We start from the raw sequence: 57,671 nt of genomic DNA, 5'->3' as shown, positions 1-57,671 counted from the left end.
CGTAGCCGCCGTGGGTTTGCAACGCGGCCTCGACGGCCTTGACCGCGGCGCGCGAGCCCAGCAATTTCGCCATGTTGGCATGGGCGCCGGCATTGCCGCCGGCGTCGAACGTCGCGGCGGCCTGGATCATCATCAGCCGTGCCGCCTCCAGTTCGGCCTTGGCCTCGGCCAGCCGGTGCTGCAGGGCCTGGTAGCGACCGATGGGGACGCCGAAAGGTTTGCGTTCGTTGGCGTAGGCCACGGCCTTTTTTAGCGCGTAGTTGCCCAGGCCCACGGACATGGCGGTCACGAGTAGGCGTTCCGAGTTCAGCGCCTCGAACATGCCGGCCAGGCCCTGTCCCGGGTTGCCGATCAAGCGGTCCGCGGCGAGCTCGACGTCGTCGAAGAAAACCAGGTACTGTCGCTCCGGCCAACCGACGTCAATGTTCAGGGGCTGCAACTCCACGCCGGGCGCATCGGTATCCACCACGAACAGGGACATACCCTCGGTGCGGCGCTCGACCTCGCCGGCCTTCTGGGTGCGGGCCACGACCAGCATGCGGTCGGCGTCCGCGGCGCCGGAAATAAAGACCTTGCGCCCGGTCAGCCGATAGCCGTCGCCATCCCGCGTCGCCAGCGAGGACATCGCGAAGCTGTTGGTGCCGGCATCAGGCTCGGTGATGGCGAAGCACAGTTTTTCGGCCCCGCTGATCGTCGGTCGGACGAAACGCTCGAACTGCTCGGGTGTGCCATTGCGGATGATCGGCACCCGCGCGAAGCCGGTGAGAAGCAGCATGGGCAGCACCAGCCCGGCCTCGGCCAGCGCTTCCATCAGCGCGACCAGTTCCACCTGGCCGCCGCCCGTGCCGCCCCGATCCTCGGGGATGGTGATGCCGAGCAGCCCGTATTCGCCCAGCGCCTCCCAGGCCTCCTGCGGGAAGCGGTGGTTATCGATGCATTCGCGCATGTATTCCCGGGAAAAGCCTTCGCTCACGACGCGGGCGGCCTCGCGAACATCGCGCATGCGCTCGGCGACGCTGGCCTGGTCGAACTCGATTTCGGTTGCAGCGCTCATTATGATCTTCTCCTCGCAGTTACCCGTCCGGGGTGAACAGGTTGCGTTTGCCGTCGTTACGCACGCGGCCCGTCCGATCGAGAAATTCCTCGTTCGTCATGGCATCGAGCAGGTCGGTATCGGTGGGCGTGTTGGCGACAAAGCGCCGGCCATCGCTCAGGCGGCCGAGGACGATGCCCTGAATCGGCCGGTCGGCGCGGTCGTGCATGACGGTGTAGGTCTCGATGCGGCCTTTGCCTTGCGCCTGCTCCACAATGTCCACGACGGGACCGGCGTCGATTTCAGCTTGCAGCCCGGCGGTATCGATCGGCCGCCAACCGCCGGCGGGCGGTCGCCCGCCGTAGAGCCCCAGCGAATGCTTGCTCATATACCAGCCCACGCCGCTGACCAATCCGGTGGCGCTTCGGTCGGCGCGGATGCGGGCCATGATCTCGGCGATGGCGTGAGTGCAATAGTTGTTGCCGGGCCCGCCATGGTAAGCCAGCCCGCCCGTGACAGTCAGCGGCCGGGGATCGTGCGCGGCGATGCCCAGCGCGTCGCGCGCCATCTGTACCGCGCTTGGGAAACAGCTGTACAGGTCGAGGTGATCGATCTCGTCGATGGTGAGTCCGCTGGCCGCGGACAGCCGCTCGCCGCAGGCAGCGATCGCCGGCGAGCGGGACAGATCCGCCCGCTCGGACACGAACCAGCGCTCGTGCGCGTTTGCCGCGGCCAGGGGGTACACCCAGCGCTCGGGGTCGATGCCCAGCTGCCGGGCCTTCGCCGCCGACATCATCACCAGCGCGGCGGCCTGATCCACCGCGATGATGGCGTTCATGTGCTTGGTGTAGGGCGCACCGACCATGCGGTTTTTCGGTGTGCGCTCGGCGATGTCGGCCGCCGATAGCGGCTCGCGGCGCCAGGCCTGCGGATTGCGCACCGCGACGGCATTAAGCCGGGCGTATAATTCGCCCAGCATCTGCCGGTGCTCGATCGGGCCATGGCCGTAGCGGCCGCGCAGGGCCTGCTCGAACAACGGATAGATCTGGATGGGCAGATCCAGCCCGTGGCGTTGTTCCGTCGCATTGGTCGGCTCGCGGTCGTCGCCGAGCAGCCGCGGGCCCTCGCCGCTTTCGGTGTCGATCACCCCGGACAGGCCGGCGCCCTTGCCGCGCATTTGCGTGGCAAGGGCCTCACCGCCCGCGATCAAGGCACAATCGAGCCCGCCAGCGGCGATGCGGTCGGCATAATACCCCACCAGCCATTGACCCATATTGCCGCCGATGGGGGTGTAGAAGCGCTCGCCGGGATCGATGCCCAGGCGCCGCGCCAGGCTGGCCGGGGCGTCGGGATAGGCCGGTGCCAGTATGTTGAGACAAGTCAATGACTGGATCTGCCCCAGCACGCCGGCCACGCCGCAATCCTCGGCCGCGGCCCGAGCGGCCTCCGCGATCAAGCCGATGGGCGTGCGCTCGGCATCCGGTTCGCCTGCGGTGACCTGGCCGGCGCCGACCAGCACCGGCGTTGTCTCCTCATGCGTCATCATCGATCCCGTGTTTGTCGACCGGCGCACCGAACAGTAACTGAACTCGTCCGCGGGCGATCGGCGCGCTGGTCCTGTCCTGCCGGCAGGTCAGGGCCACATCCGTCGCAACGCCGGGCGATTACGGTAACAGCTACCCGGCGCGCCTTTCCTGTTCCATCTCCGCCCCCATGTCGCCGCCCAGTTCATCGAGTGCCGCCAGCAGACGCGGATAATGCTTGCGATAAACGGCTTCCAGCTCGGCTAATGGCAGGTCGGCGCGGGGGCCGTGATCGGCCAGATACTGCATGTGGCGGCGCCCCGCGGTGTCGAACTCATGCATCAGCGCATCCTCGCGACCGTCGAAGTCCAGCGCCTTGACGCCGAAACGTTCGCACAGTTCGATGTTGAACGCCGGGGTGGCTTTGATCCAGCGCCCGTCCAGCCACAACTCGGTATAGCCGTGGTAATAGAAGATGTCGGTTTGCATCAGCGCCAGCAGCCGTTGGCTGGCCAAGTGGTTTTTCACATCCGCCAGACCGATGCGCGCGGGGATGCCGGCGGCCCGGGCGCAGGCCGCCAGGAGGCCGGCCTTGGGCACGCAATAGCCGCTGCCCGCGGTCAGGGTGGCGCTGGCGCGCAGGTGAACGGGGTCAAGCGAGAACTTGTAGGGGTCGTAGCGGATTTCATCGCGCACCGCGTAGTAGAGCCGGACGGCGCGTTGTCTGTCATCGCCATCCCCGGCGCGGTTCTGGGCAAAGGCCTGGATGTCGGCGTGATCGCTATCGATAAAAAGACCGGGCGCAAGATAGTCGCGGGTGTCTGCATTCATGTGAACATTCATTCGATTGAGGGCGGTGGCGCCGGTAGCCGAGCGCGAATTACCGCAGCATAACCAGTGTCAGCGAGATAGCATCGGGTAGACGGGGGAACGCCCACAAGGTCATTTTTTGCCAGCATGGGGTTATTTGAAGACCCAGGGAGATCGGCGGTTTACCCGATTAGGATGACGGGCCCGACGTATGCATGACTCGCAAACCGGCACGGCGCCTGTACTGCTCGGGCGGCTGCCCGAACCAGCGCTTGAAGGCGCGCCGGAAATTCGCGCTGTCGTGATAATTCAACAGTGACGCGATGGCCTCGACGGGCAGTTGGCTGTCACTCAAATAGTGGGCCGCCTGCTGGGACAAAATCTCGTCGCGGATCTGGCGAAAACCGCTGTGCTCTTGTTTGAGCTTGCGCGCTAGGGTGCGTTTGCTCATGAACAGGGCGGCTGCCGCCTCGTCTTCGCTGAGCGTTCCGGGCGGGTGGGACAGCATCATTTGCTTGAGCCGGGTCCGATAGTCCGGATCGCGGGTCTGAAGTCGAGCGAGCATGGCTTCGCACTGCTGCAAGGCCAGGCGATAGTTTTCATGATTGGCGGAGGCGTTTGGTTTCCGGCACAACGTGATCGGGAATGTGACCTTCAACTGATCGCAGCCAAAGTGAACCGGCCCCGGCAAATGGTCGGGGTAGATAGCCTCGTATGCGGGGGCCGGGTGAGGGAAACAGACCTCGGCCTCATATATCGGCCGACCGACGATGAATTCGCCAATTTCAAGACATGCCTTCACCACCGTATCCGCCAGGCAACGCGCCACAACCTCATCGAGCGGCACCTGGAAATTCACCAGGCATTCCAGGCGATCCTCAACCTGTTGCAAGTGCAACTGGATGAAGCTGGCGCGCGTGGGCAGGAATGTATGAAACGCCTGTAGCGCGGTGAGCAGGTCGGGGCTGCTATAGGCGACGAAGCCAACCGCGCCGTGGGTAGCCGGCGTCAGGCGCGCGCCCAGCCGCAGTCCGAACTCCGGCCTGCCTGACAATTCCAGCGCGTTGCGCAGAATCCGGATCTGCTGGGCCGCGGTGAGCAGGCTGTCCTCGCTCAGCAACTGTGCAGCGTCGAGCCCGGTGCCGCGCAACAGTCTGGGCAGTTGCCGCGCCGCCAGGCCAAGCTCACGGGCGATCAGCCGCGAGTAATTCGACGGAATATCGGCTTTCGGGTAGTGCGAACCGTCCGCGTGCTGCGTCGTTGTCATAGGCGCCCCTCCACGCTGCTCGTTGAGTGTCTTCAAATGACCCTGTTTTGTCAAAAAATGACCTCGTCAGGGTGCCGTCACACAGCCACCATCAGCATAGACAGTTCTCGCAGGAGAAGCGCATTGGGCAAAATCACGTTTATCGAGCACGATGGCACCGAGCACGTTGTTGAATTCGAGGCTGGCGCCTCGCTGATGCAAATCGCCGTAGATAACGCCGTTCCCGGCATCGATGCGGACTGTGGCGGTGAGTGTGCCTGTGGCACCTGCCACCTCATCCTCGCGCAGGAGTGGTTCGCAAGAACCGGCGTGCCTGGTCCGAATGAAGAGCAGATGCTGTCCCTGACCCCGGAGCGAGCAGAAACCTCGCGTCTGGGCTGCCAGGTTCAAATCACCGAGGCGATGGACGGGATGAGCGTCCGGCTGCCCGAATTTCAGATGTGAGAACGGAGGAGACCATGTCAACGCGAACCGAAGCAAGCGACGCGATCCAGGCCCGAGTGGTCAATGCTACCGCCCGGCTGGTGCCGATGCACTGGCAGATCCGGGGGCTGAAGGCGCTGGTAAACGCCAAGAAGAAGATCATCGGCCCGCGACGGCCCGCGGCCAACTTCGTTGAATCGCCTGTGCCCGATGTCAACACGCTGGCGCTCGAAGACATCGATCTCAGTAATCCCTTTTTATACCGGCAAGGTCAGCGGGGTGCCTACTTCAAGCGGCTGCGCGACGAGGCGCCCGTGCACTACCAGAAGAACAGTCCTTTCGGACCCTTCTGGTCGGTCACGCGCTATGAAGACATCCGGTTCGTGGACAAGAATCACCGGCTGTTCTCTTCCGAGCCGCAAATCGTTATGGGTGATCCCCCGGAAGGTCTGTCGGTGGAAATGTTCATCGCCATGGATCCGCCCAAGCACGACGTGCAGCGCCGCTCCGTGCAGGGCGTGGTGGCGCCCCAGAACCTGAAGGAAATGGAAGGGCTGATCCGTAAGCGCACCGGAGAGGTGCTCGACAGCCTGCCTCTGGACGAAGCCTTCAACTGGGTGCCGGCGGTGTCAAAGGAGCTGACGGGGCGCATGTTGGCCACGCTGCTGGATTTCCCTTACGAGGAACGGCACAAGCTGGCCGACTGGTCGGATCGAATGGCCGGCGCAGCATCGGCGACCGGCGGCGAGTTTGCTGATGAAAAGCTATTCTTTGACGACGCCGCAGACATGGCCTGGTCTTTCTCCAGGCTTTGGCGCGACAAGGAGGCGCGCCGCGCGGCGGGCGAAGCGCCCGGTTTCGATCTGATCAGCCTGCTGCAGAGCAACGAAGACACGAAGGATCTGATCAATCGCCCGATGGAGTTTATCGGCAACCTGACGCTGCTCATCGTTGGCGGAAATGACACCACGCGCAACTCCATGAGCGGCGGCGTACTGGCTTTAAATCAGTTCCCCGAGGAATTCGCCAAACTGAAGGCGAACCCGGATCTGATTCCGAACATGGTTTCGGAAATCATCCGTTGGCAAACGCCGCTGGCGCATATGCGCCGGGTCGCCACGCAGGATGTGGAAATGCATGGCCAGACCATCAAAAAGGGCGATCGCGTGGTGATGTGGTACGCCTCGGGCAACCGGGACGAACGCAAGTTCGAAAACCCTGATCAGTTCATTATTGACCGCAAGGACGCGCGAAACCATATTTCTTTTGGCTACGGTATCCATCGTTGCATGGGCAACCGTCTCGCCGAACTGCAACTGCGCATTCTGTGGGAGGAACTGCTCCAGCGGTTCGACAACATCGAAGTCGTCGGTGAGCCCGAGCGTGTGCAGTCCAACTTCGTGCGGGGCTATTCCAAGTTGATGGTCAAACTAACGGCGAAGCCGCAGTAGGCCGGGCAAGCGTCAAACCGCCGGTGCATCCCCGAGCGCAGCGGTATTGGCTCCTGGGCCGGTCCATCCGAATCCGGTTCGCGGCTGCCGTTGTATTTGACTGCACGGAGCCGCTCACCGCTCGCGCACTGGCGGCGCGAAGGGCTTCAGGAGCGCCGGCGCCCCTTGTCGATCTCCTGAACGATCCGGTCCCAAGGCACGGCTAAAGAGAGAGGCATGGCAAACAAAGGGAGAGATGCGACGGTCATCGTTGGCGGCGGGCACGCGGCAGGCACGCTTCTAACGACCCTCATTCAGAAGCAATGGCCACATGAGGTGGTCCTCATAGGCGACGAACCCCATCCGCCGTACCAGCGTCCGCCCCTGTCCAAGGACTACTTAGCGGGCAAAATGGAACGTGAGTCGTTGTACCTGAAGCCGCGCTCGGTGTACGAGAACGCAGGCCACCGACTGCGGCTCGGCGAGCGCGTCGAGCACATAGACCGGGTCAACAAGACCATTAAGCTGTCGGACCAGAGCAGCCTGGGATACGATCAGCTGGTCTTGGCCACTGGATCACGCGCCCGACGCCTAAACGTGCCCGGCGCTGATGACTTGGAAGGCATTCATTATCTGCGCGACATAGCAGACACGGATGCCCTGCGGGGTCAATTTGTCCCGGGGCAACGCCTGGTCATCGTTGGTGGTGGCTACATCGGCCTGGAGGTGGCCGCCATCGCCGTCAAGGGAGGCCTCAAGGTCACGGTGCTGGAAGCCACCGGGCGAGTCATGCAACGTGTCACAGGCCCTGAGATCTCGGCATTCTTTCTCGCCAAACACAGTAATGCCGGCGTGGAAGTGCGCCTGGACACGTCGGTAACCGGCTTCGAAGCCGACGGCGACGGTCATGTGGCTGGCGTGGCGGTGGCGGACGGCCGCACCGTACCAGCCGACCTTGTGCTCGTCTCGATCGGCATCACGCCGGAAACCGCGCTGGCTGAGTCCGCCGGCCTGCCCTGTGATGAGGGTATTCTCGTCGACGAGTATGCGCGCAGCGACGATCCCGCCATCCTGGCGATCGGCGACTGTACCCGCCACCGGAATCTTTTCTTCGAGCAGCCCCAGCGGATGGAGTCAGTCGCCAACGCGGTCGATCAAGCCCGTACCGCGGCGGCCACCCTGATGGGGAACGACAAGCCCTACGATGCCGCTCCATGGTTCTGGTCGAACCAGTACGACGTACGCCTGCAGATGGTGGGCCTGTCCAAAGATCATGATGAGCGGGTGGTGCGGGGTAACCCCAAGGATGGGGCATTTGCGGTGTTCTATATGCGCGAAGGCCATCTTATTGCTGTGGACGCGGTAAATCTGCCTATAGCTTTTATGGTGGGCAAGAAGCTCGTCTACCAGCGCAGGGACGTCGATGCTGAGGCATTGAGCGATCCCGATATCGAATTGAAGTCTTTGCTCTGACGCATGCCGAGACTGCCGTCCGTGACCCGGGGCCCTTCCGCGGCATGGCAGCGGAGATTCGAGTATTACCTTCTATCCAAGGCGGGGCCCGCTCTCTGCATCGCTCTCTCGACGGCATCGGCTGAGTAAATCGAGGCGCATGCCGATATCCCATCTGGCCTGGGCCACATTACTATCTGCGTGACGGGACAACTCAACGACTTCTTAACATGAAGTCGGGACTGGATCTTGTTCGCTAGGGATATGGGCGCCCTTTTCAGCCACTGTGGTCTGTTTCTTAAGTGTCCGTGACGGAGAATTGAACGTCACGCTGTGTTCCAGTTTACGAGCCGACACTCACACAGGGATTGCCCACATACCATTCTATTTTACAGATTACATGTCACACGCGGAGTTGTCATCGAACCCACACTGTATTCCGGATACCCAAATATTATCGAGGCCGCGGTACTCGCCCAGTGCTCGAAGCACGCGGACCAAGTTCACAGTGGTTACCGGTGCTCCATTCTCTAGATTGGAGACGGTTTTGCGGGATACGCCCGCCTCGTTCGCCAGTATCTGTTGGGTCTTGTTGCGATTGAGGCGGCGCCGCGCGAAGCGGGCACCCAGTGCTTTCAACGCTGCCGTATCTCCGCTCTCTAGAAGATCAATAACGCCCATTACGATAACCATTAAAGCCATTTTTCGCCTTTAGTGTACCTTTGGATGGGCGTAAAAGGTCTGGCGAGGCGTGCGATGCTGTTGGGCAATTCCTATACTTTGCTGTTGAGAAATCCCTATAGGTTGTTGTCGCTGGCGGTGAACGTGCGTTGCCAGCACGCAAGCGCGTTCTGTACCCGTCGACCGGAGCCCTGATGCGTTCTTTGCCGAATCGATGAGAACGCCCGTGAATTTCCGGCATCATGCGCCGCAGTTGTCTGACGGGGGAGTTCAATGCGCGTAGTCTGCCGGCGGGGCCTGCTTATTGGCCTGATGATCGTGCTGTTGTGGGTTGGCATGGCACCGGCGCACGCTGCCGTGCGTATCGCCTCCTGGAACCTCAAGCATCTCGGCTGGAACAACGACAAGGATCTCGAGGCCGTCGCGCAGGTCATCCAGCGCTTTGATCTCATCGCGTTGCAAGAGGTCATGAAGCCCGCCGCCGCGAAGGCGCTGGCGACGCGGGTGTCACAGCGATCCGGCGAGCCCTGGGGCGTGGTGGTCTCGCATACGCTTGGCGACAACCGCTACAAGGAAAGCTATGCCTTCCTCTGGCGTGAATCAGCGGTAACCAACGACGGTGGCACCACTGTCTATCTGGACCCGGGTAACCATTTCGCTCGCGAGCCGCTATCCAGTCAGTTCACGGTCACCGTAGATGGCAAGCCGCTTCGACTCGCTGCGGCGACCGTCCATATCCTCTATGGCGACAGCAAGCGCGATCGGGCCTCCGAAATACGCCAGCTCGACGAATATTGGCGGTGGCTCGGCCAGACATTCGAAGGCAAACGCATCCTGCTCGGCGACTTCAATATGCCGCCGAATGATCCCAGCTGGGAGACATTCGACAGCATGGCGCAACCGGCGCTCACACGCGGCGCGAGCACACTCGGCCAAACCGGTTACGCCAATCTGTACGACAATATCTGGACCGATGGGACGTTGCCGATTTCCGCGCGCGGCATTGGTCGCTTCCCGACCTGGCTCGGTCTCGATCACGCCACGGCACGCGATCGAGTGTCGGATCATGCACCGGTGTATATCGTGCTGGATGACGACGCGGTACGAACCCATCGGGTGCCGACTAGGGAAATCGAGACCGATCCCACAGCGTGTATCGATCTCAATAAAGCCTCGGTGGGCGCGCTGGACCGCCTCGCTCATGTGGGACCGAGTCGTGCCCGCGACATCGTGGCCGGACGGCCGTGGCGGCGCATCGGGGACCTCACACGCGTTTCCGGCCTGAGTGCCGCCCGCGTGGCCGATATTGCAGGCAATGGCTCGGTCTGCCCGATACGTTAGGGGTCTGGAAACTCAGTGACCTTATCTCGCTCTGATCTATCCCGCATCCGCGGCATCGTGTTCGATGCGTTTGGGACGACCTGTCGCGGCGAGCCGCTCTCCAAATTTGTGCCGTGGCACGAATCCCTGCCGCATGCTGAGCGGCAACTGCTTCTCGATCGCTGGATGGCCGGCGAGGTAGGACCTGCGGAACTGATCGCCTACGGTGATCGCCGCCAGGCGCCGCCACTCGATGTGTTGGCCCAGACGCTTGAGGTCGGATTAGACGAAGTCCATGTCTATTCCGACGTCCCGCCTGTGCTCGAAGCATTAAGTGGGAGGGGCTATCGCCTCGCGACGGCGAGCAATCTCGTCGCGCCCTTCGGTCGCGCGTTGGAACGCGAACTCGGTGCGTGGATGGATGGATTCGCACTGTCCTACGAGGTCGGCGCCCTCAAGCCTGATCGCCGGATGTTCGAGGCGGCCGCCCGTCATTTGGAGATGTCAGCAGACCAGATCCTGGTGGTCGGGGATTCCGTAACCGATGACATTGAAGGGGCGCATGCGTTGGGAATGGCGTCGATCCAAGTGGATCGTAGCGGCACGGTAGCCGATACCATTGCCAGCCTTGAGCCGCTGTTATCCCTTCTGTCGAAGCCAGCTGACACCGAGCCGCCTCATTTTTGAACGCCTCGCTTTGCGGGTCGATCGAAGGCAGTGTCGTTGCGATCGAATACTGAGCGATGCAGGTTTACGCCGGCGGGTTTTCTATACTGGTTTAAGCTGCTCTTAAGCGGTCCCAAGCGGTTACGCTGCCCAGCCCACGAAGGCGTGGCACTAATATAAGACGACCAAGGGCACGCCACGATGCGTATTCGAATCCTCTCCGACCTGCACCTCGAAGCCGGCCCGGCCGCTGTCCGGGACGACGTGGACTGTGACGTTGTCGTGCTGGCCGGTGATATCGACAGCGGCACGAACGGGCTGTATTGGGCGCGAGAAGAATTCGATCGACCGGTCATCTATGTACCGGGCAACCATGAGTTCTATCACCACGATGTCGTTGAACTCGCACCGTTGATGCGCGAGACCGCTAACCGGCTCGGTATCCACATACTCGATAACGACCAAATCACAATTCAAGGTCAGCGCTTTCTCGGCACGCCGTTGTGGCCCGGCTTGCCCCCTGATCCTATCCAGCGGGCTGACACCGCGAAACTCTGGAACGCACGGCTCAACGACTTCCGCTGTATTCGAGCAGCTGGAGAGTTAATCACGCCGGATCACATGAGCCGCTGGCACGCTGGCTCGATCCGCTTTCTTGAGGATGCGATTAACGAAAACGCACCGGCCGTCGTGATCAGTCATTTCTCGCCAACCTTTTCGATGCAGAACCCGAGCTTCGCGGGCGACGCCCTGACGTCGTATTTCCAGAACGACCTGGACGAACTGATCGGTCTCGGCGTGTCGCTGTGGGTGTATGGCCACAACCACCACAGCTGTGATCGTGTGGTTTCCGGAACGCGCGTGGTCTCAAATCAACGAGGCTACCCTGGCGAGCGCACCGGATTCGATGCGGGCAAGACGGTCGATATCCCCACGCCCGCACTACCGCGATGAATTACCGGCGCTTAGCAGCCATGCATATAGATAAGGCTCCCCGCTGATCGGCCCGAGTCCTCAATTCGGGTCGATACCCAATTTTGCATGGCCTGCCTTGAGTTGCGTGAAGAACGCTCTTTCGTCATAACTGGCACACATCGTCAGCGCTTCATGCTCTGCGTCGTAGACGGCACGTTCGTACGCGCCGAGATCCCCAGGATTGATCTGTCCTCGCAGCACCACGGGCGTGACTGGAGCAGTGCAGCAATACGACTGGAAGGACGGCCTATCCGTATCTTCATGTCATGAGGTGGTACGCCAGGGACGTAACTTCATGTGACTTCCACCGCGGTGGGCGGCGCTATGACCCTACGGGCAGCTATGTTTTTGTTGCTGTTTCTCATGCATACCGCTGGTGACCATCCTCCGGTATTGAGTAGCACACCGATCTGGAGTCCACTCCTAGGGGCTACGAATGATCAGAAATTCCGATGGCGGTGAAGGACTGCTGCCCCTGCCGCCCTATTGACCCGATTGCGCCGCGACGACCTTTTGTTTTCAGGCTTTTCCAATCCGACCGTGACAACCGGGTAGAACTTGAAGTCTGGCGGCCGAGGCGAACTAAGAAACCGCGGCCGCCAGCCTGAATATAGCTCGCACGCCACGCAAATCTGAAAGTAAACTCGTTAGTACGTTACTTCTTGAACATGTGCGTTGCGTGTGTGAAGCGCCTCCGGCGCGGATCGCCGCGGCAGTCGAGACTGGCCATGGTTATCCGCTGCTGGGTAGCGCCGCAACCCTCGTTCGGCCCGACTCTAAGGGCACAGGCCGGGATGGGGGCTTCGCCACATTGCTGCTCAAGTACGATCAATACACGTCACAAAGGCCAACCCTGTCCTTCCGAAGCCATGCCTGCTGATCCATGGGCGCGATCTGGTATCGAGTGAAGAATGGGTTGTACAAGATTCCCTCTATCGTGGAGTAGCCGGTGCGAAGTCTGACTCGTCCCGCGAGCGCAACCTTCACGGAATCGCTGCCAACTTGCTCCACGTTACCGACCATGTTGTCCGACCACGTGCACACGCGATCGCCGGTCGAAAGGGGGGCGGACGAGGCGCGCGCCCACTTCAGCTGCGCTACCTCGTGCATACGTCGAAGTTCGGCTCTTGCATGCTGACGTTTGGTTGCGGATGGGCCGTTCTGGGCACTGGTGGACTTCTCAGCCGAACCAGTGAGGGGTGCCCTCTGGGTGGTCGAACTAGCGCAACCGCTAATGGCGAGTACGACAAGCATCGCTAAGAGGGGAAGGCTGCCTTTATTACACATGTGATTTTGTAGTTGGTTGAAGAGTTTGGGTTGTATCTAGGCACTCGAGGGCCTGCGGGAAAACGGCCTCGACGCCGTCTGTTATCGGCCGCAGGTTGAACGCCTAAACTCTGGTCGGGCCGGTCTTGCGATAGCCGGGAAACATTCGTCCCGAATCAGGTATGCGAGCCAGAAGAAGAAGCGGTTAACCATTGGGCCGAGTCAGTTCAGCATCACGCCTAGCATCGTCATCGTCGCAAAGATCAGCGCGCCCGAGAGCATAAGCGGCTGAGGGACCCGGACAAGTCCACCACACCCGCGGCGTGGTCCATTAACTTGGGTCGCTTGAAACGGATAAGGATCCCAGCTGAATACCAGCAGGGGAGCCACTCAGCTTGTTCCCGAGGCCGCGCCCTCAAACCATCCTGTGACTACCCGGCTTTCTCGGAAGCCCGATGGCTTGGCATGCCGCTTGGCCAACGGTTTTTGATGCGGCACTAAACCGGCAGGACGTCTTGCCGATACTCGACCAGAGCCCACAAGGGCGCAGTTGGTCTTTGCTCTTCGCGGAGCCGAATAGTACCGCGCCAGACCTCGAAGCATTGCCGAAGGAAATGATAATGGCCACCGATGACCTTGCTAATAACGGGAAGCCGCGGCGGGAGACCGCAGATGCTGCCGTCGCAACGGGCTTGGCTGACACGATCAACCTGCATGGGGAGGCCAGTGCAGAGTTCGTGAAGTCGTACCGCGGCGTCGACCGACACACTGGAGAGGTCTTCGCACGTGGTCACAAAAAAATTAGTCAGTACAAGATAAACGAGCGATATCGATCCAGTAATCTCAAGCAGCAAGCAGGGTTCTCTGCTGAAGAGGCGGCCTCAGCCCGATACAACGCACGTCAAATTCTTGATGGCAAACCCGAGCGCATGGTCCGGACCGAAGATGCCGGCTTCGGCGCAAACGACCCCGTGAACGATCATGTAAAAACCGTCAGTGGTCGAGCCATCCCAGGCAGCGGCTCACAGATGAAGTTCGTAGATAACGTTGACGTTCTGTTGCAAAAGATCGCGAAGGGTCATGGGGGAGGCGCCAACGACCTTTCTCGCTACTTAAATAACCCGCTCGATCTGCCGAGCGATCAGGTCGCTTACGCTAAAGCGTTGTGCGACGACCAGTCAGCATTACTGCACGAGCAGGCCAATAACCTAGAGCAAAAAGGTGAAACCGAACTCGCGCAGCGCAAACGCGATCAAGCGGAAAACTATCAAACGGTTAAAAAGAACATCCAAGATTCGGGAGTAAGCCGCGAAGAGGCGCTCGAATACCGCGAACGGCCGAAAATTGCAACGGCTAAAGATATCGGGCGAGTCAGCCACCGAGCAGGCCTGAAAGGGGCTCAACTCGGCGCCGCGCTGGGTGGTGGGGTCGCAGTCGTAACGAACTTCATCCTTGTAGCCTCGGGCGAGAAGACACTGGATGCCGCTTGTAAGGACTGTGCCGCTGCCACTTTGAAAGCTGCTGTAACCGGATACGCAACAGCGTTTACCGGGGCCGCGATTGCCGGCTTAATGCGTCAGGCTGCGAGCGAAGGGATGCGCAGACTGGCGAGCACGAATTTGCCTGGAATGGCTATTACGGTCTGCGTTTCACTTGCGGAAAGCACCAAGCGCTTGGTCACGGGAGCGATCAGCTTTGATCAATTCGTCGAAGACATTGGGGAGTCGGGCTCAAGCTTACTAGCAGCAGGTGCTTTGGCTGCCGCAGGTCAAATGCTTATCCCGATTCCCGTGGTCGGCGCGGTGATCGGCGGAATGGTCGGCTACAGCCTCTCGTCCATGTTCTACAGATCAGCGGCGCACGCGCTTCGTGAGGCGCGAGAATCAGAAACGCAATACCTCGCGTTGAAGCAGTTCTGTGAAGAAAGCAGGCGCCAGCTGGACGCTGAAAAAAGACGCGTCGAGACGGTTTTGCGCGCACAGATCGATCTGAGGAAAGCGAATGTTCAGACTCTATTCGATGGGTTAGAGCAAGCGCTTGAGTCTGGCAATGTCGACGCTTTTTGCCAGCGATTAAACCAGTTCGCGAGCGGCCTGGGGCACGAGGTTGCTTATGCAAGTAAGGAAGAGTTCGACAGCGCAATGCTGTCGGGGCGACCGATATCCATATAAAAGGACAGTTGTAAATGTACCTCCCGATGATTCAAGAAACTGAGACAAAGGCTCTCTTTCTAGAGCTAGCAATATTCGTGAGTATAGCCGACGTTCGCGGCGGCTGTGACGATGAATACACTGAAGCGGAAGCCTATGGGTTTTCGGTTTCTGGCGTGGATACAGAAAAAGAGAAAGCGCTTTTGAAGCTATTCTCGAAAAAGAATATAGAGCAGCAGCAACTTGAGCTCTATAGGCAGGAAATGGGTTATAAGCAGGCGTCCGTGTGGGTCCCGGCATCTAAGGGCGATAATACGATTGCCATGCTCTATGGCTCTGTAATGACAGCCCTGATCGGAGTTGCGGAGACTACGAACGAAAGGCTGCTGTCTGACGAGTCGCTACGCGTTCAATTTCTATGTGACGCGATTGATAAAGTTCTCGAGGAGTTGGACTTAGAGTTGGATTCAATCCCGCCGCAAGAAAAAAAGGCCATGGTATTTGAACTGGCAGGCATGGGATTCGCGGATCGGGAAATCTCTAGCAGCGAGCGCCATATCCTCGAACATATCTGTACAAGGTTCGATGTTGACGACGGAATCATCGATGAAGCGCAGGAAATAATCGTTCGCATGCAAGATCTTCGAGATGAAGGTCTTGCTCTAATTCAAGAATAGTGCTGAGTACTGATCATGCCTCTTCCTCTACTTATTCCTGTCGCTGTCGGTCTCGCGGGGCTATACGGCGGTGGTAAAGCTGCGAAGGCCGCCATCGACTCGGGCGACGCCAAGAGTATAAACCGAAGTGCGAAACGTATAGCGGATGAATCGCACCAGACTGTCGAAGACGCGAAAGAGAAGGCCAATGCGTCACTTGAACAACTCGGAGCCAAAAAGCTCGAGTCGCTCGAAAAGCATATGGCTGAGTTTTTAGCAGCATTCTCAAAAATGAGCCAAGTCGAAACTAAAGCTATCGATTTGGGTCTTGCTGGGCGGGTGTCGGTAGACGATAAATCCCCTAGCGCGATTGTCGATGATTGCGAATTCCTGGTCGAGAGCGGTCGCGGGGTCCTCGCTGGTGCGACGGGTGGTTCTTTAAGTGCATTCGGCGCCTATAGTGGGACGATGCTGCTTGCCAGCAGCAGTACAGGGACCGCGATTTCCACCCTCAGCGGTGCTGCGGCAACCAACGCGACTTTAGCGTGGCTAGGTGGCGGTACGCTCGCCTCCGGAGGTCTCGGTATCGCTGGTGGTGCGATGGTGCTGGGCACGTTCGTTGCTGGCCCCGCTCTGCTGGTGTTCGGATCGGTTCTGGGTGCGAAGGCGACGAAAAGCTTGAACGATGCGAGGTCCAATCTAGAGCTTGCCAAGACGTTCCGGGAAGAATCGGGACTCGCGGAAGCGAAGCTTCGCGGCATTACAGAGATAGCGACCTTCGCGCTTAGCGTTCTATCGCGAGTGCGTACCAAGTTGCGGCGTGCGACGAAGGAAATGAAAGCTATTCAGGCGCAACACGGCCTTACGTACTCGTCGTACCCTGAGCCCCACCAGGAAGCAGTGCTGATTGCCGTGAAGTACGCGCAATTACTACGTGTAGTGGTCGATACGCCGCTTCTCAACGACGAAGGCCAAATCGTCGAGCAGTCACGTTTCGCGCTTGAAGATCTACGGTCACAGTTGGTCTAGAAGACAGCGCGAGCTCATAGCCCTCTGGAAACCAAAGGGGTCTACCCTGTTTTCGCGGACGGTTGCGAAAAGGTTTGGACTTGTCCGGGTCCATCAGGCACCTCCGGCCTATGATTTGAGCATAGGAGGAAGTGAAATGAGCAGTCAGAGAGATATCCCAGAATTCAAGAACGAAGCGGTCCGGCTGGTGCTGGACCGTGGCTATCCGGAAGCCGATGTTGCCGGGCGTCTCGGTGGAGTTGCCCCTATAAAACCGGACACGCGTTCTCACTTGCCTGAGCCTGTCTAAATTCCCGCGGCGAGCGCATTTTCAGCGCCTTGTGCGGGTGCGTGTTGTTGTAATCGTCGAACCAGGCCGGCAGCTGACGCATCACGGCTTCAGCATCCGGCCGCGGGTTGATCGCGACGTAGTCTCGCTTGAACGTCTTCACGAACGCCTCGGCCATGCCGTTACTCTGCGGGCTGGCGATCGGAGTACGTTTCACGTCGAGACCGAGCGTCCTGCCGAAGCTTCGAGTCGCACCCGCTGTATAGCAGCTGCCGTTGTCGGTCAGCCACTCGATCGGCTCAGGCACGCGTTCGGCGTTGCCGAAGCGTGATTCCACCGCCTGCAGCATCAGATCCTGCACCATGGCCGCATCGATGCCGCGCGTCGTGGCCACCCAGCTCATGGCTTCCCGATCGCAGCAGTCCTGGGCGAAGGCGACCCGTACCCGCTGGCCGTTGTCGCAGGCGATCTCGAAGCCGTCCGAGCACCAGCGGCGGTTGCTGGCCTCGACGGCAACGCGGTCGTCGTGGGCGCGGTCGGGACGCTTGGCCGTGTGACGGACCAATAGCAGCTGATGATCACGCATCACGCGATAGACTGCCTTGTGATTGGCGGGCGATCGGCCGGCTTGACGGCGCTGCCGATTAACGCGTGCCGCCACCCGCCGGTAGCCGTTGGTGGGTCGATCAGCGATGACGGCATGCAGATCGGCCAGCAGCGTCGTGTCATCCGGCGCGCGTCGACGACGACCATCGATCCAGCTCTGGGAACGACCAAGCTGTGCGACCACGTTCGAGCGAGCCACCTGCAGTGTCTGACACACGGCACTCACCGCGTATCGCTGTCGCCGGGCAAGGGCGCACGCGAGATGTACTTTTTTCGTCGGCCCACCTCCACGGCCTCTTTCAGGATCTCGTTCTCCAGCGTCTTCTTGCCCAACAGGCGCTGCAGTTCTCGCACCTGCTTCTCGAGCGCCGAGAACTCGCTGGCTGGCACCACGGCATCGCCCGACCCGACGGACGTCAGGGCGCCTTCTCTATACAGCTTGCGCCAACGGAACAGCTGATTGGCGGCCACGCCGTTGCGGCGGGCCACCAGCGATACGGTCATCCCGCGTTCTAGGGGCTACTCCACTCGGTGTGTCGGCACAAGCCGGGGCAGTCAGCCGAGCATTCGTGGAGCCGTTTCATCGAGCGGGCAGGCATCGAGCCGTTCTAACCGGCTGGTTGAGTAGCAGAGTAACTCGGAGCGTTGATCCGGACCCTGAGGCAGTGAGTGTCGAGGGGCTAAGGCAGCGAGAAGGCCGTGAATATTTGAGATATCTTAAGCCGTCAACGTCATGACCCACCCGGGTGTCCCCGGTAAGTGGTTCTGGCGCTAAGTGCCTTGCCTCATCAACGCTCTTCGGGGACCGCGCAGATTGAGCACGCTTGGCCTGGCCAACACAAATGGAGCGACGTTTTCGGCGTATCGCCGATCTTGTCGGCGCTATTTGGTCCGCCGATCAATCGCCGAGCTCAGCGGTGTCGATGCCGGCGTTTTTCATAGCGTGCAAACGCTGTGAATGCGCCTGGGCTTCGTCCGCAGCGGGCGTCCGCATCGCCGGGTCGTGCTCTTCATCGAACACGGGCTTTCCCCATTCATTAAGGGCATCGATCTCCAGTCGGCCCAACAAGGCCTCCTTGATCTTGTTGTAGTCGAAGTGCTCCGAGCGTTCCACAGCGCGGCCGAGACGAGCCCAATACTCGATTTGGCTGCTCAGCGAACGATGCATTACTGCCGATTCGGCACGTGAGATCGTCGTCATCTCGTCGGAGATGCGAATTGTCGTGCCAGTTCTCATCGATGCCTCCGTGCCAGAGCGCTCTAGCAATGTAGCAAAGTGCCACATAAGTGGTGACGCGCTAAGCAGTTGGCGCAAGATCTCCGGTAACGCTTTGACGACGCCTAGCTGTGACCTCTCGGTAGATTGTTCATCCGAGCCGCAGTCCCTGAAGCGGATGGGGTGTTGAATCCGTCAGAGGGGAGGAGTGACCCGCAAGAAGCAAGCATAAGAATGGGCTACTCGTCGTTCACAGCCGACAGGTGCTGGCACAGCGAGTGATTGGGCCAGATTGAGGCCGGTAGATGTGACCCAGGTTATGGTCGATCATAGGCCAAAGTGCTTAATGGACCCGGACAAGGCCCCCGGACTTACCCGACCGAGGCGCGATAACGTTCAGGCTGCTATGTACGCTTGCCGTGAGCCCAGCGATAGGTGCTACTCGAAGTTGCAGAGTGGCGTCGTTTGCTCGAGGGGTTGGTTTTTTTCAAGCGCAGCGCGGCAACGCTCGATCTTTGCGCGAAGCAGGTTTCGTTGCGTCTCTTCCTGCATTACTGCAACCCGATCGCGTGCTGGGTTGCGTAGTCCCGACAGAATCTGGCTCAGAGCACCCGTGTAGGCGCCGATAAGCTTAGCGGGTGCGGTCAGCAAGGTCGCCAGTTCACTGTCTTTTTTGTAGTTCGCCGAAATGAGCAACCCATCCTTGAACCCAAAATTGTTATTCGTATCCGCGAAGAAACCCTTTGCCACCTCAAGCGCGCGAATCGGTGCTCCCGACGGGCTGTAGTGGATTTGAGTCTTGACGGTTTTCTGTTTCGTGGACGAATTGGTGATGGTCACTTCCACTGCTTGCTCTTGACGATAGAAGATCACGTTATGTTTTCCGCTCTTGTATGTGGAGGACAGACCGGAGTCATCGGATTTGCTATCGTCCGGATTGTTATTTGTATCCGAGCCACCTGACCTTGGGGAGTCCTCGGATTCGCTATCGCCCGGATCGTTATTTGTATCCGAGCCACCTGACTTTGGGGAGTCAATCACTCGTGCCTCGGCTTGATATCCGTTACAGAGCGGGTGTGTTTTTCTGACCTCCAAGCGGAAGGTGTGAACCCCCTCCTCGCATTCGATTTCATCACCCCCGGTCGAACCAGAATCGATATTAATAGTGTTTAGGTCCTTCGGTATTGCCGCAGGCGCCAATTTGTCCAGTGTCGCCTCGATCTGTGGGTCTGACTTGGAATCGATTGTTTCGAGCAGGCCAAGCTGTGAAACGCTGAGCGTGTCATTGTTGTTAGCGATGAAATTTTGCCGTCGGTGAAGGCCGAATGCCCGGTTGCGATCTGGATAAGCCGGCGAAGGGGTGATCTCGAAGCTGATCGGTGTACCCGGCTGGCCGATCGTTTGTTGGATGATGAAATCCCGCTTCGGCATGTAGTAGACGAGCCCTTCGGCAGAGTCGGAGGGCGACTTATTCAAATGCTCTGATTGGATGCTCGCGCATCCGCATAGTGCAACTAGCGCCGTTACCGCCAGGGCGGCTGGAAAGCTCGTACGCATGGCATCCCCCGATTTTGCCCCGATTCTCCAATACCGGCGTCTTCGGTACCGTTAGCTTAAGTAGAACCGCAAGCGGCGGTCCCGGCAAGTTTGGTTTCGCGTGCCATGCAGTTGCCCACTGGGCAGATGATGAGCAAAGGCTTCCACGCAGAGAACCCAAGGGCTTGACACTTAGCTCGCTGACCTCTGCTGCCATAGGCGATCGAGATCGCCCCTTCAGTTCCCGCTGAAAATGCGATCGCCGGAGGAGTTTCGACAGGCTCAGGCAAGTGAGAACGCGTGTCCGGTTTTATAGGGGCAACTCCAGCCCGAGCTGAGATAAGGCCTTGGATTCGTGCTATCGCCGCGGCTGTCCGGTAGCACTTACGACCGACCCGGCGAGGTCAACGGCGCCGCCGAGGGCGATGCCGTGCACTGTCACTCCGCGTTCATCCGCTTCGTGGGTGTACTGCTCGTGCACATGGCCGTGAAAGATTGTCCGCGCCCCGAGGTCGTGGGCGAGTTGTGTAAGAGCCTGGAAACCGTAGCGATGGCAGCCGGGGGCTTCGTGCGTGACGAGCACATCGGCCCGTTCTGTCGCGAGGTTCTCGACTTCGTCCGGCCAGACCGCGCCACGACGCTTTAGCGGTAGACCGTCCCGCCACCAGTTCCCCTTGCCGCAGGTTCGCAGGAACTCGCGTCGGCTTTCGAAGCGCGGCGCCACGTTGGGCGGATACCAGATACGCGATTGGAAGTTGCCGCCCAGGCCGGCGATGCGCAGCCCATTTACATCAACCACGCGACCGTGAAGGTTGAGTTGCTGTGTATCGTGGAACAGATGGTCGTAATAGGTCGCGTCGTCGAAATCGTGATTGCCGGCGACAAAGTACAGCGGGCAGATCACCAGCACGTCGGCGAACGCTTGGCGAAATGGCTGTTCCAGATCGAAATCGCCCACATGGATCATGGCATCGGGCCGATGGCGCCAGGCGAGTTCTATGACGTGCCGATGATCGCCGTGCGTATCGCCGAGAACGATGATGTTCGGCTCGCTCATTGGGCATCCACCACGTACTCGGGCGCAAAGCCTGTTGGCTCATTTGCATAGCCGAGTTGGTTGCTCACGACCCGCGTGCGTCCGTTGTCACCCTCGACCCAGGTGTCGAACGAATGGTGGTGATGGCCATGTATCCAGAGCGGCGTGCGTGCGCGCAGCAGATGCGACAGGTCGTTGTGAAAATAGGAGGTCAGTAGATCCCGACCGTCGAAATACGGGTTGATCCCGATGGGTACCGGCGAAAAGTGTGTCACCACGACCGAGGGCATCGCATCGTCGAGCATGTTTTCGAGCCAGATACGGCTCTCCTCGTGTGCGAGCGTCATCGCCAATGGGGTAAACGCCTTGTCGCCGTTACCGATATAGCTGAAATCGGCCAGCACCATATGCGCGAGGTCTGTGATTTCGCGCCACGAATGCGCTCGGCTGTCGAAGCCGGACCAGAGCGTGCAGCCCAGAAACCGGATGCCGTTCAACCGCACCTCGTCTTTTTCCAGCAGATGGATGCCGAGTCGTGGCGCATCCTCGCGGGCCCGCGCTAATGTGTAATGCATGTCCTGATCGTAGTACTCGTGGTTGCCCATGACGTAGACGATCTGGCGTGACGCGAACGTGTCCGCGGCCCATTCCAACCCGTCCACGCCATTGGCGATATCGCCCGCGAGCACCACCACGTCGCACTCGATATCGTCAACGATGCCCGCGTCTGTCGGGTTGTCCAGACATTCCAGATGGAGATCGGAAAGAACACGAATACGCATGGCGATTGAATCCCACTTAAGGAGTGGTTGTGTTGCGTGCGGCGTCGCCGTTGTAACCGGCCGCGATAAATCGCGCAAATCGACTCGTGCAACGAACGAAAACATCAGGATTCGCCCGGGAGTGCGAGCAGGAAAGGCTGCGTTGCGATAGAAATATGCGCGACGCATGACGTACTCGTCGGGCTTAGCCTGCAGGCAATACCAGGGCTCAGGTCGACGGTTTGATTCTTTTGGGGAGAGCACGATGGAGAAGAACGAGCAAGCCGCCACGGATGGTGAAAATTGGCGCGAGCTCGGCGGGCAGTGGCGGATCGGCCAAGATGCCGTGTTCGATGCAGAGCGCCGTACCTTGGTGGCAAAAAAATCAGAACGCAACTTGCACCCCGAAAGTAGCCGATATCCTTGCTTTTCTGATTGCGCGCGATGGCCACTGGGCGACGCGCGACCAGTTAGCGCATGCTGCCTGGAAAAACGGCGCGGTTTCCGATAGCGGCATCGACGCAGCGATCACTCGTGTTCGCAAGGCGCTGGGGGAAGACTCGACCTGTTTAGAGGCGGCGCCGAGAGGGCACGGCGCCTACGAATTGAAGGCGGTCCAGCGATTGGATGGCGCCGAAACGATCTCCAATTCTCAGCCGGCGCATGCCGCAGAGGAAAGAACCGAGTCGGCGGCAGAACCCGAATCCACTACCGCGCTGCCGTCAGAGCCCGTGGCAACGCGCGCATCCGATTCGCGCCAGACAGGCACCACAGTCGGCTACACCGCCGCGGGGGTTATTGCCGTCGTCGTCATCGTCGGTGGCGCGCTCGGCCTTTTGGGTGCGTTCGACTCGCGCGATGCGTCAATCCCGCCATGGCCGGAGCAGACCGGATTGGGGGAGTCGAAGACGAACAGTGCCGGCCCGGCCACGGCCAACGCCCAACAGGACCCGGACGTGCAACACGGTGCCCTCAGCACAATCGGCCGGAATATCTTCAACGAGCCCAACGTCTCCGCAGACTGGCTCAGCCGTGTAGTGTCCGGCAACACCTTTTATCTAGATCCGACGACCCGCGCCGGTGTTGCCTATGCCGATGGCCTGCACGCTTATGCGCAGGGCGACTACGAGCGGGCACGCCAAAGGATTAAAGCGGCGCAGCAGGCCGCACCGGATACGCCTGATTACAAGGCAGGCCTTATCGCCGTCGAAGCCGCGGCCGGCAATCGCGATGTCGCCCAAGCGCTTCTCGACGAGCTCAACAACGCGGAGCTCGAGTATCCGGAGCCAACCCGGCTGGCCGCGCGGCTACGTTATCTAACCCACGCCGCGGATAGCCTTCCTGCCGAGGACCGGCTCGACGCCTTCGATGACCTGCTCGAACGCATGGAGTCTGTTTTCGCTGGAAGCAGCACTGCCGTGGCTGGCGCACTAGCGGGGCGCGGCCACGCGCTGGCCGCACTCGAACGCTGGGATCAAGCGCACCGCTCGTTTTTGGATGCACTGGCGATCACAGAGACGATCATGCACTCGTACAGCACGTGGTGGCGCCAGACTCTGATCCCAGCGCTCGGGCGCACGGCGCGTGAAGGCGGGCACTGCGACACGGAAAACTCGCGGCTGGAGAACTCGCTGCAGCTCCAAACAATGATGCAAAAGTACAGCACGCTCGACGCCGCGATCGCCATTGAGGCGGTGCGCTGCCTCTACGCGCTCGACCGCGCCGACGACGCGACAACCTATCTTCAGGCGCTGCGCACCGCACGACAGAACGGTGTATTGACCGAGGCGCAGCGCTCAACCCTCGCCGAATTGACGGCGGATTCCCGCGCGTGAATGCGTCATGACGTTGGCCACCGGTTTTTCGCAGGCCAAAGCTTGTGTAAAGACGGGAATCGGAACGTCTTGTTTTTGAGGTTTGAAAGCTAGCCGAAAGCTACGCGCAAGCCAGCTGCAAGCTTAATCTGGCCCGTCTGAATCACTCTGACCTCGCTACCGGCCGGCACGTCGGTCCGGGTAGCGCACTCATTCAAACGAGGTCAGAGACATGAATTCATCAAACTTATTCCATCCCGTGCTCGCCGGCTTGTCGGCCGCGCTGGTCGTTGCCGTCCCCGCGTGCAGCAGCGAGCCGAGCGCCGTCTATGCCGACACCTGGCAGGCCGTCGACCCCAACGATCCCAGTGTCGTGACGATCGAGCGCAACAACGACAACTTCTGGGTCGACCTCGAAAACGACGACGACCCCAACAACGACGTCATCTTCCATCTAGAGAACGGTGCGCTCGTGTTCAAGAACGAGATGCTCAATGGCGGTATGCGGATCACGCACGTCGAGCCGTCCGACCAGGCGAAGTTCGAGTTCACGGGTGGCGTACGAGCCATGGCCCAACTCGACGGCAAGCCCACCGAAATAATGCTCGAGCGCGAGTAAGAGCCAAACCGTATCTCTTCAATCGCGGCAGAACACGCGCCGCGCGACACAATATTCAAGAGTCGATCATGACCCACCGCCATTTCATCGCCACTGCGCTACTGGCCCTGTGCAGCGGGCCGCTGATCGCGGCCGTCCCCACGCCGACGCCCAACGAAGACGGCACCTACGACCTCGCAGAGCCAGCCGTCTATCTCACCTGGCTCAAACTGCAGCCGGAATACGACTACGAGGCCAATAAAGCGGAGCTGGCCCAGGCGTTCTTTTGGAACGAGTACGTTCAGAACCGCAACAACGAATTCTCGCTGCAAGACGTTCTCGAGGATGCCGCCGCAGAGGTCGAAGCCGCCGTCGCCGAGTGGCCGCAGGACATCGCTTTTCATATTCGGGCCAGTGGCGAATTCGGAGAGTACGACTTCGACAAGGCAGAGTTCGCATTCGATCCGGTTGAGACAGGCTCCTACTATTCGGTGCCGAAAGGCCGCGAACTCTATGAAGCGAGTCCGGTCGGCCTGACAACCGGCTACGTGCTCACGATCGCCGATGCTGTCGATATCGACGGCCTGCCCGTGCCGCGCGACAAGGCGCGGGCGCTGATCGAGGGCCGCACCAGCCGATCCGGCAGAGTCAATCGGGACGTGGTCGTTGTCTACACCGTCGACGTGCTGTCCGCCGGCACCACCCAGATCGACTACACGAACCGTGCCGTCAAGGAACTCAAAGGCCGAATCAGCTCGGACAAGGTCTATGCCGTCGGCTCGCGTAACCCCGTAAGCGACGAAGCGCTACTGGCCGGTTGGCCGGTTGACTCCGCTTCGCGCTGAAACCTTTCATAATTCGAATCAAGGAGTTGCTCATGACCCGTGTTCAAATTGCCGGTCTTGGTGCTTGTGCCGTGATGGCCTTCTCAGTCTTCATGCCGATACTTACTGCACGCAACTGACCTACAGTCTCATGTCCTACAAGGAAGTGCTCGCGGTAATTGTGCTGGCGCTGGCCGCGGCAGCGGCGGCGGGCTTCTACTTCCGCAGACCTGTCGTTTCCGCTCTGGCCAGCCTACTATGCCTGCTCTACGTTTGCTTCCTGTTGTTCGCGTTCATCTCGGCCCGCTCGGAAAAAGATCCTGCCGAGTTCTCGGCGCTCATGGTCATGTCCATGTCGTGGGGGTGGCTCTTCATGGTGGGCTCCGGTTTGGTTATGGCCGGTGCATCGTTCAAAGCGCGTCGTGTCCGTCGGGAAAACGCTTCCGAGATATCGGCATAACGTGGCATAGTCGAACGCAGGAGACGGACAGGCCGCACAGCGGCCTGTCTTCGAAAGGGGGCGATTTCAGTGCGATTACAGAAGGCCCTCGCAGCCAAACGCCCCATCGCGCTCGCGCTCGCGTTGGCGCTTTGCGCCACAGACGCTATCGCCATGAACCCGGCGCTGCTCAAGCATTACATCGGGCCAAGCGAAGAGAGGGCGGCCAATGGTGCGCCTCATAGTCGTTTCGTTCTAGTAATCAAGCCCGGCGACTGGAAGCTCAACCACGACGAGGACCGACTCGAGGCGACAATTGAAATTCCGGCGGGTACGTCGATCCAGGCGTGGCCGACGACCACGCCTCCAAGATCGTGTCGCAGCGACAATCCCCCGGATCTATCAGCGAATCGAAGCCGTGTACCGGCAACGTAGATCTATCCGTTAGCCTGTCCCTAACCGCCCGTGACGACGGGGATAATCCCGAGCAAGAGGAGTGAGAAGATTGAAGTCCGATAACGAGAAGCTTTTAGGCTGGTTTTGGAGAGAACATTCAACACGCCAGCTCTTGGCTGTTGCTTCATTGCTATCGCTTATCGTCTGCGTGGGCTTAATTGTCGCGGGCTTCATACTTCAGGTCCCTCTCGGAGATTTCAGCGGTCTCTCTCAGGGGGTGGGTGTTGTTACTAGCACAGCAATCGGACTTGCTGGTGCTTTGGTGGCTATACGCCTAGCTGAAGCGTCCCTCCATACCTCGAAGGCTCAGCAGAGTTTTGAGGAACAAGAAGGCATTGAAAGAGCTTATGGCGAAATTTATAGCTCATTCCAGCGCGTAATAGCTCATGCGACCGAAATCGATGTTATGGCTTCAGTCATCTATCAACGCCACAAACCTAATACAGCTGATGTTCGTTTAATACAGGATTCCGAGTCACTAACGCGATACGAGGAGAAGCTCGACGAGGGAATAAAAAACTTTTTCCTAAAAAACATGAAAACTATCGATCGGGTACGCGCTAGATTGGTTCGTCCGCTAGACGATAATGATATCGAGTATAAAGCGAGAACGATTTCTAATGCTTTTCTCGAGTCTAAGAGCGAAATAGATAAACTAATTAGTCATTTGGTGGATGAAAATTTGGTCGAATATTACTTATGCTTAACCGACTCCTTAGATGAGCAAGCATTGGCAGATAATGATGAAGAAATCGATGTCATCGAGTCCGCTAAGCCGATTTCTTATTTGAAATTCCTAGAATCAAATGGACAAAATATCGACAGTCTTTGCGATGAATATCGTAGCATTAGGCGACATTTAACAGAGCTATCCAATTCCCTATTAGCGATTAATACGTCGCAAGGGGGCTATGACATCCTCACTGCGTGGGATTGGGGAGGTTACTGGCGCGAACTATGCGAGGAAACGCGCTGGCAATTACGTTGTTTAAAAAATTGCGTCGATAAGACACAGAAGCGCTTCGGGGAATTCGAAGAACTCGGCGAGAAAAAAGAATTGGTGAGCCGATTAGACGATCTCATAGTCGAATATGATGATTCTAAATTGCTGACTGCTGCTAATCTGGCAGCGATTATTAAAGAGATTTCGCTATTGTTATACACGCCAGAATTCCGAGCTGCTTTGAAAGAGAGTTTGTATGATGCGGCGACCGACGAAGTCGCTGATATAGATTTTGGGCAGTTCTACGAAACAAGGCGGGCTATTCACGATAATTATGCTGGGTCGAAGGTCTTCTTTAAGACACTCAGTCGTGTAGCTAGTCCGGTCGAGAGATTTTTACTGCACAGAAAGGTAGAGTTTGATTCTAAAACTCAAGCGCCGAAAAGACAGGTTGCTTGTCGGGTTGAGCTTAAGATGGATAGCCGTGTAGCTTGCTTGATCTCTCTGTTTGCGCGCCTTGAACGGTTGCCGGACGGCGTAGAGACTGCTTTAGCTGATAAAATCCCCGACGAAAAATTACGTACCGGGATGTTCACAAACGACCGAAACCCAGCATCAGTCCGGCTCGTGAGTGACATCGCTGACCGATTCCGGTTAAGTGATGGCTTGTCACCTGGTTTACGTGGGATTGGGAAGAAGCACGATATAGCATATTCGACTGTAATCGAATCGAAGATGCGAGATGCAATTGAGTGGCCTGGCACGACTAAGGTTCTTTTCAGAGAGCGTAGTGAAACCATGTTCAAATTTCCGCTCGTTTCGTGGTGTTTGACCGTCACTGAGAATGACCTTGCTGGAGTCGAATCGCTTGCGCACGGTACGTTACAACGGAAATTGGAGCGGTCGGCGAGTAGGGGACGGGCAGCCAAGCAGAAACGGCACGTGCCCCCTTTTAAGCCTCGCCCCACGAATGGTTGAGGTTATCACACGAGGTATAGTTGCTTCGCGCTGATGCTCGCTCGGTAGGTGGCGGTCATTTGGTAATGCCCCAGAAAACAACATAGGTCAAAAGCGGAATTTCCTCAGAAGTGCCCCTCTCCACAATAACCGAGCATTCAGACTTGGAAAAATCAGGCCTGTGAGTGACTCAAGTAGTACTCGCGAAGCGTCGCATTCCCGAGCGAGCTATGGGTCCGGTCTTCATTGTATTCGATGCGCCAGTTCTCGATTTTCTCCTGGGCGTCTTCCAGGCTCAGGAACCAATGTACGTTCAGACACTCGTCTCGAAAGCTGCCGTTGAATGATTCGATGAACGGATTATCCGTGGGTTTTCCGGGCCTTGAAAAGTCCAGCTGGACGTCGTGCTCATAGGCCCACTTGTCGAGCGCCTTCGAAATGAATTCGCTCCCATTGGCGACTTGTATGCGTTTCGGCAGTCCGCGCATCTGGCCGATCAGTGCCACGGTATCCATCACGGCATCGCTCTCCAGCGAGTGATCGACCGTGATCGCCAAGGCTTCCGGTAATCCCCCCGGAAAGCAACGCAGGTCAAAAGCGGAATTTTCTCGTAATCTAACCCGAGGAGGTTCCCGTGAAGACATCCCGTTATACCGACAGCCAGATCCTGGCGATCTTGAAGCAGGCGGAAGCCGGTACGCCGGTACCACAGCTCTGCCGCGAGCATGACATGAGCTCGGCCACGTTCTATAAGTGGCGCAGCAAGTACGGCGGCATGGACGCCTCGCTGATGGCGCGCATGAAAGAGCTCGAGGACGAGAACCGACGGCTCAAGAAGATGTACGCCGAAGAGCGGCTCAAGGCCGAGATCGTGCAGGAAGCCCTCGACCATCCCCCGCTATTGAGTAGCAGTCCGATCTGGAGTCCAATCACCCGAAGTCTGGAGATTGGACATGAAGAAGCGGTATACCGAAGAACAAATCATCGGTTTTTTGAAAGAGGCCGAAGCGGGAACGCCGGTTAAAGAACTGTGCCGCCGGCACGGTTTTTCCGAGGCCAGCTACTACACGTGGCGGAACAAGTTCGGCGGCATGGACGTCTCGGACGCCAAGCGTCTGAAGGCGCTCGAGACGGAGAACAGTCGCTTGAAGCGTTTATTGGCCGAGTCGCTGCTTGAGAACGAGGTCACGCGCGAGGCCTTGCGAAAAAAATGGTAACCGCAACAGCCAAGCGCGAGCTGGTGCGGTTTATGGGCCAGCGCGGCTTGAGCGAACGGCGTTCGCTGGCCGTCGTGGCGATGAGTGCCAGCGCATTCCGGTATCAGCCGGCGCCGGATCAAAACGAGCGCTTACGCGCTGAGATCCTGCGCCTGGCTCAGCGTTACCGCCGCTACGGCGCGCCGATGATCTATCTCAAGCTCCGCCAGGCGGGATGGACGGTGAATCACAAGCGGGTTGAACGACTCTATGCCGAACAATGCCTGCAGGTTCGGCGGCGACGACGCAAGAAGGTGCCGATAGCCGATCGGCAGCCGTTGATGCGGCCCGCTCGAGCGAACGAAGTCTGGTCAATGGATTTTGTATTCGACCGGGTGGCCGATGGCCGTGCTATCAAGTGTTTGGGCATTGTCGACGACGCGACCCATGAATGCGTCGCGCTGGTGCCCGGTCGGTCGATCAGCGGTATGCAGGTCTCTCGTGTGCTGGATGAGTTGGCGCTCACCCGAGGCCTACCGACGGTTATACGATCAGATAATGGCCCTGAATTCATCGGCAGGGCGATGCTGAACTGGGCACATGAAAACGGCGTTCAGCTCAAGCAGATCCAACCCGGCAAGCCAAACCAGAACGCCTATATCGAGTCGTTTAACGGCCGCTTTCGAGATGAATGCCTGAACGAGCACTGGTTCGTGAGCCTCGCCTATGCAACTACGATCATCCGAGGCTGGCATCGCGAGTACAACGAAAAACGGCCAAAGAAAGAACTCAGCGGGCTGACACCCGCTGACTACGCTGCGCAAATGGCCGCAAAGGCCGCCATTTAAACCCTTGGGCTCTGGATCGAAACACTACTGAAACCGGGGTATGGTCGCCACCGACCACTCGCGGCACACGGTTGGGTGAACACGGGCGACAAACCGCTTAAAGTGCTCTGGGCCTGGTGGTCGGAAGAAGGTGACCCAAGTGTGTTCGATAAGGGAGCGCGTATGATCAACCCTGAGTTGGTCAGCGACGAAAATAAGGTGAAGCCGCACGCGGTACCGGTACCGGAGCCAATCAGCGATTAATTCGATACGACGTCAGGTTTATCCGCTGGCCATTCATTTGAGCCAGCTCTTTGACTCTTGCCGCTTGAGAACCCGGACAAGTCCACAACCTTTTCTCAACCGCCCGCGGAAACGGGTAGAACTCCTGCGAAGTGCCCACGTTAAAGGGTGAGAACTAGAGGTTAGAAGTCAGCCTTGAGATTGCATATTGCGGCCTTCGGCCTCGTCGGTTCTATAAAACGGGCCATCGAGAATTGTTTGGGCGCGCTGCGCAGCCAGTAACAACAGGGCGATAAATTCTTTCGTTTGGGCGATATTGAGTTGCTTCTCTAATGGTCCAATTGGCTTATCTCTAAATGTCCGCCGCATTTCATCGCCTATTTCATCTGGTAGCAGGCCCTTCACCGCCTCGGTAGCAATTCTCCCTCTCTCAATGTCTATATACGCTACGCTCATGCGGGGGTTGGACTGAATAGCCGATGCGCGCAACGCTTCTGGATGATTTGTATCGAGATCACGTGCGGTATATTCGTCGCCGTCAATCTGCATCCGCGTTGCGGCGTCGCGGAGCTCTTCGGCCTTTTTCTGGCGCGCCTCTGGTGTTCTTTCTTTGTTAACAATCGCCTGACGGGCACTATCCAGTGCCCCAGTGACCCTGCTTTGAAGAGGCAGTAGGTCAGCTTGCGGCGCCCGTTTTGGTTCGAACTCGGATAAGGTAATTTCAAAGCCGGTAATAAACTCCGGACGCCCCTCGGCGTGAGTGATCGCTATATTCTGAACCCTCAGATTCGCTTGTGCTGCGGCTGTCAATACATTCTGCTCGATTTCGATGAATGCTTTATGAAGCTTTTTAAAGTGCGCGGGCTCAATCGGGTAGCTTACGACGGACTCAGGCATGTGACGTGTAAAGTTTTTATAGTGTTACAAATTACACCACAAAATCCGTTTGTTGCCTAACGGCGCTATAAAAAGTGAATATTTTATTGCTTTTTTCTGTCTGAAAAGCAATTTGGCATGAAGATCGAAGTCGCGGTCATATGCCCGAGACAGTGAGCCTGCGCACATAGGCTCGCACTCTGTTTGAAAATTCGATTCTTAAAATATGCTCGGAACATTCAGCGGTGGTATCTGACCGGGGCGCGTAGTCCTTCTACGCCGCGCTTCGGTATAAGAGCCGCGACTTTTTTTCGGGGCCATCCGTGGACCGTAGCAGTCAAATTTTATCTGAGTCACGGCGTAGCCAGCTGACAGCCGCCGTAACCAACAAGACTAACCGTCGATCGGAATCTGTTAGGCGTAGGATGCATATACCCTCCCGATTGCGAATTATTGTCACTCGTTTATGACTCGCGATGGCGTTCGCGAACCGGAGAAACTCACCCTCGAAGAGCAGATCGAGTTGCGACTCTTTTAAGCGCGCTCTACCTCTGGGTTGACCCAGCCACCAGCTACGTAATGTGGGACCGTCGATTGTCCCGGCTGTTAGATCGCTGTCGAGACTGCGGAAGACCGCTCTTAGATCGTGAGCCGCCGGGATTCGTAGGCGCCCGCGGGGCCGAATTCGGCGGCCGGTCAGATAACCGAGGTCGTAACTACGATCGCGTTCATCGAGCAATGCAGCGATCGCATGGTAATGGTGGATGCCTAAACCCCAGTGCCAAGCTGCGGTCCAGGCGTCGACTCCCTCTCGTACGGTTAGTGCAACGCATGCCGCGAGCTCCGCCGTTAGCGTACTCAAATCGATGGATCTAGCTGCGAGAGGTGCTGATTCGACGTTTTTATATTGCTCGGTGCGTGGATGTATCGGCACACCAGTCCAGGCTGGGTTGAAGCGTTTCAGAGACGGGTTGCCTCCGGCAATCAACGCTCCTCCATGATGGTGCCTCCAGCGATCGATATCTGTTGCGCGCCGACTGAATAGGGTGGCCTCGATTTGTCTTTTCAGGCCCCGCCACGGCGATGTTTGAGCGTGCAAGAGCGGCAGAGCGTGTGCGTACCAAACCAAAGTCGTGGTGGATGAGCTATGGCCGAGTTGTTTGGATAGATAACGAAACTGCAGTCGCAACGGCAACTGGGCGAGCGGCTTTAGCCGGTGACACGATGACTCGTAATGCGCTAGCGGCTCTAAGAACGAAAGGGCGCTCGACAGGCGCGCCGGATGCGTTGTGAGTACAGCGGCAGTCGCAGCGTTATGACGTGCTATGTGGCCACGTGCGCTCGATGGGCCAAGATGATCGCTCGCGGCGGCTCTAAAACCGCCTGATATCGTACGGGCGATAGCCGGGATATCCATGGCACAGTCGGGCGCGAAAAGCAGATCCGACCGCTTGCCTATCCCAGCTTTGAGGCGTTCGAGCAGCTCCTGCAGTCGCTTCGTTCTCGCTTCAGGTAACGAGAGTGGAACAATACGGTGGCTCGACGTCGTTTTGAGTTGGCGCCTTTTTATAGGGTGTACATGGAGTGACAAGCAGCGGTCACTCACAGCGAGGTCCCGGGACAACAGCCCTGCAACCTCGCTCAAACGCAGGCCTGATGCCATTTGGATGAGGGCGCCGGCCTCGCTGATGACCGCGGCCCTTTTCGATGTGTCGATCGATAGCCTCGCGAGGGCTTGCTCCGTCGTAGAGGTTAGTTCGGCCTCAATCGCGCCGTTCTCGGTCTCACTGGAGAAGTATCCGGGGTGGCGGGCAACTTCAATCTCGAGGCCATCGAACGCACGCGACAGGTCTATTTCGACACCTGCTCGGTCGAGAAGCTCGGAAAAATGCGACGCGGCGGTGGCTACGGTGCGAGCGCTTGCTCGTTTTGCGCCCGTTCGAGAAGCGACGGCGATGTGCCTGAGTTCACTCTCGATCTCGCCCGGGTCGATGGCTTGAATATCGCCTGGTCCCAACCGGCTCAAAAGTCGCATGCCGATGGCGGTGAGATATTCATACGCAGAGCTGTTCGCGAGGCCCCGCTGTGTTCGTAGATGGTTAACGAACTCCGCCAATAGATAGATCAGGCTTGTCGATCCGAACCGGCGTCGAAACTCGTCAATCAGTTCGATCAGACGGCGACGGTTGTGACTGACATTGCGATTGGCCGAAATGTCATGCGCAAGACGACGCAGCCGGCGGTAGGCCTCTAACCCCTTCTTGCGATTAACCGACTCATAAGCGGGTATCGGGGGCTCACGCAATAGCGGTTGCGGCGCGGTGACATGGACCTGTGAGGAGAAAAGCGAGGCCAGTCGGCTTAGATGAGGCCCCACACTCTGAAGGGCGCCCCGCTCCCAGGCGCTTCTCGTGCCAGATATATAGCATTGCCGTGCCAGGCCGATCAGGCGTAAGGCGGAATCGAAGGGGCTTCGGGTGGCGCTCGGAATGAGCGTGCTCAGTTCACGCTGTCCAAGCAGTGCCTTGTCGATACCACGCGGTGTCACCGCTGTCGTTCGGCGACGCCGGATGCACGTGACGAGTGCTACGCTGTCCGCCGTCAGCAGTTGGCATTCGCGCTCCTCCGCGTGGGCTGCTGATTTTCCGAGTCTTATTTCAGCAATCAGTCCCGCTTCGAGTCCTTTGAATGCATGCAAGGGCGTTGCTGGATCCAGTAGGTTGAGAATCCGGACGACCGTTGAGCCAGCGCCATAGCTCGCGAGCAGTATGGCGGTAGCTGCGAGAATCGCTTCATCATCATCGGCTTTCAAGCCTTGGTCGAGCGTCTGCAGTGCGCCGGCCTCGACCGCGAGCGCCCATCGGGCGGCATCAAAATGGACTCGCGCAAAGGCGCAGTACGTATTGTCCGGTGTAACGAGCTGAGGTATGAATGGACGTCTGAGAGAACGGCCGCCGGGTATCGTTCGGCGTCGCGACGCCACGAAAGTCGCCAATTCTCGGCGCACCACCTGTTGTACGCCCACAGATTCACGCTTTGATAGCTCCAGGAAATCTTGGAGCATTTTGGGTTCGATGACCCATTCGCGTGGTGCTAGGGCTTCGACGTCCTCGCGAAATGCGTTAACTCGCTCTATACCTAGACTCTCATCGGCCTCGTCCGGTGGATCGATTTTCAGCTGAGCGCGCTCTTGGCGCAGCGATTGCAGGGAATGATAGTTGGCGAGCAGTTCGTCAGCGGACTGGGGCGCTAGCGGTGAGGGCGGATCGTACCGCTGTGCTGTGCCTACCGGACGGAAACCGAGTGCTTCGATGTAGCATTGAATATTAGGGGATATTCGCGAGCCGAAATCGTACGGCGAGTCCGGATCGGTTGCGTCGAACGGCTGCCCGCCGATGCTATGACCCATCTGCAGCGCAATGTCCGCACCTGCGATGCCGAATTTATTCGCATTACTGGCGAACAAATGTCGGAATAGGGGGAACGGGACGGACCATTGCGGCCACAGCGATGCCAGTACATGTCGGTCGATTGGTTGCGCACCGGCGGCATCGCGAGCGAACCATAGCGGACCCGTACCATCGAGCGCGGACCGAACTCGTTCCTGCAATGCTGGATGGGCGCGTTTTTGCGTGGCCAGCAATCGTTGGAGGCGTTCGAGCTGGCGCAGATACGCGTTCAGCTGCTCGGTGAATAGCGGTGGTAGTACGCAAATTCTAGCGTCGAGATCGGGGCAAGACGCTTTGTCTGCGACCAGGCTTACGGTCCATCGCGGCGCTCCTTCGTTGGTCGTGATTAAGTCGCGACGACTGACGTCGCCAATAGACGCGGTAAAGCGATGCGCGCTACAGGCACCGAAAAGCACGGCGAGATACGCGCCAAGCGCATAGACGCCATCGATGACCGCGTCGGGTGGCGCTTTGGCTAGACGCACCGACGCCTCTGTCTGGGCGGCAAGTCTTTCGACGGCCTCGCGCGCCATCTCCCAACGAAGAGCTGCTCGGGGTGCGCCCATTAAGTGGTCAGGCGGGTCCGCGGGTATTCCGATTGGAATGCCCATTGCGCAGAGCGCGTCGTTATATGTCGATATGAATTCGCTGGCAGGCGCCGCATAGTAATGTCCAGCCGCGGTCGAGTGCTGGAGTGAAGAACCCGATAGCCATTGCGCGTCACGTAAGTGGCCGGTCTGTACAAAAGTCAGGACTGCCAGCGTGTGGATACAACGCGTTTCGGTGAATCGAGCGCAGTCTGACCGCAGTCGGCCCCGTAAATCCTTCCACGCGTTTTGCCACCGCTCGCCTTCGCCGATCGTTGCCAACTCGGCGGGCGAAAAACGTTCACGTAATGTGGTGAGGGCTTGGGAAAGTAGGTCCGGCAACGGGAGATCCAGGCTCGACGATGTCTCGCCGAACCAGGTCGCCGGCAATTCCTTGAGTTCAGGTAGTTGTGGGATTGTGGTTTGCCACGAGCGCGTTGCCAGCGTTAACGCCCCTGCCACTGTGCTTTCGGTTTCACTGAACAAATGCTGCACGGCATGCAGACATTCGGGTCGGCCTCTACCGGTAACCAGCATCAGCGCGGCGCATGAGGCGGCGATGACATCGAAGAGAGGCGCCGTACTGGCGCACGCCATGGTTTCAGCCACGCGCTCCCAGAGACGCGCTGTTTCCGCTGTAGTCAGCGAGCGGTCGGTATCCGGAAGTAGCGGACCCTCAAGATGGTGCCGGGTGGCCTGTTCGAACTCGAAGGCGGCTGCATCGACGGTTTCACTGGGCTCGATCTCGAGCGTGCTCTCTTCATCCTGGAAAAAATCCAGAGCTAATGCCCGCTGTGAACCTTCCAGATCCTCTGGCGGAATCTCGTCTGGTGGTGGGGCGTCCAGCGTCGAAGGCGGAGGCTTGAATCGCCAAACCCCCGTTAGGCCGGTCGGTTGAATAGGCCCGGTAACGGTAACGAACGAATCTGGCGAATCGTCATTCGGCGGTTGCGGTGGTGTAGTTCGTGGTGGTGTGACAGTTTCGGGAACTGGGGGCGACTCCTGCCGTGCATCGGCGGAGGCGACCAGTGCCGCGTGAGCGAACACCTGGGCTAGATCGTCGTGCTCGACGAAATAGCCAGCGAGCAGCTGGCTGAACTCGGAGACGCTGATTCCAGTCTCTGGATTCCAAGCTCGCGCCAACGGGGGCGAGGCGGTCTCGTCGAATTGCCGCATCGGTTCGACAACGAGGATGTCTCGGATTCGTCGAACGGCAGACTGCGTAGAGCCGGCCTCGATTCCGTTTGTTATGGCCCGGAGGAGTGTGGCGCGGAGCACTCCCAGTGCCACGTGCTCCCCTCGCCGCGGTACGAACGCGCCGAAGAAATAAGACAAGCCGAGCGCTCCTGCAAGCGGGTGCATGCTGCCTGCTGCGCGGCTCGGATCTCGGTTGAATTCCGTGTGGAATTCATCGCTCAGCCACGCCAGTTGCTCCAGCCGTTCGAGCTCGTTCGCCGAGTACAAATGACGCAGGGCGGTAACACACCGCCGAATCTCGGCGGCGACAGAACGTCCTCTCGGCACGTAGCCGCTAGGGAGTACAGCGAGTGCTGGATGAGGTAGCCGCGAGATGCGCACACTGTTTGCGTTGGCCACGAGCGCGATTTCGTGCCGCTGAGCGAACGCAGCTATAAGGTCGGTTTTGGCCATTGAGCCTGAGCCCGCGAGGGCCATTTTGCGTAGTGAATACCGCGTCGCGGCGAAACGTAAACCGATCTAAAATGAGATTGGATTACGCAAAATTATAAACCGAAAACCATGCAGAATAGATATTTAACGCCTAATAGTGCCGACCATGGGAAAATAATGGCGTGTAATACCGTGCCACTAAATACGGCTACGAACCGCAGTCGGGAGTTCGAATCTTCCCGGGCCCGCCATGCAAAGAAGGCTTCCCAGAAATGGGGAGCCTTTTTTATTTGCAACGACTCATTCGAACTCCCGACAGACAACAATAGAGTTCGACAACCGCGCCCAGCGCGGTTGAACGGGGCGGCGCCAGCCGCACCGGCCCCGAAAGGGGTGAGCCGCGCAGCGGCGAATAATTTTCCCGGGGCCCGCCATGCAAGCAAAGAAGGCGCATTATTCGATGGGCCGGCTTGTCGCGCGCGCATCGATTCTTCTCCTCGACAGAGCGCTCGGCGGTACGCCTGGGCGTAGGCGTGCCGAAATTAACGTCGTAAAAGGTAATAAATACCGATGACTCGCTGTCGCCGGTGCGCTAACGTCGACTGACTATTAAAACCAGGTCGTCGAATGAGACGGCCAGCGCGAGGGGAGACCATGGGTATAGGGCGTATGTGCATACGGTCAGCCGCAGTGCTGATCGCGGTGGCCGGTTTGTCGGCCTGCGGCGATGACGGTTCGGTCGATATGGGCGGGTCCAGCCCGTCGCTGGGCGGGGGTGGCGATACGCCGCCGGTTTCGGCCAGCTTGTACTGCGATGAAGACGCACCGGCGCAGACGGCAGACAGTCGGGACGCCATTACCCAATCCACGGCGATCGACGGCACAACCATCGATGTGGCCATGACGCTGTACACGCCCGCACTGGAGGCGGGCGAATGTGCGCCGCTGATCGTGCAAAGCCACGGCTTTGGCGGCAGCCGTATTACCGCCCTCAACGAGGTGCCCGACGATGCCAATGCATCGGAACTGGCTACGCGCGAGGCCTGGAAAGCGGGCTATTTCGTGGTCAGTTTCGACCAGCGTGGCTTTGGCGAAACCGGTGGTAGCGTCAAGGTCGAAAATCCGGATTTCGAGGGTCGCGATACCCGCGCCGTGATCGATTATGCCGTGGCGGAGTTAGGCGGCCATCTGGCCTATCGCCGCGGCGATCCGGTGATTGGCGCGCTGGGTTTGTCCTACGGGGGCGGATTTCAATTGGTTGCGTCGGGTATCGACCCGCGTATCGACGCCATCGTGCCGGCAGCGACCTGGTACGACCTCACCTATAGTCTGGCGCCAAACGACACGCCGAAGACGGTCTGGCTGGATCTGCTGGTATTGCTGGGTGTGACCGGGGCCGAAGGCGCACTCGACCCCTTTCTCTACGAAGGCTTCCTGCAGGCGCAGTTCGGCAGTATTTCCGACGATATTCTGGACGAAGTCCGTGGCAACGGTTTGAATGCCTTCTGTGACGGCCTGCGTCCGAGCGAAGGCGTGCCGCGAGTCGATGCCTTTATCGTGCAGGGCGTCAACGACACCCTGTTCAATATGAATGAGGCCGTTCGCAACGCCCAGTGTCTGCGCGCTGCCGGTAACGATGTACGCCTGCTCGTGCAGCGTACCGGTCATATTCTGCCGCTGTTCCAGGCCGTACAGGGCGCGTTCGGTTTCGATCTGGACCCGCGTGTGGTCTGTGGTAATGCCACCTACGATACATCCGAACGCATGCTCAGCTTTCTCGATGAGAAACTGCGGGGCGTGCCGGCCCGGCCGGCGATCGACGCCAACTGTTTCGTTCAGGACGATACCCACGGCATCGTCACCGACGATATTCCCATCGGCGGAGCGCGCTACTCGATCCCGGCGACCACGCTAACCACCGGGCCGGTCGTCGAAACCGTGGTCAACGTGCTCCAGGGTCTGCAGGTCAACGGTAGCCCGTTGCTGCCGACGATCGCCGAGTCGCTGGGCATGACCGTCGCGAATTTGTTCGACACGCTCGAGGCGCTACTCACCAATCCCGCGGAAATCGACAGCGTACTCACCGACGAGGTGTTGCAGCTGCTACCGCCCGAATTGCTCAACGAACTGACCGCGCCCTCGCGCGAGCTGTTCCTGTTCACGGCCGATCAGCCGATGACCCTGGCCGGCATCCCGATGGCGGATTTGCAGCTCGATAGCGCGGCTGACGACGCGATCGTATTCGTGGGGCTGGGCGTCAAGCGCCAGGGCGAAACCCGGATCGATCTGATCAACACCCAGGTGGCCCCGCTGCGCGGACACAGCGACGGCAATTACGCCCAACCGCTGGTGGGTGTATCGACCCATCTGCAAGCTGGCGATGAGGTGTATCTCATGGCCTACGGTTTTCACAACCAGTACTACCTCAGCTTCAATCGGCTGCCGCGCGTGGTGACGCTTTCGGGGGCCGTCGATCTGCCGTTGTTGCCAGACGACCCGCGTCCGTAGTGACGGAGTGACGCGTGGCCGGCACGGCGCCCGGCGCATCAGCAACGGGTGGGCGTACGTGTTCGCTTTGTGCCGATCCCGCCCTGGCTACGGCGGGCCGGCGCGCGCGGTCTGAAGCAGGCGGCAAAGAAGGCAATCGCCATGGCGATCGCGGCCAGGTCGCCGCCGTAGTACATCAGTTCTGCTGCCAAGCGCCGCTGATCGAGCGTGCTCGCCGAATCGAGCGGATAGCCGTGCAGATACATGTACTTCGACAGGGCGCCGTGCAGCGCCATTGCCAGGAAGAACACGAGCAAGCGCAGGCGTAGCCCGGGGCGGTGTGGGGCCGGGTCCGGCCCGACGATCGACCATACGAACAGACAGCCGGCGAGCAGAAAGTGCAGGTGCAGCAGCGTGCCCGCCCACGCTGTGTCGTGCATGAAGCCGTAGAGCGGGGTGAGATAGAGCACGAACATGGCGCCGATATCCAGCAGCGCGGCGCTGACCGGATGGACAAGCGTGCGCACCGGTATGCTGGCGAGCAGACGCACCAGGGTACGGCCGGCGCGCTGCGGCAGCACGCGTAGCGCCAGGGTGACGGGCGCGGCCAGCACCAGCCCGACCGGGGCATACATGCCGAGCATGAGGTGCTGGATCATATGGCCTTCAATACGGGCATGGCCAAAATGCATCATGGGCGGGCTGAGTGCGATCAGGGCCAGCGCGGCGCCCGCCAGCCAGCTTAGCCCCCGTCGCAGCGCCCATTCGTTTCGACAGGCGTACCAGGCCCGACCATAGGCCAGAGTCGCCGCGCAGACGCCCGCGACGAGCAACGCATGCGCGATCACTGGTGGGCGCTGTGTCGCCGCGCGTTGCGCAGGGCGAGCATGCCCGCCACGAGTATGAGCAGGCCGGCGCCGATCCATGCCACGTCGTAAGGCCAGACGGGGTCGACATAGCGCACCTGATGCAGGCCGAGGATCTTGTGGTCGACCACGCCGTCGAAGATCTGGAACCCACCCGCACCGAGCAAAAGGGCGGCTTTGAAATGCCGGGGCGCGAACTGCTGCGCCTGCAACAGCGAGCGGGCGATAAACGCGCCGGCCACCAGGAACAGCAGCTCGCCGGCATGCAGCAGACCGTCGGAAAACAGCGCGAAGGCGCCCGAGCGCGCGTCGACGAAGTGGTGCCAGGCCAGCAGCTGGTGGAACACGATCTCGTCGATCGCTGCCATCAGCCCGATGCCGATCAGCAGGCCGGATTGGAGCGTGGCACGGGTATTGACGCGGGTCTGTTCAAAAGCGGACATCGCGCGGCCTTGAACGAAAAATGACGGCCCGAGGCTAGGCCGGCACGCCGCCACGAACAATCCGCAATTTCCGCATGCGGTTGCGTCGCGCTGCGTTGGCCATCGATACCGTAATCGACCCCCGACGCCCCGGTGGCTACCGTTACGTACTTCTACTCAAGGAGGAAACGCGGTCTGGGTTTTAGCATGGCGCCAGATTCCAAACGGCGATAACGCAATGAGCGACGAAACGCTGGTTCTTCGCGAACCCGATGTAAACGACGGCGCGCGGCTGCACGGTTTCGTGCGGGCGCTGCATCCGCTGGCCGAGAACTCGGTCTACTGCAATATCCTGCAGTGCACCCATTTCTCGGAAACCACCGTGGTCGCCGAACGCGGCGGGCAGATCGTCGGCTTCGTAAGCGGCTATCTGCATCCGAAGAAGGCGAACACCTATTTTTTATGGCAGGTGGGCGTGCATGCCGAGGGGCGGGGTGTAGGCCTGCCGCTGCGCATGATTCAGGCCGTGCTGGCGCGACCGGTCTGTGCCCATGTCACGACCCTCGAAGCCACGGTGACGGCGAGCAACAGCGCCTCGCAGGGGCTGTTCCGACGCCTGGCCCAGGCCGAGGCCGCGCAGTGCCACGTGACCCCGGATTACCTGGAAGCTACCCACTTCGGCCCTGACAACGTCTATCCGGAAGAACTGTTCACGGTCACGCCGCTATCGACACCGGGCCGCGGCCAGGCAAGCGACGACGCTTAGCCCAGACGTGGTGCCCGGTCGGTGAGCGGATGGGTCTGCTGTAGTACGCGCCCGGCGCGCATCACGAGATGATCTGCATGGCGGGCGCCGACGAACTGGGCGCCGATCGGGCGCTCGCCGTCACCGAAGCCGCAGGGCACGGTGATTGCCGGCTGGCCGCTCATGTTCCAGGGCCAGGCGAACACTGCCCAGCTGGTCCAGCGCTCGTGCGGCCAATCGGCCGGTACTTCGCGTCCGGCCTCGAAGGGCAGTACGGGCGCGGTCGGACAAAGCACGAGATCGTAGTCGCGATGAAAATCGCTCATGCGCTGCATCAGCGCGACCCGTTCGCTGTCGGCGGCCAGATAATCGGCCGCGCTGGCCTGTAGATAGCGTTTGACCATTGGCTGCAGGGGCGCATCCAGCGTTTCGATCTGGGCGGCGCTCCAGTTCCGGGCCATGACCGCCGTCTCGGTGAAGAACAGCTGGTGGTAGCTGTCGCGCAGCGAGCCCGTATCCGGATGGATGGGCGGATCGGTACGCACCACGCGCGCACCGTGGCTGGCCAGCAGGTCCGCGCAATGTTCGAGCGCGGCCGCGATCTGCGGATCCACGTCGACATCGAAACCCAGCGCCGGGCTGAAGGCAATACGCAGGCCGCGGATGTCGCCGGCCATGGCACGGTCGGAGCGGCTTTCGTCGCCGCCGTGCTGGGGCGTACTCGGATCACTTTCGGTAATGACGTCGATCAGCGTAGCGGCGTCCTGAACCGTACGGGTGATCGGCCCGCGCTCGGTGAGCTTGTCGTGGTGGCTGCCGGGCAGGGTGGGCGCATGGCCATGCGATGGCTTGAAGCCCACCGCGCCACAAAAGCTGGCCGGGATGCGTATCGAGCCGCCGGTATCGGCGCCGAGCGCGACCGGGGTGACGCCTGCGGCCACCGCCGCGGCACTGCCGCCGCTCGAGCCACCGCAGGTCATGTTCGTGTTCCAGGGGTTGCGGGTGATGCCCGTCAGCGGCGAATCGGTGACCGCTTTCCAGCCGAATTCCGGTGTAGTGGTCTTGCCGGCGGGCACGAAGCCATGGCGTCGACAGGCCGCGACCGTGGGTGCATCGAAGGTCTTGGCCTGGCTGCCGGTGAGTTTGGAGCCGTCGCGGGTCGGCCAGCCGATCATGTCGAAGGCGTCTTTCACCGCCACGGGCAAACCGTCGATCCGGCCCATGGGCTGGCCGCTGCGGTAGCGCTCGTCGGCGGCTGCCGCGGCATCCCGGGTAGCGCGTTCGTCGATATGACAGAAGGCGTTGAGCCGGTCATCGACCTGTTCGATACGCTGCAGCGCGCAGTCGGCCAGCGTTGTCGCACTGACCTCACGCCGGGCCAGGCGCGCCAGCATATCGGTCGCAGTCAGGCGGATGTAGTCATCGATTTGCATAGCTGTTTCGGGTCGTCCAAATCTGCGTAGCGCGTGCTCGCATCAAACGCCGTTGCGCGCGATCGTTCGATTCCAGTTGTTCGAGTAGACGCGACGCCCGTCTTCGTAGGCGTCGAGCTCGGCGTGCACGTGAAAATCCTTGCTGTCCGCGGTGAGCACGGTGCGGGTACGCGTGTAGACCGACCAGCCTTCGCGTTCGAGCGTGCGATGCGCCACGACTTCCGCGCTGGGCGAGCCGAAATCGCCGGTGCGAAAGCTGTAGTACTCGCGCGTATCGTCGGCGACGGTCAGATCGGCGTCGGCGATGTGATAGCGCCCGCCGTCCTTGATGACCTCGAGCGTCGACTCGTTGCTGTCGAGATCGCGATGCACCAGCCAGCGCTGCTGACCCTGGGTGAGTTGTTCGACGTCGAGCTTGGGTACGTCGCGCGGCGCATCGAAGGCAATATCGGCGTCGCTCGCCTGGCGCTCGCGTTCGGGCAGGCGCAGCCGCGAGTTCTCGGTATGAATCGTCAGCCGGGTGGACTGCGCCGGCGGCCAGGCCAGTGGGTAGTAGGAGCAGGACACGCTCAGGCGCAGGCAGTGGCCGGCCGCGATGATCTGGCCCAGCTCGTTGCATTGCACCGATACGCGATAGCGTTTGCCTGGCTCGAGTTCCTCGACCCGGTCATGGCCGTTTCGATGGGTGAGGTTGAGCAGCCCATAGGTACAACGCGTGGCGCTGCCGTCCGGGGCAACGTCGGACAGACGCACCGCGACCATGCCGGTCGGCTGATTGCAGGACAACTCCAGTTCGACCACCGGCGCGCCAAGCATTTCGAAGTCCTGCTCGAACAGCTCGGTATCGAACACCAGGGCGCCGCCGTCTTCCTCGCGCTGATCGTGGGGCAGGTCGGGGCCGGCGGCATAGGAGCACCATTTGCCGGCGAACAGGCCCACGCTCAGCGGCGACTCGACATCGTGGTGGCCGACTTCGGGATTGTCGAAGTTCTCGGTCAGCAGATCGGGTTCGAGCTGGTAGACGCGTTCATCGCGCTGCGGCGGCCACTGGCTTTCGCCGGCCCAGTAGCCGGGGCGGAAGCTGTAGCTGCCCGAGGGCGGAATGCTCTCCTGCATCCAGGCCCGCAGGGCCGGCTGGTTTTCCACGCCGTTGTCGACGTTCTTGATCCAGCGATCGCACCAGCGCAGCACTTCGCCCTGGAAATCGATGGCCGGCCCAGGCACGCCCTGGTGCGGATACTTGTGGCTCCAGGGGCCGACCAGCCCCTGGGTGGGCACGTCCAGATTGTCGAGCAGGCGGAATACGGAGTTGGTGTAACCGTCCGCCCAGCCGCTCACCGCCAGCACCGGGCATTGGACCGAGGAGAAATCCTCGCAGATCGAGCCGTGGCGCCAGAAGTCGTCACGCGTCTGGTGGGCCAGCCACTTCTCCAGCCACAGGCCACTGCCTTCCAGGCGCTTGAACCACAGGTCGCGCCACTGCTCGCCGACCAGCTGCGGGTCCGGCGGCAGGGAGTTGAAAGCGAACATTACCGAGGCCCAGGACAGGTTGTCGCCCAGCAGGCAGCCGCCCATGTAATGAACGTCGTCGGCATAGCGATCGTCGGTCGAGCACACGCTGATGACGGCCTTCAACGCCTCGGGCTGGCGGGCAGCGACCTGCAGCCCGTTGAAGCCGCCCCAGGAAATACCGATCATCGCGACGCTGCCGTCACACCACGGCTGCTTGGCCAACCATTCGATGATCTCCACGCCGTCCTGGAGTTCGAGCTCGAGATATTCGTCTTCGAGCACGCCTTCCGAGTCGCCGCTGCCGCGCAGGTCCACGCGCACGCCGGCATAGCCGTTGTCGGCAAATACCGGGTGCATGGTTTCGTCGCGCGAGCGGGTGAAGTCACGCTTGCGATAGGGGATGTACTCGAGGATCGCCGGCACCGGTTGGCTCTCGGCGTCGTCGGGCAGCCAGATACGGGCTGCCAGATGGGTGCCGTCGCTCATCGGAATGGTGGTGTGCTCGATGACGCGGTGATGGGCCTCGTGTGCCGCTAGATCGCTCATGTAGTTCGCTTGTTCGACGTCGTGAATGTCAGTCGTAGTTGGTCTCGACCTTACGCGAGAACCGATACCCGAGGATATGCATGGCCTCGTGGAAATACGTGCTCAAGTCGTCGTAGTTGTCCGCGCCCAGGAACAGGTCGCCCAGCTCGAAACTGTAGCTGTCCTGGTTGGGCAGATCCTCGAGCTGCATGCCTTCGCTGACATGGCTTTTGAACATCGCATGCGGAAAGCGCTCGCGCAGACGCTCGATATCCTTCTGGCCGGGGACGCGGGTCACGCGCGCGCTGTCGTAGACACGCGGCATGAATTTGGCCGAATAGTTGTACGGGCCGCCGCCGTTGGGGAAGTTGGGCTGCTTGCCCATGGCCACGTCGATAGCCACTTCGTGGTGCGATGCGCCCTCGACCAGATAGAACAGCGGCGAGTGCGACTTCGAGATCCGTGCGTTGACCTCGAGCAGCTTGAGATCGTCGCGTTCTTCGTCCCAGAGGAATTCGATGTTGAATGGCGTATTGTCCAGCCCGATATGGGTGGCCAGCTCGCAGGACTTTTGGCGCAAGTGATCGAGCACGTCATCCGGCAGGTTCGACGGATACACATAGCCCGTGAAGCTCGAACCGCCCGGGGCACGCAGCGAATCGATCACGCCGTAGACATGGGCCTCGCCGTTCTGCACATAGCCTTCGACGGTGCAGCCACGACCGGCGATGATGCCTTCGGCCACGCAATAGCGACCGCGCAACAGCGCGCGCTGATCACTCAGCGTCGCCCGCTGGCTGAAGGCCTCGAAGGGCTCGGCGAACTTGCCGATGCCCTGACGGATTTCGCGCAGCGCATGGCGCAGGTCTTCGCGGCCGTCGATACGAAAGCCCAGCGTGCTCGAAAACGCGACCACCGGCTTGAGCCAGAACGGATAGGGCAGCGGCGGATCGTCGAGCAGCGCATCGTCCTCTGGATCGACCAGGGCGAAGGGCGGTGTGAGCTCGGGCGCGACTTCCGATGTCGCCAGGCGCGTGCCGTATTTGTTCTCGCACATCAGCGCGGCCTTGAGCGAGGGCGTGACATGCCCGGCCCGGTCGCGCAGGATCGGCAACAGGCTGGTGGTGGGAAAATCCCAGTGGCCGACAATGGCCTGCAAGCCGCCCGGCACGTCGTCCATGCCGTTCTGCGCGTCGTGGATGAAATCCTCGACCGGATATTTTTCCGGATTCACGATCTGGTCGTAGTCGATCAGGCCGGAGAAGTTGTAGCGCTCGGCGTCGCGCACCGTGCGCAGCATGTCGAGGTTGAAGTCATCGAGACCGATGACTGCGATGTTTTGTTCGTCGTCCATGGTTCGGCAGGTCTCCGAGTAGTCGAATCTGGGGACAGCGCGGTGTTCGAGCGCACGATTTCGAGGGCGCGCCAGCGATCACCATCGCTGTGAAAAACTGGACAAGGAGCGCGACCCTAGAAGCCATAACCGGGGTAGAACTATCCGTAATTCCACCCGCAACAGCCTTGGGCCCCAGTCAAAATCGCCCGCGCCGGTGCTGGTCGCGGCGGTGCGGCACGAGGCAAGGCCTCGTCGTCACGGACTGCGTATCTAGTCAAAAGCACGGACGGACGACAGGCCCGGTCGGGTATAGCGTGTAGCGCTCTATTTGAAAGCAGCCCGAGTCGGAGTCTCGCCATGGACCGTATCGAGGACATTGCCAACTTTTTGCTGCGCAACGAGATCAAGCTCGCGAGCGCCGAATCCTGCACCGCCGGGCTGATGGTGTCGGAACTCGCCCGCGTACCCGGCAGCGGCCAGGCCATCGACTGTGGCCTGGCGGTCTATTCGCCGCAGGCCAAAAATCGGTATCTGGACGTCGATTATGAATTGATCGACGAACACGGACTCACCAGCGAAGCGGTGGCCGATGCCATGGTCGCGGGCGCGATCGATAACAACGATGCGAATGCGGCCGTCGCCAATACGGGTATTGCCGGGCCGGCCCCCGGGCCGAACGGACTGCCGCCGGGCACCGTCTGCATGGCCTGGGCGATTCGTCGCGGCGATACCATTCACCGCTTTACCGAGACCCGCTATTTCGAAGGCGAACGCAACGAGGTACGGCGCGGCGCAGCGCACTACGGGTTGCAGCGGCTGGTGTTTTATTTCGACGAAGTCTTTTCCGGACACAACCCCTCGGCGGCATAGCCGGACAACCAAGGAGTAGCCCATGGATACGCACACACGAACGACCCAGCGCGACATCATCGAGGCGCTGGATGTCTCCCCTCGTATTGACGGCGAACAGGAAGTCGAACGCCGTATCGATTTTCTTGCCAGCTATCTGCGCGATAACGGGTTGAAGGCCCTGGTGCTTGGCATCAGTGGCGGTGTCGATTCCACCATCGGTGGGCGTCTGAGCCAGTTGGCCGTCGAACGCGCCCGGGCAGCGGGTGCCGATGCGCGTTTTTATGCGGTGCGCCTGCCGCACGGCGAGCAGGACGATGCCGACGATGCGCAGACGGCGATCGATTTCATCCGGCCCGACGAAGTGCTCGACGTGAATATCGAAGCGCCCACGCGCGGTATGCGCCAAGCACTCGAAAACAGCGAACTGAACTTCGACGACGCGCATCAGGAAGACTTCGTGCTGGGTAACGTCAAGGCGCGTCAGCGCATGGTCGTTCAGTACGCGATCGCCAGCCGACATCAGGGCCTGGTGGTGGGCACCGATCAGGCGGCCGAAGCGGTGATGGGCTTTTTCACCAAATTCGGCGACGGCGCGGCCGACGTCACGCCGCTGTTTGGTCTGAACAAGCGCCAGGTACGCGCACTCGGCGAAATCCTGGCCGCGCCCAATGCGTTGGTACACAAACAGCCGACCGCGGACCTCGAGTCGCTCCAGCCGCAGCGCCCGGATGAAGAGGTTTTTGGCGTGAGTTACGATGAGATCGACACCTTCCTCGAAGGCGGCGACGTCAGCGAGCAGGCGTTTCGTACCATCGTCGAAGCCTACGAGGCCACGGCGCACAAACGCGCGCTGCCCGCTGCCCCCTGATGGCGTAGCGCGTTTCGATGATCGCCGGCCACGGGCCCCGCAGCCGGCGATCGCCGGTCCGGGCGCCGGCACGCGTCGCCGCGGCGTGCCTGACGCGCTAGACTCCGCGTCCCGAATCCCTGAGCGAAAACACGATGGCCGATACGGTCGAACTGGGCCTTGACGAGGTCGACACCCTGGCCCGGCAGGTGCTCGAGCGCAACGGCTTTGCGCCCGCGCATGTCGCGGCGATAGCCGATCTGCTCGTACGTGCCCAGTACGATGAATGTCAGTCGCACGGCCTGTATCGACTGCTGGGCATGGTCGCGGCGCGCGAACAGGGCGTAGTGGCCGGCGATACCCTGCCCACGGTTCACGATCAGGCGCCGGCGATCGTCAAGGTGGATGCCCACGGCGGTTTTTCGCCGCTGGCCTTCGAATGGGGCCTGCCGAGCCTGGTTGCGAAAGCGCGCCAGAACGGCCTGGCCGCGATGGCCATCAATCACTGCTTTCACTTCACCGCGCTCTGGCCGGAGGTCGAACGTATCGCCGAACAGGGGCTGGTCGGGCTGGCGATGACGCCCAGTCACAGCTGGGTGGCGCCGCATGGCGGCATTCGTGGCCTGCTGGGCACCAATCCGCTGGCGTTTGCCTGGCCGCGAGCCAATGCACCGGCCTATGTCTTCGATTTCGCCACCAGTGCCGTCGCGCGCGGCGAAATCGAACTGCGTCATCGCAGCCACGAGCCGCTGGAGCCCGGCTGGGCGCTGGACGCCCAAGGCCAGCCGACGTGCGATGCCGAGACCGCGCTCGCCGGCGCGATGCAGACCTTCGGTGGCCACAAAGGCTCGGCGCTGGCGACGATGATCGAACTGTTGGCCGGGCCGTTGATCGATGATCTCACCAGCGCCCAGTCGCAGGCCTGGGACGCGGGTCGCGGCGCGCCACCGTATCACGGCGAACTCGTGCTCGCCCTGGATGCCCGAATGTTTGGCGGCGCGATCGATGCCGAGGGCGCCGAGCGTCTGTTCGCAGGGTTCATCGAACAGGGCGCACGCCTACCGTCACAGCGTCGTCGCGCGGCACGCGAACGCAGCTATGCCAACGGCTATGTCACCCTCAATGCGGCGTTGGTGCAGGAATTGCGGGCGCTGGCCTGACGGTCAGCCGTCTGGCATGACGGTGACGCTCACGACCTGTAGCAAGCCGTCGCCTGTTACGTCGGCGCCGGGATACCGTAGCCGGCGGCGATCTCGCGCAGACAGGCCCGAAAACACTGGACTGCGCGTGGCATGGGCTGGCTGGTGTTTACCGCATAGCCAACCGAGCCGCCGCGTGTTTCGATCGGCTCGGCAAGCCGTACCATGGTGCCCGCGGCAAGCGGCTCACGCGCGGTATCCAGTGGCGTGATCCAGACGGCGTCCGAGAGCAGTACATAGCGGCTGCACAAGGCCAGGGACAGGGTTTCGATGACCAGGCGGGCCGGGGTGGCCGCGCGCTCCACCCAGTACCGTTCGAGTTGTTCGCGCAGGGTCGTGCCACGTGGCGGGACCACCCAGGGATAGTCCATGATGGCGTTGCCGGCGGGCGGCGGCTCGGCGCTCGGCTGGAGCAGGGGATGCTCGCGACGCACCACTGCGATCATCGGTTCGTGATAGAGATGCTCAAACATCAGGTCGCGAATCTCTTCGGCTTCGCTGAGCCGGCCCATCACCATATCCAGCTCGCCCAGCCGCAGTCGCGCCAGCAGTCCGGCACTGGTGCCGGTATCCACTTGCACGCACAGATGCGGATGGCGCTGGTGCAGCGCCTGCAGGACCTCGGGGAGCAGGCCGCCTTCGACATTGGACAGTGCGCCCAGGCGTATCACGCTCTCGGCATTGTCCTCGCGAATGGCATCGATGCCTTCTTCCAGCGAGCGCAGGGCAGGCGCGGCATGGCGCAACAGCGTGCGCCCGGCCGGGGTCAGCCGGACGCCGCGTGGCAATCGCTCGAACAGCTTGACGCCCAGGCTGTCTTCGAGCTCGCGAATCGTTTTCGAGATGCCGGGTTGGGTGATCGACAGGGCTTCGGCTGCGGCCTTGATTCGTCCAAGCCGTGCGACCTGCTGAAACGTCACCAGATGACGCAGCTTGATCGGTGAATGAATCATGATGGCTTGCCCCTCGATCGGCAGTTATCGATACACGATACGCTTAGCGCGGGTCGGCCACGCCCGAGCCGGTTTCGCGGGCCCGCTTGTCGTCCGGCGGCGAGGGATCATGCTCACCACAGGCGCTGCACAGTGCTTCGCTAAACGCCGCGCTATCTTCGACCGACGGTACGTGGGCGACGTGATCGAGTGTGATCAGGCGTGCGCTGTGCAGTTCTTCGGCCAGTGCCTGCAGGGTGGCGATCGGGGTGGCCGGGTCTTCGGCGCCGGCGATGAGCGCTACCGGGGCCTCGACGCCCGCGAGTTGGCCGCGAAAATCGGTTTCGGCGAGTAGTTCGCATAGCCGTGCATAGCTTTCATCGTCGGTACGTGCGAGCTGGATGGTCCAGCCCGCCAGACTTGCGGGTCGGGCCTGCTTGTAGGTGTCGGCGAACCAGCGCTGCGAGAGTTCGGGCGCGATCTGTGCCAGCCCTTCGTCGCGAACGCGCGTAGCGCGTGTATGCCAGGCCTCGGGCTGGCCGATCGTCGCACCGGTATTGGTGAGCACCGCGCAAGACAGCAGCGCCGGGGTATCGAGCAGCAGTGCCTGGCCGATCACCCCGCCAATCGAAGTGCCCACGAAGGCACAGCGCTCGATGTGCAGATGCGCCAGCAGGGCCTGTGCATCGGCAGCCAGATCATGCGCACTGACCGGGCGGGTGAGGCCCGCGCTGTTTCCGTGGCCGGGCAGATCCCAGGCGATACAGCGCCAGCGCCCGCGCAGTCGTGTCGTCACCTCGGTCCAGACCTGACGCGACATGCCCAGCGGGTGGGCAAACAGCATCGCCGGCAGGTCGGCTTCGCCGCTATCGTCGTAGCCGATGGTGCGGCCGTTGCACTCGACAAATGCCATGGCGAGCCCCGCCTGCTCTAGACGCGTTCGATGACGGTGGCGATGCCCTGACCGACACCGATACACATCGTGCACAACGCATAGCGGGCATCGGTGCGCGCCATTTCGTGCAGCGCGGCACTGACGATACGTACGCCGGACATGCCCAGCGGATGGCCGATGGCGATCGCGCCGCCGTTGGGGTTCACATGCGGGGCATCGTCGGGTACGCCCAGTTCGCGCAGACAGGCCAGCGACTGGCTGGCAAAGGCTTCGTTGAGCTCGATGATGTCCATTTGGTCGATCGACAGACCGAGACGATCGAGCAGCTTGCGCGAGGCATGGACGGGGCCCATGCCCATGATGCGTGGCTCGACCCCGGCCGTGGCCATGCCCAGAATACGGGCCTTCGGCTGCAGGTCGAACTGCTTGATCGCGTCCTCGCCGGCCACCAGCAGCGCACCGGCGCCGTCGTTCACGCCCGAAGCGTTGCCTGCGGTTACGGTGCCGTTGTTACGAAACGGGGTCGGCAGCTTGGCCAGTTTTTCCAGGGTGGTGTTCGCCCGCGGGTGTTCGTCGGTATCGAACACGATCGGGTCGGCCTTGCGCTGCGGGATCTCGATCGGCGTGATTTCTTCGGCCAGACGCCCGGCCTGGCGCGCGGCTTCGGCTTTCTGCTGCGAGCGCAGGGCAAAGGCGTCCTGATCCTCGCGGGAGACCTTGTACTGCTCGGAGACGTTCTCGCCGGTTTCGGGCATCGAGTCGATGCCGTACCACTGCTTCATCAGCGGATTGACGAAGCGCCAGCCGATGGTGGTGTCTTCGAGAATCTGCTGACGGCTGTAGGCGGATTCGGCCTTGGCCAGCACGTAGGGCGCGCGCGACATGGATTCCACGCCGCCGGCGAGCATCAGTTTCGTTTCGCCGGCACGGATAGCGCGGGCCGCGGTGCCGATCGCATCCATGCTCGAGCCACACAGACGATTGATGGTCGAACCGGGCACGCTGGTGGGAAGTCCGGCCAGCAGGCTGCTCATGCGCGCGACATTGCGGTTGTCTTCGCCGGCCTGGTTGGCACAGCCGATGAGGACATCGTCGATCGCGGCCGGATCGAGATTCGGCGTCTGGGCAATCACGGCCTTGATGATATGCGCGAGCATATCGTCCGGACGTACGCTGGCCAGGGTGCCGCCAAAGCGGCCGACCGCGGTACGCGCGGGATGACAGAGATAGACGGCGTTGGACATGTTCGATTCTCGTTGTGATCTACTCGAATAAAGACGTACGCGCGCAAGCGCCGTGCGGGCAGTGGTACGCCGGCCGGCGCCGTATCCGGGCGCTATGGCCGGTGTGGACATGCCACGCGCACGAGGGCGCCCGCGCGACCGCAGGCTCAGTCAGACCTGCGGTTCGCTTTGCGAACGTGCGTTTGCATTGCGAATAACCTAATCGTTGTGCTGTGCCGGCGTCAACGCGGGAGAGCTTCGCCGCCCGTTCAGGCGGCACGCGCCATACGTTCACATCGCGTTCCACTGGGGGCGTAAGTGTTCGCCCCGAGCTGCTTGGCTGTGGCGCGCCTTGTCGGCGGCAAGCGCAGGCGTGCCAGCAACGATGTCTGATAAGGCGCGGCCGTCGTCAGCGCGCCCGGGTGAGGAAAGGGATGGCCCGCTTGCCGGTGTCAGCGCCAGTGCCGCGCCCGATCGAACCTATCGCGACCGCCGCGGCTTCGAACGCCGTGGCGCTGACTGCTGCGCTGTTTTCGGTGGGCTAGCTGACCTGACGGGCGATTTGTTCGCAGGTGTGCTGCAGTAACGGCAGAAAGCGTTCTTCGAGCGTCTTGCGCTCCACGCGCGCTGCATTGGTGCTGATATTGATCGCGCCCAGCAACAGGCCGTGCATGTTGTAGACGGGCACGGCGAGCGAACGCAGGCCGGATTCGAGCTCCTGATCGACGATACAGAACCCTTGTTCCCGGGCCGTGTCTACTTCGACGCGTAGTGCGTCGATATCAGTGATCGTACATGGCGTATAGGCGGTGAGTTCGAGATCGGCGAGCACGGCCTCCAGTTGCGGGCGATCCAGTGTCGCCAGCAGCATGCGCCCCATCGAGGTTGCGGCGGCCGGGAGCTGGGTGCCCACCGCAAGGGCGATCGTCATCAACCGATGCGGGGCTGCCGAACGGGCAACATAGATGACGTTTGCGCCCTGGAGCACGCCCATCGACGAGGATTCGCCCGTTTCTTGCGTTACGTGTTCCAGGTGCTGGCGGATCACGTGCTGGTAATTATTGGCCGACAGAAACGCATAGCCGAGTTCGAGCGTTTTCGGCGCCAGCTCGAAATAACGCGCCTGGCGTCGGACATAGCCAAGCCCATGCAAGGTGAGCAGAAAGCGGCGTGCTTTGGCGCGGTTCATGCCCGTGCGCGTGGCGACTTCGCTGAGCGTCATGCGCGGGTGATCGGTATCGAATGCGCGAATCACCTCCAGGCCGGTGGCCAGCGCGGTTACGAAGTCGCGGTGGTCGGGGGCGAGCCCGGTCGGGTTGTCGTCACTGGAATCGGCTGGCACGTGTCAGGTCGGTCGCTCGGGAATAGATGATCCGAGTGTAGCAACGAAAACACCTGTTCGCATCGCGAACATGGCGCATTGTGTCAATTATTTGGCGCAGGTACGGGCCGTAGCTTATCCGCTCCAGGCCGAGGCGTAATCGTCGATATCCACGCCGTATGCGCCATTGGCCAGAGTGCGCACGATACGGAAATTGGGAAAGCGATTGAGATCGCGCACCCGCTGGGGAAAATAGCGGCGTTTTCGGTGGTCGAGCACTACCAGCATCAGTGGCCGTTTCTGGCCCGGATCGCCGGGCACGACAAAGCCGACTTCGCCGGTGTTGAGTTCGATCAGGCTACCCACCGGGTAGGCGCCGAGCGTGTGTACGAACCGGTCCAGCAGCGCCGGGTTGAAGTCCCCCTGGCTGCGGCTCATGAGCTTCATTACTTCGCCGGGCGAACGGCTTTGCTGATAGACACGGTCGCTGGTCATGGCGTCGTACACATCGGCGATCGCCACGATCTGGGCGTAGTAGGAAATCTCGTCGCCTTTCAGACCGCCGGGATAGCCGCGACCGTTCATGCGCTCGTGGTGCTCGAGTACGATGCGCAGGCTATCGCGCGACAGCTGCGAGCCCTGTTCGAGCAGTTGTACGCCATACTGCGGATGCTGCTTGACCACCTCGAATTCGGCGGTCGACAGACGCGCAGGCTTATGGAGGATATCCATCGGCACTTTCATCTTGCCGATATCGTGCAATAGCGCGCCCACGCCCATTTCCTCGACCTCGGCTTCGGGCTCGCCCATGGTCGTGGCCAGCGCGACGGAGAGCATGCAGACGTTCATGCTGTGCAGGGCGGTGTACTCGTCGCGATTCTTGAGATTGGTGAACCACACCAGTGCATCCGGATTGCGCGATACGCTGGCCATCATCTGGACCACGAGTTCGCGTGCATCGCCTTCGTCCACGGCATGACCGGCGCGGGCATCGGCCTGGATCGAGCGCACGAAATCCCGGGCCTGTTCGCGAATGAGCCGCGCCTGGGCGAGTTCGGCGCTGAAACTCTGGGGCGACCGGCTGTAGACCGCGGCCGGCGCGAGCCCGCGCCGGGAGAAGCCGGCTGGCTCCGGGCGTGCCGGCAGCGGTATGCGATTGGGCTTCGGTGGCGCCGAGATATAGACATATTCGACTTGCCGACTCAGGCGTTCGATATCGGCGCGTGACTTGATATGCACGCCTTCGAGCGGATAGTCCGTCTCCAGCCAGGGGCGATCCAGTGCCTCCACGTACATGCCGGGTTCCAGCTCGGTGACCGGTATCTTTTTGGCATAACGCAGCATGCAGGGACGAAACCTCGATCGGCGATCACGCCATTCTAGGCGCTCGCAGGCCTTCTTGCGACGCTGTATCGGTCTATCTTGCCGCGGTGAAAGCACTTTGCGTCGGTGACCCGGCAGCTGGGCCGGGTATCCGGCTGGTCTGCGCAGGTTTGGCTCGCGGCGGGGCGAGGCTGAATCGTCAATTGGTCTTATGTGCCGAACGCTTGTGCGGTCTGCGGGTGGCAGGCGGACACGCCGAAAGCCCAGCCGGAAAGCGGCCCGGCGGGTATGACGACCCCAAGCCGATCGCGACGCGGACTGGGCGATGGCAGTGCTCGGCGATAATGAATTGTCGTTTCACGAACAACATGATTAGCTTGGCAGCTGTCTCGCGCCGGGGGTGAACAGGGAGCCGGCCGGCGCGTGCATCTCGTATTACTTTTGCAGGGGATAGGTGCATGGTTTCTTTGACGATGTCGCTGCTCGCGTTCGTCCCGCTGGTGCTGGCCGGCGTGTTGTTGATTGGTTTCAGGTTTCAGGCGCGCACCGCGATGCCGGTGGTGTTCATCGTGACCGTGCTCATTGCCTTGCTGGCCTGGGATATGAGTGTCACCCGGGTGGTGGCCTCCAGCCTGCAGGGGCTGATGCTCACGATCTCGATTCTGTGGATCATCTTCGGCGCGATCCTGCTGCTCAATACGCTCAAGCATTCCGGTGGTATCGCGGCGATTCGTAATGGCTTTTCCGGCATCAGTCCGGATCGGCGTATTCAGGCGATCATCGTTGCCTGGCTGTTCGGCTGCTTTATCGAAGGCGCTTCGGGTTTTGGTACCCCGGCAGCGGTCGCCGCGCCGCTGATGGTGGCGTTGGGTTTTCCGGCGCTGGCAGCGGTGGTCGTGGGCATGATGATTCAGTCCACGCCGGTGTCCTTTGGCGCGGTGGGCACGCCGATCATCGTCGGTGTGGCCGGCGGGCTGCACAAGGATCAGATTTCCGAGCAGCTGACGGCCAACGGTTCGGACTGGGCCAGCTATTTCCAGCTGATCACCTCCGAAGTGTCCATCACCCATGCGATCTGCGGCATTCTCATGCCGTTGATCATGGTCACGGTCATGGCCCGTTTCTTTGGCGAGCGCAAGTCCTGGAGCGACGGTCTGGAAGTCGCGCCGTTCGCGCTATTCGCCGGGGTGAGCTTCGTCGTGCCCTATGCACTGGCCGGCATCTTTCTGGGACCGGAGTTTCCGTCCATGATCGGCGCCATGGTGGGCTTGGCGATCGTGGTACCGGCGGCCCGTCGCGGTTTTCTGATTCCGTCCCAGCCCTGGGATTTCCCGAATGAAAGCCAGTGGCCGGCCGAATGGGTCGGCAATATGGAGATCAAGGCCGATCATGTGGCCGGGCGCACGCCGCTCACGCCCACGATGGGCTGGGCGCCGTATGTATTGCTGGCGATCCTGCTGGTGATCTCGCGCACCGTGGAGCCGATCACCAACGCGCTCAAGGCGGTGGCGATCAGCTGGAGCGATATCCTCGGTCAGGCCGGTATTTCGGGTTCGATTCAGCCGTTGTATCTGCCCGGTGGCATCATCTGTATGGCCGTGCTGATCACCTTCTTTCTGCACCGCATGCGTGGTGGCGCCATGGGCGCGGCGTTCAAGGAATCCACCAACACGATTCTGGGTGCTGGTTTCGTGCTCATCTTCACGATTCCGATGGTGCGTATTCTCATCAACTCGGGCGTGAACGGTTCGGATCTGGTGTCCATGCCGGTGGCCATGGCCCAACTGGTGGCCGACGGCGTGGGTCATATCTATCCGCTGTTCGCGCCGGCCGTGGGTGCTCTGGGTGCCTTCATCGCCGGTTCGAATACGGTGTCGAACCTCATGCTCAGCGACTTCCAGTTCAACGTGGCCGCCACGCTGGGACTGTCGACCGCGATGATGGTCGCGCTGCAGGCCGTCGGTGCGGCTGCCGGCAACATGATCGCGATCCACAACGTGGTCGCGGCGTCGGCTACGGTCGGGCTGCTCGGGCGTGAAGGCACGACCCTGCGCAAGACGCTGTTGCCCACGCTCTACTACTGCGTGCTTAGTGGCGTGATCGGTCTGATCGCGTTCTATGGCATCGGCGTGGTCGACGGCTTGATGAACTAGATCGTCGACCGTCGCGAGAGAACGGCCCGCTCCGGCGGGCCGTTTTCGTTTGTCACGCCGTTCGCCGAGCGCTTGAATACAGCGTTTATAGTAGTGGCTGTCACAACATCCATTTAATGATCGGGATATGCCCATGAAACAGAAATCCGTTATCACCCTCGACGATGCCCACGCCATTCTCGACGCGGCCCAGAAGGAAGCCGAGAGCCAGGGCTGGAACGTGGCGATCGCGGTCGTCGACGACGGCGGCCATCTCGTGGCACTGCGCCGCCTTGATGGCTGTGCGCCGATGGGCAGCTATGTGGCGACCGAAAAAGCGCGCAGTGCGGCACTGGGTGGCAAGGAAACCCAGGCATTCGAAGACATGATCAACGGCGGCCGTGCAGCGTTTCTATCGGTGCCGGAACTCAAGGCCACGATGACCGGCGGCGTGCCCGTCATGGTCGACGGCCAGCTCGCCGGCGCGGTCGGCGTATCCGGCGTCAAGCCCGACCAGGACGCACAGACCGCCAAGGCGGGTGTGGCCGCGGTCACCGGCTGATCACGCGGGACGCGCTACGATACAAGGCGTGGGCTGCGGCCCGCGCCTTTTTTATGGTTCATCGCGGATCAGCGGGACGGTAGGTAAAGAAGCGGCGACGCTTCGCATATAGAGTTG

The 57,671-nt window shown here is 60.7% G+C and carries 45 protein-coding genes, 1 tRNA gene and 3 pseudogenes (1 of these 49 running past the window's edge); 25 read left to right on the top strand and 24 right to left on the bottom strand.

All coding sequences use genetic code 11. The features are described 5' to 3' along the window. From S4A8_RS02925 to cypR, 4 genes are all read right to left on the bottom strand, one after another. A protein-coding gene (locus S4A8_RS02925; protein ID WP_353218973.1) for an acyl-CoA dehydrogenase family protein crosses the window boundary here: on the bottom strand, positions 1 to 1,003 show its 5' portion. It extends 131 nt beyond the left edge of the window; the window shows 1,003 of its 1,134 coding nt (coding positions 1-1,003); its start codon is at positions 1,001 to 1,003; its stop codon lies beyond the left edge, outside the window. A 70-nt stretch (positions 1,004 to 1,073) separates the two neighbouring features. After that, positions 1,074 to 2,579, bottom strand: coding sequence for an acetyl-CoA acetyltransferase (locus tag S4A8_RS02920; RefSeq protein ID WP_353218972.1), 1,506 nt, complete (start codon positions 2,577 to 2,579; stop codon positions 1,074 to 1,076). Between the two features lie 130 nt (positions 2,580 to 2,709). Continuing rightward, positions 2,710 to 3,387, bottom strand: a complete 678-nt coding sequence (locus tag S4A8_RS02915; protein ID WP_353218971.1) for a transglutaminase-like domain-containing protein — start codon at positions 3,385 to 3,387, stop codon at positions 2,710 to 2,712. A gap of 169 nt (positions 3,388 to 3,556) precedes the next feature. After that, positions 3,557 to 4,633 (bottom strand): transcriptional regulator CypR, encoded by a 1,077-nt coding sequence (cypR, locus tag S4A8_RS02910; protein ID WP_353219297.1) that lies wholly within the window; start codon positions 4,631 to 4,633, stop codon positions 3,557 to 3,559. 123 nt (positions 4,634 to 4,756) lie between these two features. Between cypR and S4A8_RS02905 the strand changes: the two genes are divergently transcribed. The 3 genes from S4A8_RS02905 (at position 4,757) to S4A8_RS02895 (ending at position 7,959) form a co-directional block, all read left to right on the top strand. Further along, positions 4,757 to 5,077 (top strand): 2Fe-2S iron-sulfur cluster-binding protein, encoded by a 321-nt coding sequence (locus S4A8_RS02905; RefSeq protein ID WP_353218970.1) that lies wholly within the window; start codon positions 4,757 to 4,759, stop codon positions 5,075 to 5,077. An 86-nt stretch (positions 5,078 to 5,163) separates the two neighbouring features. Continuing rightward, positions 5,164 to 6,507, top strand: a complete 1,344-nt coding sequence (locus S4A8_RS02900; protein WP_502950703.1) for a cytochrome P450 — start codon at positions 5,164 to 5,166, stop codon at positions 6,505 to 6,507. Positions 6,508 to 6,723: 216 nt separating this feature from the next. Beyond that, positions 6,724 to 7,959 carry an NAD(P)/FAD-dependent oxidoreductase gene (locus S4A8_RS02895; protein ID WP_353218969.1) on the top strand — a complete coding sequence of 412 codons (1,236 nt, stop codon included), beginning with the start codon at positions 6,724 to 6,726 and terminating at the stop codon, positions 7,957 to 7,959. Positions 7,960 to 8,334: 375 nt separating this feature from the next. Here S4A8_RS02895 and S4A8_RS02890 read toward each other — a convergent pair whose 3' ends face one another. Continuing rightward, the gene (locus S4A8_RS02890) at positions 8,335 to 8,619 is read right to left on the bottom strand and encodes a helix-turn-helix domain-containing protein (RefSeq protein WP_353219296.1); all 285 of its coding nucleotides are present in this window, start codon (positions 8,617 to 8,619) and stop codon (positions 8,335 to 8,337) included. A gap of 273 nt (positions 8,620 to 8,892) precedes the next feature. Between S4A8_RS02890 and S4A8_RS02885 the strand changes: the two genes are divergently transcribed. The 7 genes and pseudogenes from S4A8_RS02885 to S4A8_RS19130 all read left to right on the top strand — a co-directional run. Then, positions 8,893 to 9,960, top strand: coding sequence for an endonuclease/exonuclease/phosphatase family protein (locus S4A8_RS02885; protein ID WP_353218968.1), 1,068 nt, complete (start codon positions 8,893 to 8,895; stop codon positions 9,958 to 9,960). Between the two features lie 15 nt (positions 9,961 to 9,975). Continuing rightward, positions 9,976 to 10,626, top strand: coding sequence for an HAD family hydrolase (locus S4A8_RS02880; protein ID WP_353218967.1), 651 nt, complete (start codon positions 9,976 to 9,978; stop codon positions 10,624 to 10,626). Between the two features lie 180 nt (positions 10,627 to 10,806). Continuing rightward, on the top strand, positions 10,807 to 11,559 hold the full coding sequence (locus S4A8_RS02875) for a metallophosphoesterase (protein ID WP_353218966.1): 753 nt from the start codon (positions 10,807 to 10,809) through the stop codon (positions 11,557 to 11,559). 1,907 nt (positions 11,560 to 13,466) lie between these two features. Next, positions 13,467 to 15,017 (top strand): hypothetical protein, encoded by a 1,551-nt coding sequence (locus tag S4A8_RS02870; protein ID WP_353218965.1) that lies wholly within the window; start codon positions 13,467 to 13,469, stop codon positions 15,015 to 15,017. A 26-nt stretch (positions 15,018 to 15,043) separates the two neighbouring features. After that, positions 15,044 to 15,673, top strand: a complete 630-nt coding sequence (locus S4A8_RS02865; protein WP_353218964.1) for a hypothetical protein — start codon at positions 15,044 to 15,046, stop codon at positions 15,671 to 15,673. A 15-nt stretch (positions 15,674 to 15,688) separates the two neighbouring features. After that, positions 15,689 to 16,681, top strand: coding sequence for a hypothetical protein (locus tag S4A8_RS02860; protein WP_353218963.1), 993 nt, complete (start codon positions 15,689 to 15,691; stop codon positions 16,679 to 16,681). Positions 16,682 to 16,817: 136 nt separating this feature from the next. Beyond that, positions 16,818 to 16,940, top strand: a pseudogene (locus tag S4A8_RS19130) (IS3 family transposase); the annotation flags it as partial. Here the strand turns inward: S4A8_RS19130 and S4A8_RS02855 are convergent. From S4A8_RS02855 to S4A8_RS02835, 6 genes are all read right to left on the bottom strand, one after another. After that, positions 16,927 to 17,781: an IS3 family transposase gene (locus tag S4A8_RS02855; RefSeq protein WP_502950697.1), complete on the bottom strand. Its 855-nt coding sequence runs from the start codon at positions 17,779 to 17,781 to the stop codon at positions 16,927 to 16,929. The pseudogene S4A8_RS19130 and the gene S4A8_RS02855 overlap by 14 nt on opposite strands. Next, complete coding sequence (locus S4A8_RS19125; RefSeq protein WP_502950696.1) at positions 17,778 to 18,059, bottom strand: transposase; 282 nt, start codon at positions 18,057 to 18,059, stop codon at positions 17,778 to 17,780. The genes S4A8_RS02855 and S4A8_RS19125 overlap by 4 nt, the downstream gene beginning before the upstream one ends. A 394-nt stretch (positions 18,060 to 18,453) precedes the next feature. Then, on the bottom strand, positions 18,454 to 18,792 hold the full coding sequence (locus tag S4A8_RS02850) for a TA system antitoxin ParD family protein (RefSeq protein WP_353218962.1): 339 nt from the start codon (positions 18,790 to 18,792) through the stop codon (positions 18,454 to 18,456). 417 nt (positions 18,793 to 19,209) lie between these two features. Beyond that, positions 19,210 to 20,328, bottom strand: coding sequence for a hypothetical protein (locus S4A8_RS02845; RefSeq protein WP_353218961.1), 1,119 nt, complete (start codon positions 20,326 to 20,328; stop codon positions 19,210 to 19,212). Positions 20,329 to 20,665: 337 nt separating this feature from the next. Further along, entirely contained in the window at positions 20,666 to 21,364 is a 699-nt protein-coding gene (locus S4A8_RS02840; RefSeq protein ID WP_353218960.1) for a metallophosphoesterase family protein, read from the bottom strand. Continuing rightward, a complete protein-coding gene (locus tag S4A8_RS02835) occupies positions 21,361 to 22,125 on the bottom strand; it encodes a metallophosphoesterase (RefSeq protein WP_353218959.1) in 765 nt (254 codons plus the stop codon). Before S4A8_RS02835 ends, S4A8_RS02840 begins: the two co-directional genes overlap by 4 nt. A gap of 272 nt (positions 22,126 to 22,397) precedes the next feature. On the opposite strand from S4A8_RS02835, the gene S4A8_RS02830 reads away from it, so the two are divergent. From S4A8_RS02830 to S4A8_RS02810, 5 genes are all read left to right on the top strand, one after another. Further along, a complete protein-coding gene (locus tag S4A8_RS02830; RefSeq protein ID WP_353218958.1) occupies positions 22,398 to 23,939 on the top strand; it encodes a winged helix-turn-helix domain-containing protein in 1,542 nt (513 codons plus the stop codon). A 211-nt stretch (positions 23,940 to 24,150) separates the two neighbouring features. Continuing rightward, entirely contained in the window at positions 24,151 to 24,537 is a 387-nt protein-coding gene (locus S4A8_RS02825) for a hypothetical protein (RefSeq protein ID WP_353218957.1), read from the top strand. A 68-nt stretch (positions 24,538 to 24,605) separates the two neighbouring features. Next, positions 24,606 to 25,361, top strand: coding sequence for a DUF4852 domain-containing protein (locus S4A8_RS02820; RefSeq protein ID WP_353218956.1), 756 nt, complete (start codon positions 24,606 to 24,608; stop codon positions 25,359 to 25,361). A 130-nt stretch (positions 25,362 to 25,491) separates the two neighbouring features. Further along, positions 25,492 to 25,800 carry a hypothetical protein gene (locus tag S4A8_RS02815; RefSeq protein ID WP_353218955.1) on the top strand — a complete coding sequence of 103 codons (309 nt, stop codon included), beginning with the start codon at positions 25,492 to 25,494 and terminating at the stop codon, positions 25,798 to 25,800. A gap of 484 nt (positions 25,801 to 26,284) precedes the next feature. Next, the gene (locus S4A8_RS02810) at positions 26,285 to 28,156 is read left to right on the top strand and encodes a hypothetical protein (protein ID WP_353218954.1); all 1,872 of its coding nucleotides are present in this window, start codon (positions 26,285 to 26,287) and stop codon (positions 28,154 to 28,156) included. 152 nt (positions 28,157 to 28,308) lie between these two features. On the opposite strand, the pseudogene S4A8_RS02805 reads toward S4A8_RS02810, so the two are convergent. After that, positions 28,309 to 28,698: pseudogene (locus S4A8_RS02805) on the bottom strand (integrase core domain-containing protein); the annotation flags it as partial. A 71-nt stretch (positions 28,699 to 28,769) separates the two neighbouring features. Between S4A8_RS02805 and S4A8_RS02800 the strand changes: the two are divergent. Both S4A8_RS02800 and S4A8_RS02795 read left to right on the top strand, forming a co-directional pair. Next, positions 28,770 to 29,021 (top strand): annotated as a pseudogene (locus S4A8_RS02800) (transposase); the annotation flags it as partial. 67 nt (positions 29,022 to 29,088) lie between these two features. Then, a protein-coding gene (locus tag S4A8_RS02795; protein WP_502950695.1) for an IS3 family transposase occupies positions 29,089 to 30,179 on the top strand; the annotation gives its coding sequence in 2 pieces (ribosomal slippage) (positions 29,089 to 29,341 and positions 29,341 to 30,179; 1,092 coding nt in all). Between the two features lie 411 nt (positions 30,180 to 30,590). On the opposite strand, the gene S4A8_RS02790 is transcribed toward S4A8_RS02795, so the two are convergent. Both S4A8_RS02790 and S4A8_RS02785 read right to left on the bottom strand, forming a co-directional pair. Continuing rightward, a complete protein-coding gene (locus S4A8_RS02790) occupies positions 30,591 to 31,298 on the bottom strand; it encodes a hypothetical protein (RefSeq protein ID WP_353218952.1) in 708 nt (235 codons plus the stop codon). A 316-nt stretch (positions 31,299 to 31,614) separates the two neighbouring features. Then, entirely contained in the window at positions 31,615 to 36,963 is a 5,349-nt protein-coding gene (locus tag S4A8_RS02785; protein ID WP_353218951.1) for a tyrosine-type recombinase/integrase, read from the bottom strand. Between the two features lie 147 nt (positions 36,964 to 37,110). On the opposite strand from S4A8_RS02785, the gene S4A8_RS02780 reads away from it, so the two are divergent. Both S4A8_RS02780 and S4A8_RS02775 read left to right on the top strand, forming a co-directional pair. Continuing rightward, positions 37,111 to 37,193, top strand: a tRNA-Ser gene (locus S4A8_RS02780). A gap of 403 nt (positions 37,194 to 37,596) precedes the next feature. Continuing rightward, positions 37,597 to 39,450 (top strand): alpha/beta hydrolase, encoded by a 1,854-nt coding sequence (locus S4A8_RS02775; protein ID WP_353218950.1) that lies wholly within the window; start codon positions 37,597 to 37,599, stop codon positions 39,448 to 39,450. 38 nt (positions 39,451 to 39,488) lie between these two features. Here the strand turns inward: S4A8_RS02775 and S4A8_RS02770 are convergent, their stop codons facing one another. After that, positions 39,489 to 40,277 carry a cytochrome c oxidase assembly protein gene (locus tag S4A8_RS02770; RefSeq protein ID WP_353218949.1) on the bottom strand — a complete coding sequence of 263 codons (789 nt, stop codon included), beginning with the start codon at positions 40,275 to 40,277 and terminating at the stop codon, positions 39,489 to 39,491. After that, positions 40,274 to 40,738 (bottom strand): DUF2243 domain-containing protein, encoded by a 465-nt coding sequence (locus S4A8_RS02765; RefSeq protein ID WP_353218948.1) that lies wholly within the window; start codon positions 40,736 to 40,738, stop codon positions 40,274 to 40,276. The genes S4A8_RS02770 and S4A8_RS02765 overlap by 4 nt, the downstream gene beginning before the upstream one ends. A 217-nt stretch (positions 40,739 to 40,955) precedes the next feature. On the opposite strand from S4A8_RS02765, the gene ectA reads away from it, so the two are divergent. Beyond that, on the top strand, positions 40,956 to 41,483 hold the full coding sequence (gene ectA, locus S4A8_RS02760; protein ID WP_353218947.1) for a diaminobutyrate acetyltransferase: 528 nt from the start codon (positions 40,956 to 40,958) through the stop codon (positions 41,481 to 41,483). On the opposite strand, the gene S4A8_RS02755 is transcribed toward ectA, so the two are convergent. The 3 genes from S4A8_RS02755 to S4A8_RS02745 are packed head-to-tail and all read right to left on the bottom strand — an operon-like array spanning position 41,480 to position 46,286. Continuing rightward, positions 41,480 to 42,895, bottom strand: a complete 1,416-nt coding sequence (locus tag S4A8_RS02755) for an amidase (RefSeq protein ID WP_353218946.1) — start codon at positions 42,893 to 42,895, stop codon at positions 41,480 to 41,482. The genes ectA and S4A8_RS02755 overlap by 4 nt on opposite strands. Before the next feature lie 42 nt (positions 42,896 to 42,937). Further along, positions 42,938 to 44,953, bottom strand: coding sequence for a CocE/NonD family hydrolase (locus tag S4A8_RS02750; protein WP_353218945.1), 2,016 nt, complete (start codon positions 44,951 to 44,953; stop codon positions 42,938 to 42,940). 28 nt (positions 44,954 to 44,981) lie between these two features. Then, the gene (locus S4A8_RS02745) at positions 44,982 to 46,286 is read right to left on the bottom strand and encodes an ATP-grasp domain-containing protein (protein WP_353218944.1); all 1,305 of its coding nucleotides are present in this window, start codon (positions 46,284 to 46,286) and stop codon (positions 44,982 to 44,984) included. A gap of 339 nt (positions 46,287 to 46,625) precedes the next feature. Between S4A8_RS02745 and S4A8_RS02740 the strand changes: the two genes are divergently transcribed. The 3 genes from S4A8_RS02740 to S4A8_RS02730 all read left to right on the top strand — a co-directional run bounded on the left by S4A8_RS02740 (position 46,626) and on the right by S4A8_RS02730 (position 49,127). Then, entirely contained in the window at positions 46,626 to 47,138 is a 513-nt protein-coding gene (locus S4A8_RS02740) for a CinA family protein (protein ID WP_353218943.1), read from the top strand. Between the two features lie 22 nt (positions 47,139 to 47,160). Further along, complete coding sequence (nadE, locus tag S4A8_RS02735) at positions 47,161 to 47,988, top strand: NAD(+) synthase (protein ID WP_353218942.1); 828 nt, start codon at positions 47,161 to 47,163, stop codon at positions 47,986 to 47,988. 134 nt (positions 47,989 to 48,122) lie between these two features. Continuing rightward, entirely contained in the window at positions 48,123 to 49,127 is a 1,005-nt protein-coding gene (locus S4A8_RS02730) for an Ldh family oxidoreductase (protein ID WP_353218941.1), read from the top strand. Positions 49,128 to 49,183: 56 nt separating this feature from the next. Here S4A8_RS02730 and S4A8_RS02725 read toward each other — a convergent pair whose 3' ends face one another. The 5 genes from S4A8_RS02725 to S4A8_RS02705 all read right to left on the bottom strand — a co-directional run bounded on the left by S4A8_RS02725 (position 49,184) and on the right by S4A8_RS02705 (position 54,881). Continuing rightward, positions 49,184 to 50,119, bottom strand: a complete 936-nt coding sequence (locus tag S4A8_RS02725; RefSeq protein WP_353218940.1) for a LysR substrate-binding domain-containing protein — start codon at positions 50,117 to 50,119, stop codon at positions 49,184 to 49,186. A gap of 43 nt (positions 50,120 to 50,162) precedes the next feature. Further along, complete coding sequence (locus tag S4A8_RS02720) at positions 50,163 to 51,011, bottom strand: alpha/beta fold hydrolase (RefSeq protein WP_353218939.1); 849 nt, start codon at positions 51,009 to 51,011, stop codon at positions 50,163 to 50,165. Between the two features lie 17 nt (positions 51,012 to 51,028). Further along, a complete protein-coding gene (pcaF, locus tag S4A8_RS02715) occupies positions 51,029 to 52,237 on the bottom strand; it encodes a 3-oxoadipyl-CoA thiolase (RefSeq protein ID WP_353218938.1) in 1,209 nt (402 codons plus the stop codon). A 520-nt stretch (positions 52,238 to 52,757) separates the two neighbouring features. Further along, positions 52,758 to 53,558, bottom strand: coding sequence for an IclR family transcriptional regulator domain-containing protein (locus S4A8_RS02710; RefSeq protein ID WP_293623917.1), 801 nt, complete (start codon positions 53,556 to 53,558; stop codon positions 52,758 to 52,760). 114 nt (positions 53,559 to 53,672) lie between these two features. Beyond that, the gene (locus S4A8_RS02705) at positions 53,673 to 54,881 is read right to left on the bottom strand and encodes a cyclic di-GMP phosphodiesterase (RefSeq protein ID WP_353218937.1); all 1,209 of its coding nucleotides are present in this window, start codon (positions 54,879 to 54,881) and stop codon (positions 53,673 to 53,675) included. Between the two features lie 437 nt (positions 54,882 to 55,318). Between S4A8_RS02705 and S4A8_RS02700 the strand changes: the two genes are divergently transcribed. Continuing rightward, positions 55,319 to 57,013: an L-lactate permease gene (locus tag S4A8_RS02700; protein ID WP_353218936.1), complete on the top strand. Its 1,695-nt coding sequence runs from the start codon at positions 55,319 to 55,321 to the stop codon at positions 57,011 to 57,013. Positions 57,014 to 57,146: 133 nt separating this feature from the next. Further along, entirely contained in the window at positions 57,147 to 57,554 is a 408-nt protein-coding gene (locus S4A8_RS02695; RefSeq protein ID WP_353218935.1) for a GlcG/HbpS family heme-binding protein, read from the top strand. Positions 57,555 to 57,671 lie beyond the last annotated feature (117 nt).

Source organism: Salinisphaera sp. S4-8 (assembly GCF_040361235.1).
Classification (GTDB): domain Bacteria; phylum Pseudomonadota; class Gammaproteobacteria; order Nevskiales; family Salinisphaeraceae; genus Salinisphaera.
The sequence above is the reverse complement of the archived record's forward strand: the minus strand, read 5'-3'. Positions and strand labels throughout refer to the sequence as shown.

Bases quoted from the DNA above. Each gene is read 5' to 3' on its own strand.
- S4A8_RS02920 (WP_353218972.1), bottom strand. From the start codon at position 2,579: ATGATGACGCATGAGGAGACAACGCCGGTGCTGGTCGGCGCCGGCCAG.
- S4A8_RS02915 (WP_353218971.1), bottom strand. From the start codon at position 3,387: ATGAATGCAGACACCCGCGACTATCTTGCGCCCGGTCTTTTTATCGAT.
- cypR (WP_353219297.1), bottom strand. From the start codon at position 4,633: ATGACAACGACGCAGCACGCGGACGGTTCGCACTACCCGAAAGCCGAT.
- S4A8_RS02900 (WP_502950703.1), top strand. From the start codon at position 5,164: ATGCACTGGCAGATCCGGGGGCTGAAGGCGCTGGTAAACGCCAAGAAG.
- S4A8_RS02895 (WP_353218969.1), top strand. From the start codon at position 6,724: ATGGCAAACAAAGGGAGAGATGCGACGGTCATCGTTGGCGGCGGGCAC.
- S4A8_RS02890 (WP_353219296.1), bottom strand. From the start codon at position 8,619: ATGGGCGTTATTGATCTTCTAGAGAGCGGAGATACGGCAGCGTTGAAA.
- S4A8_RS02885 (WP_353218968.1), top strand. From the start codon at position 8,893: ATGCGCGTAGTCTGCCGGCGGGGCCTGCTTATTGGCCTGATGATCGTG.
- S4A8_RS02875 (WP_353218966.1), top strand. From the start codon at position 10,807: ATGCGTATTCGAATCCTCTCCGACCTGCACCTCGAAGCCGGCCCGGCC.
- S4A8_RS02870 (WP_353218965.1), top strand. From the start codon at position 13,467: ATGGCCACCGATGACCTTGCTAATAACGGGAAGCCGCGGCGGGAGACC.
- S4A8_RS02865 (WP_353218964.1), top strand. From the start codon at position 15,044: ATGATTCAAGAAACTGAGACAAAGGCTCTCTTTCTAGAGCTAGCAATA.
- S4A8_RS02860 (WP_353218963.1), top strand. From the start codon at position 15,689: ATGCCTCTTCCTCTACTTATTCCTGTCGCTGTCGGTCTCGCGGGGCTA.
- S4A8_RS19125 (WP_502950696.1), bottom strand. From the start codon at position 18,059: ATGACCGTATCGCTGGTGGCCCGCCGCAACGGCGTGGCCGCCAATCAG.
- S4A8_RS02850 (WP_353218962.1), bottom strand. From the start codon at position 18,792: ATGAGAACTGGCACGACAATTCGCATCTCCGACGAGATGACGACGATC.
- S4A8_RS02845 (WP_353218961.1), bottom strand. From the start codon at position 20,328: ATGCGTACGAGCTTTCCAGCCGCCCTGGCGGTAACGGCGCTAGTTGCA.
- S4A8_RS02840 (WP_353218960.1), bottom strand. From the start codon at position 21,364: ATGAGCGAGCCGAACATCATCGTTCTCGGCGATACGCACGGCGATCAT.
- S4A8_RS02835 (WP_353218959.1), bottom strand. From the start codon at position 22,125: ATGCGTATTCGTGTTCTTTCCGATCTCCATCTGGAATGTCTGGACAAC.
- S4A8_RS02830 (WP_353218958.1), top strand. From the start codon at position 22,398: ATGGTGAAAATTGGCGCGAGCTCGGCGGGCAGTGGCGGATCGGCCAAG.
- S4A8_RS02825 (WP_353218957.1), top strand. From the start codon at position 24,151: ATGAATTCATCAAACTTATTCCATCCCGTGCTCGCCGGCTTGTCGGCC.
- S4A8_RS02820 (WP_353218956.1), top strand. From the start codon at position 24,606: ATGACCCACCGCCATTTCATCGCCACTGCGCTACTGGCCCTGTGCAGC.
- S4A8_RS02815 (WP_353218955.1), top strand. From the start codon at position 25,492: ATGTCCTACAAGGAAGTGCTCGCGGTAATTGTGCTGGCGCTGGCCGCG.
- S4A8_RS02790 (WP_353218952.1), bottom strand. From the start codon at position 31,298: ATGCCTGAGTCCGTCGTAAGCTACCCGATTGAGCCCGCGCACTTTAAA.
- S4A8_RS02785 (WP_353218951.1), bottom strand. From the start codon at position 36,963: ATGGCCAAAACCGACCTTATAGCTGCGTTCGCTCAGCGGCACGAAATC.
- S4A8_RS02775 (WP_353218950.1), top strand. From the start codon at position 37,597: ATGGGTATAGGGCGTATGTGCATACGGTCAGCCGCAGTGCTGATCGCG.
- S4A8_RS02765 (WP_353218948.1), bottom strand. From the start codon at position 40,738: ATGTCCGCTTTTGAACAGACCCGCGTCAATACCCGTGCCACGCTCCAA.
- ectA (WP_353218947.1), top strand. From the start codon at position 40,956: ATGAGCGACGAAACGCTGGTTCTTCGCGAACCCGATGTAAACGACGGC.
- S4A8_RS02755 (WP_353218946.1), bottom strand. From the start codon at position 42,895: ATGCAAATCGATGACTACATCCGCCTGACTGCGACCGATATGCTGGCG.
- S4A8_RS02750 (WP_353218945.1), bottom strand. From the start codon at position 44,953: ATGAGCGATCTAGCGGCACACGAGGCCCATCACCGCGTCATCGAGCAC.
- S4A8_RS02745 (WP_353218944.1), bottom strand. From the start codon at position 46,286: ATGGACGACGAACAAAACATCGCAGTCATCGGTCTCGATGACTTCAAC.
- S4A8_RS02740 (WP_353218943.1), top strand. From the start codon at position 46,626: ATGGACCGTATCGAGGACATTGCCAACTTTTTGCTGCGCAACGAGATC.
- nadE (WP_353218942.1), top strand. From the start codon at position 47,161: ATGGATACGCACACACGAACGACCCAGCGCGACATCATCGAGGCGCTG.
- S4A8_RS02730 (WP_353218941.1), top strand. From the start codon at position 48,123: ATGGCCGATACGGTCGAACTGGGCCTTGACGAGGTCGACACCCTGGCC.
- S4A8_RS02725 (WP_353218940.1), bottom strand. From the start codon at position 50,119: ATGATTCATTCACCGATCAAGCTGCGTCATCTGGTGACGTTTCAGCAG.
- S4A8_RS02720 (WP_353218939.1), bottom strand. From the start codon at position 51,011: ATGGCATTTGTCGAGTGCAACGGCCGCACCATCGGCTACGACGATAGC.
- pcaF (WP_353218938.1), bottom strand. From the start codon at position 52,237: ATGTCCAACGCCGTCTATCTCTGTCATCCCGCGCGTACCGCGGTCGGC.
- S4A8_RS02705 (WP_353218937.1), bottom strand. From the start codon at position 54,881: ATGCTGCGTTATGCCAAAAAGATACCGGTCACCGAGCTGGAACCCGGC.
- S4A8_RS02700 (WP_353218936.1), top strand. From the start codon at position 55,319: ATGGTTTCTTTGACGATGTCGCTGCTCGCGTTCGTCCCGCTGGTGCTG.
- S4A8_RS02695 (WP_353218935.1), top strand. From the start codon at position 57,147: ATGAAACAGAAATCCGTTATCACCCTCGACGATGCCCACGCCATTCTC.